The organism is Salmonella sp. GDC200615 (genome assembly GCF_050574145.1).
GTDB lineage: Bacteria > Pseudomonadota > Gammaproteobacteria > Enterobacterales > Enterobacteriaceae > Salmonella > Salmonella enterica.
Map to the genome: position 1 here is coordinate 804093 of NZ_CP192247.1, position 57054 is coordinate 861146.

Annotated in this window: 54 protein-coding genes, 3 tRNA genes and 1 pseudogene (2 of these 58 running past the window's edge); 34 read left to right on the forward strand and 24 right to left on the reverse strand. The window is 53.2% G+C overall.

Annotation, left to right across the window (positions count from 1 at the left end):
- A pseudogene (locus ACQ29O_RS03820) lies at window positions 1-1727 on the reverse strand (3'-5' exonuclease) (it extends 114 nt beyond the left edge of the window).
- 402 nt (window positions 1728-2129) lie between these two features.
- Between ACQ29O_RS03820 and ACQ29O_RS03825 the strand changes: the two are divergent.
- Together ACQ29O_RS03825 and ACQ29O_RS03830 are read left to right on the forward strand one after the other, a co-directional pair.
- Window positions 2130-2417, forward strand: a complete 288-nt coding sequence (locus tag ACQ29O_RS03825) for a BrnT family toxin (protein WP_001131963.1) — start codon at window positions 2130-2132, stop codon at window positions 2415-2417.
- Window positions 2404-2706 carry a BrnA antitoxin family protein gene (locus ACQ29O_RS03830; protein ID WP_000063142.1) on the forward strand — a complete coding sequence of 101 codons (303 nt, stop codon included), beginning with the start codon at window positions 2404-2406 and terminating at the stop codon, window positions 2704-2706. The genes ACQ29O_RS03825 and ACQ29O_RS03830 overlap by 14 nt, the downstream gene beginning before the upstream one ends.
- A gap of 74 nt (window positions 2707-2780) precedes the next feature.
- Here the strand turns inward: ACQ29O_RS03830 and yjiA are convergent, their stop codons facing one another.
- From yjiA to btsT, 3 genes are all read right to left on the reverse strand, one after another.
- A complete protein-coding gene (gene yjiA, locus ACQ29O_RS03835) occupies window positions 2781-3737 on the reverse strand; it encodes a GTPase (protein WP_000187842.1) in 957 nt (318 codons plus the stop codon).
- Between the two features lie 10 nt (window positions 3738-3747).
- Entirely contained in the window at window positions 3748-3951 is a 204-nt protein-coding gene (locus ACQ29O_RS03840) for a YbdD/YjiX family protein (RefSeq protein WP_000460616.1), read from the reverse strand.
- 94 nt (window positions 3952-4045) lie between these two features.
- Complete coding sequence (gene btsT / locus ACQ29O_RS03845) at window positions 4046-6196, reverse strand: pyruvate/proton symporter BtsT (RefSeq protein ID WP_020937323.1); 2151 nt, start codon at window positions 6194-6196, stop codon at window positions 4046-4048.
- A gap of 366 nt (window positions 6197-6562) precedes the next feature.
- Between btsT and tsr the strand changes: the two genes are divergently transcribed.
- The 8 genes from tsr to ACQ29O_RS03885 all read left to right on the forward strand — a co-directional run bounded on the left by tsr (window position 6563) and on the right by ACQ29O_RS03885 (window position 16042).
- A complete protein-coding gene (gene tsr / locus ACQ29O_RS03850) occupies window positions 6563-8224 on the forward strand; it encodes a methyl-accepting chemotaxis protein (RefSeq protein ID WP_000919525.1) in 1662 nt (553 codons plus the stop codon).
- Window positions 8225-8546: 322 nt separating this feature from the next.
- Window positions 8547-11312, forward strand: a complete 2766-nt coding sequence (locus ACQ29O_RS03855; RefSeq protein ID WP_001224198.1) for a sigma 54-interacting transcriptional regulator — start codon at window positions 8547-8549, stop codon at window positions 11310-11312.
- 101 nt (window positions 11313-11413) lie between these two features.
- Window positions 11414-11836 (forward strand): PTS sugar transporter subunit IIA, encoded by a 423-nt coding sequence (locus ACQ29O_RS03860; protein ID WP_253336210.1) that lies wholly within the window; start codon window positions 11414-11416, stop codon window positions 11834-11836.
- Between the two features lie 14 nt (window positions 11837-11850).
- Window positions 11851-12312, forward strand: coding sequence for a PTS sugar transporter subunit IIB (locus tag ACQ29O_RS03865; RefSeq protein WP_000634729.1), 462 nt, complete (start codon window positions 11851-11853; stop codon window positions 12310-12312).
- A gap of 25 nt (window positions 12313-12337) precedes the next feature.
- Window positions 12338-13117 carry a PTS mannose/fructose/sorbose/N-acetylgalactosamine transporter subunit IIC gene (locus ACQ29O_RS03870; RefSeq protein WP_000228864.1) on the forward strand — a complete coding sequence of 260 codons (780 nt, stop codon included), beginning with the start codon at window positions 12338-12340 and terminating at the stop codon, window positions 13115-13117.
- Window positions 13095-13943, forward strand: coding sequence for a PTS system mannose/fructose/sorbose family transporter subunit IID (locus ACQ29O_RS03875; protein WP_000178066.1), 849 nt, complete (start codon window positions 13095-13097; stop codon window positions 13941-13943). Before ACQ29O_RS03870 ends, ACQ29O_RS03875 begins: the two co-directional genes overlap by 23 nt.
- Window positions 13944-13955: 12 nt before the next feature.
- Window positions 13956-15014 carry an SIS domain-containing protein gene (locus ACQ29O_RS03880; protein ID WP_020937324.1) on the forward strand — a complete coding sequence of 353 codons (1059 nt, stop codon included), beginning with the start codon at window positions 13956-13958 and terminating at the stop codon, window positions 15012-15014.
- 17 nt (window positions 15015-15031) lie between these two features.
- Entirely contained in the window at window positions 15032-16042 is a 1011-nt protein-coding gene (locus ACQ29O_RS03885) for an SIS domain-containing protein (protein WP_000900307.1), read from the forward strand.
- 133 nt (window positions 16043-16175) lie between these two features.
- Here the strand turns inward: ACQ29O_RS03885 and opgB are convergent, their stop codons facing one another.
- The 6 genes from opgB to ACQ29O_RS03915 form a co-directional block, all read right to left on the reverse strand.
- A complete protein-coding gene (opgB, locus tag ACQ29O_RS03890; RefSeq protein WP_001292722.1) occupies window positions 16176-18467 on the reverse strand; it encodes a phosphatidylglycerol--membrane-oligosaccharide glycerophosphotransferase in 2292 nt (763 codons plus the stop codon).
- A 282-nt stretch (window positions 18468-18749) separates the two neighbouring features.
- On the reverse strand, window positions 18750-19211 hold the full coding sequence (locus ACQ29O_RS03895; RefSeq protein ID WP_001090314.1) for a DUF2501 domain-containing protein: 462 nt from the start codon (window positions 19209-19211) through the stop codon (window positions 18750-18752).
- 57 nt (window positions 19212-19268) lie between these two features.
- The gene (gene dnaC / locus ACQ29O_RS03900; protein ID WP_000799921.1) at window positions 19269-20006 is read right to left on the reverse strand and encodes a DNA replication protein DnaC; all 738 of its coding nucleotides are present in this window, start codon (window positions 20004-20006) and stop codon (window positions 19269-19271) included.
- A gap of 2 nt (window positions 20007-20008) precedes the next feature.
- Window positions 20009-20548 carry a primosomal protein DnaT gene (gene dnaT / locus ACQ29O_RS03905; protein WP_000098573.1) on the reverse strand — a complete coding sequence of 180 codons (540 nt, stop codon included), beginning with the start codon at window positions 20546-20548 and terminating at the stop codon, window positions 20009-20011.
- A 92-nt stretch (window positions 20549-20640) separates the two neighbouring features.
- On the reverse strand, window positions 20641-21114 hold the full coding sequence (locus tag ACQ29O_RS03910) for a threonine/serine exporter (RefSeq protein ID WP_000511329.1): 474 nt from the start codon (window positions 21112-21114) through the stop codon (window positions 20641-20643).
- Window positions 21105-21881, reverse strand: a complete 777-nt coding sequence (locus tag ACQ29O_RS03915) for a threonine/serine ThrE exporter family protein (RefSeq protein WP_001674846.1) — start codon at window positions 21879-21881, stop codon at window positions 21105-21107. The genes ACQ29O_RS03910 and ACQ29O_RS03915 overlap by 10 nt, the downstream gene beginning before the upstream one ends.
- Before the next feature lie 712 nt (window positions 21882-22593).
- Between ACQ29O_RS03915 and ACQ29O_RS03920 the strand changes: the two genes are divergently transcribed.
- Entirely contained in the window at window positions 22594-23319 is a 726-nt protein-coding gene (locus ACQ29O_RS03920; protein WP_000936669.1) for a response regulator transcription factor, read from the forward strand.
- Complete coding sequence (gene bglJ / locus ACQ29O_RS03925) at window positions 23280-23954, forward strand: DNA-binding transcriptional activator BglJ (protein ID WP_000431553.1); 675 nt, start codon at window positions 23280-23282, stop codon at window positions 23952-23954. The genes ACQ29O_RS03920 and bglJ overlap by 40 nt, the downstream gene beginning before the upstream one ends.
- Window positions 23955-24004: 50 nt before the next feature.
- Here the strand turns inward: bglJ and ACQ29O_RS03930 are convergent, their stop codons facing one another.
- The 3 genes from ACQ29O_RS03930 to ACQ29O_RS03940 all read right to left on the reverse strand — a co-directional run bounded on the left by ACQ29O_RS03930 (window position 24005) and on the right by ACQ29O_RS03940 (window position 26595).
- The gene (locus tag ACQ29O_RS03930) at window positions 24005-24463 is read right to left on the reverse strand and encodes a YbaK/EbsC family protein (protein ID WP_000058276.1); all 459 of its coding nucleotides are present in this window, start codon (window positions 24461-24463) and stop codon (window positions 24005-24007) included.
- 158 nt (window positions 24464-24621) lie between these two features.
- A complete protein-coding gene (fhuF, locus tag ACQ29O_RS03935; protein ID WP_000331543.1) occupies window positions 24622-25410 on the reverse strand; it encodes a siderophore-iron reductase FhuF in 789 nt (262 codons plus the stop codon).
- A gap of 120 nt (window positions 25411-25530) precedes the next feature.
- Window positions 25531-26595, reverse strand: a complete 1065-nt coding sequence (locus ACQ29O_RS03940) for a GGDEF domain-containing protein (RefSeq protein ID WP_000211207.1) — start codon at window positions 26593-26595, stop codon at window positions 25531-25533.
- 250 nt (window positions 26596-26845) lie between these two features.
- Here ACQ29O_RS03940 and ACQ29O_RS03945 point away from each other — a divergent pair, with 250 nt between their 5' ends.
- Window positions 26846-27082 carry a DUF1435 domain-containing protein gene (locus ACQ29O_RS03945; protein ID WP_000941876.1) on the forward strand — a complete coding sequence of 79 codons (237 nt, stop codon included), beginning with the start codon at window positions 26846-26848 and terminating at the stop codon, window positions 27080-27082.
- Between the two features lie 31 nt (window positions 27083-27113).
- Here ACQ29O_RS03945 and ACQ29O_RS03950 read toward each other — a convergent pair.
- From ACQ29O_RS03950 to rsmC, 4 genes are all read right to left on the reverse strand, one after another.
- Window positions 27114-27198 (reverse strand) — tRNA-Leu (locus ACQ29O_RS03950).
- A gap of 31 nt (window positions 27199-27229) precedes the next feature.
- Window positions 27230-27316, reverse strand: a tRNA-Leu gene (locus ACQ29O_RS03955).
- Between the two features lie 27 nt (window positions 27317-27343).
- Window positions 27344-27430, reverse strand: a tRNA-Leu gene (locus tag ACQ29O_RS03960).
- A 190-nt stretch (window positions 27431-27620) separates the two neighbouring features.
- Window positions 27621-28649, reverse strand: a complete 1029-nt coding sequence (gene rsmC, locus ACQ29O_RS03965) for a 16S rRNA (guanine(1207)-N(2))-methyltransferase RsmC (RefSeq protein WP_001272275.1) — start codon at window positions 28647-28649, stop codon at window positions 27621-27623.
- Window positions 28650-28751: 102 nt separating this feature from the next.
- On the opposite strand from rsmC, the gene ACQ29O_RS03970 reads away from it, so the two are divergent.
- The 8 genes from ACQ29O_RS03970 (at window position 28752) to ACQ29O_RS04005 (ending at window position 35236) form a co-directional block, all read left to right on the forward strand.
- Entirely contained in the window at window positions 28752-29189 is a 438-nt protein-coding gene (locus ACQ29O_RS03970) for a DNA polymerase III subunit psi (protein ID WP_000203996.1), read from the forward strand.
- Window positions 29134-29580 carry a ribosomal protein S18-alanine N-acetyltransferase gene (gene rimI, locus ACQ29O_RS03975; protein WP_001092431.1) on the forward strand — a complete coding sequence of 149 codons (447 nt, stop codon included), beginning with the start codon at window positions 29134-29136 and terminating at the stop codon, window positions 29578-29580. Before ACQ29O_RS03970 ends, rimI begins: the two co-directional genes overlap by 56 nt.
- 21 nt (window positions 29581-29601) lie before the next feature.
- Window positions 29602-30279, forward strand: a complete 678-nt coding sequence (gene yjjG / locus ACQ29O_RS03980) for a pyrimidine 5'-nucleotidase (protein ID WP_000870721.1) — start codon at window positions 29602-29604, stop codon at window positions 30277-30279.
- A gap of 91 nt (window positions 30280-30370) precedes the next feature.
- On the forward strand, window positions 30371-31960 hold the full coding sequence (gene prfC / locus ACQ29O_RS03985) for a peptide chain release factor 3 (protein WP_000175964.1): 1590 nt from the start codon (window positions 30371-30373) through the stop codon (window positions 31958-31960).
- A 401-nt stretch (window positions 31961-32361) separates the two neighbouring features.
- Entirely contained in the window at window positions 32362-32979 is a 618-nt protein-coding gene (gene osmY, locus ACQ29O_RS03990) for a molecular chaperone OsmY (protein WP_000178963.1), read from the forward strand.
- A gap of 128 nt (window positions 32980-33107) precedes the next feature.
- The gene (locus ACQ29O_RS03995) at window positions 33108-33269 is read left to right on the forward strand and encodes a DUF1328 domain-containing protein (RefSeq protein WP_000490276.1); all 162 of its coding nucleotides are present in this window, start codon (window positions 33108-33110) and stop codon (window positions 33267-33269) included.
- Window positions 33270-33392: 123 nt separating this feature from the next.
- A complete protein-coding gene (locus ACQ29O_RS04000; protein ID WP_000531538.1) occupies window positions 33393-34466 on the forward strand; it encodes a patatin-like phospholipase family protein in 1074 nt (357 codons plus the stop codon).
- Window positions 34463-35236, forward strand: a complete 774-nt coding sequence (locus ACQ29O_RS04005; protein ID WP_020937325.1) for a metal-dependent hydrolase — start codon at window positions 34463-34465, stop codon at window positions 35234-35236. Before ACQ29O_RS04000 ends, ACQ29O_RS04005 begins: the two co-directional genes overlap by 4 nt.
- Before the next feature lie 32 nt (window positions 35237-35268).
- On the opposite strand, the gene ACQ29O_RS04010 is transcribed toward ACQ29O_RS04005, so the two are convergent.
- Together ACQ29O_RS04010 and ACQ29O_RS04015 are read right to left on the reverse strand one after the other, a co-directional pair.
- Window positions 35269-36132 carry a YjjW family glycine radical enzyme activase gene (locus ACQ29O_RS04010; RefSeq protein WP_001064953.1) on the reverse strand — a complete coding sequence of 288 codons (864 nt, stop codon included), beginning with the start codon at window positions 36130-36132 and terminating at the stop codon, window positions 35269-35271.
- On the reverse strand, window positions 36104-37654 hold the full coding sequence (locus ACQ29O_RS04015; RefSeq protein WP_020937326.1) for a YjjI family glycine radical enzyme: 1551 nt from the start codon (window positions 37652-37654) through the stop codon (window positions 36104-36106). The genes ACQ29O_RS04010 and ACQ29O_RS04015 overlap by 29 nt, the downstream gene beginning before the upstream one ends.
- 259 nt (window positions 37655-37913) lie before the next feature.
- Here ACQ29O_RS04015 and deoC point away from each other — a divergent pair, with 259 nt between their 5' ends.
- The 5 genes from deoC (at window position 37914) to yjjJ (ending at window position 43850) form a co-directional block, all read left to right on the forward strand.
- Window positions 37914-38693, forward strand: coding sequence for a deoxyribose-phosphate aldolase (deoC, locus tag ACQ29O_RS04020; RefSeq protein ID WP_001519713.1), 780 nt, complete (start codon window positions 37914-37916; stop codon window positions 38691-38693).
- A 123-nt stretch (window positions 38694-38816) separates the two neighbouring features.
- The gene (gene deoA, locus ACQ29O_RS04025; protein WP_000477838.1) at window positions 38817-40139 is read left to right on the forward strand and encodes a thymidine phosphorylase; all 1323 of its coding nucleotides are present in this window, start codon (window positions 38817-38819) and stop codon (window positions 40137-40139) included.
- Between the two features lie 51 nt (window positions 40140-40190).
- On the forward strand, window positions 40191-41414 hold the full coding sequence (gene deoB, locus ACQ29O_RS04030; protein ID WP_000816454.1) for a phosphopentomutase: 1224 nt from the start codon (window positions 40191-40193) through the stop codon (window positions 41412-41414).
- A 209-nt stretch (window positions 41415-41623) separates the two neighbouring features.
- A complete protein-coding gene (deoD, locus tag ACQ29O_RS04035; protein ID WP_000224871.1) occupies window positions 41624-42343 on the forward strand; it encodes a purine-nucleoside phosphorylase in 720 nt (239 codons plus the stop codon).
- A 178-nt stretch (window positions 42344-42521) separates the two neighbouring features.
- On the forward strand, window positions 42522-43850 hold the full coding sequence (gene yjjJ, locus ACQ29O_RS04040) for a type II toxin-antitoxin system HipA family toxin YjjJ (RefSeq protein ID WP_001747246.1): 1329 nt from the start codon (window positions 42522-42524) through the stop codon (window positions 43848-43850).
- A gap of 4 nt (window positions 43851-43854) precedes the next feature.
- Here the strand turns inward: yjjJ and lplA are convergent, their stop codons facing one another.
- Both lplA and ACQ29O_RS04050 read right to left on the reverse strand, forming a co-directional pair.
- Window positions 43855-44871 (reverse strand): lipoate--protein ligase LplA, encoded by a 1017-nt coding sequence (lplA, locus tag ACQ29O_RS04045; RefSeq protein WP_000209762.1) that lies wholly within the window; start codon window positions 44869-44871, stop codon window positions 43855-43857.
- A gap of 33 nt (window positions 44872-44904) precedes the next feature.
- The gene (locus tag ACQ29O_RS04050; protein ID WP_000090067.1) at window positions 44905-45549 is read right to left on the reverse strand and encodes a YtjB family periplasmic protein; all 645 of its coding nucleotides are present in this window, start codon (window positions 45547-45549) and stop codon (window positions 44905-44907) included.
- A 116-nt stretch (window positions 45550-45665) separates the two neighbouring features.
- Between ACQ29O_RS04050 and serB the strand changes: the two genes are divergently transcribed.
- From serB to nadR, 3 genes are all read left to right on the forward strand, one after another.
- Window positions 45666-46634 (forward strand): phosphoserine phosphatase, encoded by a 969-nt coding sequence (gene serB / locus ACQ29O_RS04055; RefSeq protein WP_001132983.1) that lies wholly within the window; start codon window positions 45666-45668, stop codon window positions 46632-46634.
- An 83-nt stretch (window positions 46635-46717) separates the two neighbouring features.
- Window positions 46718-48100, forward strand: coding sequence for a DNA repair protein RadA (radA, locus tag ACQ29O_RS04060; RefSeq protein ID WP_001029710.1), 1383 nt, complete (start codon window positions 46718-46720; stop codon window positions 48098-48100).
- Window positions 48101-48250: 150 nt separating this feature from the next.
- Window positions 48251-49483 (forward strand): multifunctional transcriptional regulator/nicotinamide-nucleotide adenylyltransferase/ribosylnicotinamide kinase NadR, encoded by a 1233-nt coding sequence (gene nadR / locus ACQ29O_RS04065; protein ID WP_001519486.1) that lies wholly within the window; start codon window positions 48251-48253, stop codon window positions 49481-49483.
- Window positions 49484-49600: 117 nt separating this feature from the next.
- Here nadR and ettA read toward each other — a convergent pair whose 3' ends face one another.
- Window positions 49601-51268, reverse strand: a complete 1668-nt coding sequence (gene ettA, locus ACQ29O_RS04070; protein ID WP_000046770.1) for an energy-dependent translational throttle protein EttA — start codon at window positions 51266-51268, stop codon at window positions 49601-49603.
- A gap of 175 nt (window positions 51269-51443) precedes the next feature.
- Between ettA and sltY the strand changes: the two genes are divergently transcribed.
- The gene (gene sltY / locus ACQ29O_RS04075; protein ID WP_227417812.1) at window positions 51444-53414 is read left to right on the forward strand and encodes a murein transglycosylase; all 1971 of its coding nucleotides are present in this window, start codon (window positions 51444-51446) and stop codon (window positions 53412-53414) included.
- Between the two features lie 57 nt (window positions 53415-53471).
- On the forward strand, window positions 53472-53798 hold the full coding sequence (trpR, locus tag ACQ29O_RS04080; RefSeq protein WP_000192003.1) for a trp operon repressor: 327 nt from the start codon (window positions 53472-53474) through the stop codon (window positions 53796-53798).
- Window positions 53799-53899: 101 nt separating this feature from the next.
- On the opposite strand, the gene yjjX is transcribed toward trpR, so the two are convergent.
- Window positions 53900-54415, reverse strand: a complete 516-nt coding sequence (gene yjjX / locus ACQ29O_RS04085; protein ID WP_000554317.1) for an inosine/xanthosine triphosphatase — start codon at window positions 54413-54415, stop codon at window positions 53900-53902.
- 105 nt (window positions 54416-54520) lie between these two features.
- Here yjjX and gpmB point away from each other — a divergent pair, with 105 nt between their 5' ends.
- A complete protein-coding gene (gene gpmB, locus ACQ29O_RS04090; RefSeq protein WP_049794091.1) occupies window positions 54521-55111 on the forward strand; it encodes a 2,3-diphosphoglycerate-dependent phosphoglycerate mutase GpmB in 591 nt (196 codons plus the stop codon).
- On the opposite strand, the gene robA is transcribed toward gpmB, so the two are convergent.
- Window positions 55108-55977, reverse strand: a complete 870-nt coding sequence (gene robA, locus ACQ29O_RS04095) for an MDR efflux pump AcrAB transcriptional activator RobA (protein WP_000371686.1) — start codon at window positions 55975-55977, stop codon at window positions 55108-55110. The genes gpmB and robA overlap by 4 nt on opposite strands.
- Window positions 55978-56188: 211 nt before the next feature.
- Between robA and creA the strand changes: the two genes are divergently transcribed.
- Window positions 56189-56662 carry a protein CreA gene (gene creA / locus ACQ29O_RS04100; protein WP_000875811.1) on the forward strand — a complete coding sequence of 158 codons (474 nt, stop codon included), beginning with the start codon at window positions 56189-56191 and terminating at the stop codon, window positions 56660-56662.
- A 12-nt stretch (window positions 56663-56674) separates the two neighbouring features.
- Window positions 56675-57054: the 5' portion of a two-component system response regulator CreB gene (gene creB, locus ACQ29O_RS04105; protein ID WP_001541504.1), read on the forward strand. It continues 310 nt past the right edge of the window; only the first 380 of its 690 coding nucleotides appear in the window; its start codon is at window positions 56675-56677; its stop codon lies off the right edge, out of view.

The following is a 57054-nucleotide window of genomic DNA, read 5'->3' on the forward strand; positions in this document are numbered from 1 at the left end:
GATATCATTGCTCAAGTCTTCTTCATTTTTGGATCTGGCTGCGTCCATGACAGCGACTGACTGAAATTCGAGTCCTTTACTGCTCGGCAGAGGCATAACACACAGCCGTTCTTGCTGTGGCGACCAGTTTTTTTATCGGCAGAGGTAATAATCATTTGATAAGGGATATTGCGAGCCGTCAGTTGTGGTCCCAGCACGTCTTTAATGCTATAGGTTGATGGGCACAATATGGCAATATCAAACCACGGAATGCCCCGCTGGTGCTGTTCGATAACCCAGTTAAGGATATGCGTTATTTCCTCATCCTGGTTATCAAAACAGGTCAACTCAGGATAAGAACCCGCAATTCCGCCTGAGTCGGGCTGCTGATATTTAAGAGCATCCTCAATGTGATTATTGAGATAGTTAAATGCAATGCTACTAGCGAAATGTAATATTTGCTGAGTATTACGGTAATTAATATTCAGGATTGTCGTTCGCCCCTGAGCTTTAATGCCGACGCTGGATAAGGTGAAGTCGAGCGCTTTCTTTTTCTGATAAATTGATTGTGCATCATCATAAAGGAAAAGCAGTGTATTATTTTTGGTGTCTGCCATTCGGGTAAGAATTCTTAGCCACTCAGGATTAAAATCGTGGCCTTCGTCGATCAGCACGGCGCTGTACTGCTCTGGCTGGATGATTCCATCCTCAAAGGCGATAGAAAGGGCATTTTCCATTAGCTCAACAAAGTTTTTGCTTTTTGGCGGTAGCCGTCCATAAGACTGTAATTGTTGATGACACCATAAATAAAAATGTGTGACCTCAACAGGAAGCCTGAGCGTATGTTTCTCAATAAGGGCTTTGAGTTTTCTGGCGAGCGTAATGTTGTAGCAAATGACCAAAACAGGTTTTTCGTTTTCAATATTATTTGCAAGTTCGAGGCAACGGTGAAGTAATATCAGTGTTTTACCAGATCCTGCAACGCCATGAATCACCCGATGTCCGGACCCCATGCTTCTTGCAAGTTGTTCCTGTTGCCGGTCCATAATGGATATAATACTTGGTGTGTGGAGTGTGAAATTCTTTACATCAGCTTGCTTAATGGGTTTATGGATTCGAATATCAGGATAAAGATGCCATCTTATACGATCCAGCTGCTGAGGTGTAGTCTGGTGAGCAAAGTTGTATTTGGCAAGTAATGCGAGCCTGGCAGCTACTTTTTCCTGAGACATAAATTCATTGAGTTCATCCTTACATATCACCTTATCGGTAGGGAGTATGTCTGCAAGTTCGGTAGGTGAAAAGGCTTTCTCAAGCTGAGAGCGAGAAATATTGGACAGATACACGCCGTATCCATACGGCATAACAAAACTGCCCTGATATTGGCCTTCTTGCTGGCGAAGTTGTGGATCTGTTTTGAGGCTATTAATGGTCTGGAAAGCATACTGACGAACTTGCTCAATAGGATTTTTTAAACTTTCTATACCATTTTTAGTTTCATACTGGACATATGTTTTATTAGCACCTTTGATTTTTGTAATAAACCAGTCCTTAACTTCAATGAATAATATACCTTTGTCGGGGGTCAGAATAACAAAGTCAGGATGACTATGTTGTTTGCCCATCGGCGTGTCGTACCAGCAGGTACAGCTATCGCTTAACCCTCTCTCCAGTAGCCTTGCCAGCCTTTTTTCGCCTGCTGTAATTTTCTCGCTACAGCTACTTACGGTGGGAATAATGATTGCCATATTACACCTATATATTCATGCGATTTATGCTATTCAAGCAAAATAACGCAAAATCAAATAAATTAAAAACTTCGTTTTATTTTGATAATTTTAACAAATATTACTGAAATCATAAAGAAGAAGAATATTTATGATAAATTAATCATTCCCTTTTCGGAGGGGGAATGGACGGAGGCGATAGACGCCTAATGCCATTCTGCACGAAGCGATGCTGCGAGAGCAAAATAAGAAATAGCCAGAAGATGCCGGATGCCGGATGCCGGCTGCGCCTTCTGCGGCCTACTCTTCTGGTCAATTTTCTTTTATCTCGAATACGCAAATTGTGAAGCTATTTCCAACAATCCAGGTATAATCGTAAGATAATTGTATATACATTTTTGTATATACAATTAGGGAAAACACATGCCGATGGAGTTTGAATGGGATGCGAACAAGGCTAAAAGCAACCTGAGGAAGCACGGTGTCCGCTTTGAGGATGCGGTACTGGTGTTTGACGATCCCCGACACCTGTCACGTCAGGAGCGTTATGAGAATGGAGAATATCGTTGGCAGACCCTCGGCCTTGTTCATGGCATTGTGGTCATTCTGGTTGCTCATAGCGTTCGGTTCGAAAGTGGTTTTGAAGTTATCCGTATCATCAGCGCTCGCAAGGCAGACAGAAAAGAGAGGAATCGTTATGAGCATGGTTAAACATAAACGCGGCAATGCATCCGCGCTGAGTGCTCAGCATGAGGCTGAACTGAAGGCGCTGGCGAAAAAATCAGATGATGAGATTGATTACAGCGACATTCCCGCTTCGGAGGATGGGCAGTGGTCTGAAGCAGTGCGTGGTAAGTTTTTTCGCCCGTTAAAAACTCAGGCCTCGGTGCGTATTGACGCCGATGTGATGGAGTGGCTGAAACGGCCAGGAAAAGGCTACCAGACGCGGCTCAATGCCATTCTGCGCGAGGCGATGCTGCGCGAGCAAAATAAGAAATAGCCCGAAGATGCCGGATGGCGGCTGCGCCTTATCCGGCCTACAAATTCCCGCCAGGCCAGATAAGCGCTTAATGGTTACTTCCTTAACCCCGCAAACGCCGCTCTGATCTCGTCTTCCGGCAACTGGATCCCGATAAATACCAGCGTGCTGTGCGGCGTTTCGTCGCCCCACGGTCTGTCCCAGTCGGCGCTGTAGAGGCGCTGCACGCCCTGGAACAGCAGGCGGTTGGGTTCGCCGTCGATCCACAGCATCCCTTTGTAACGCAGCAGTTTATCCGCTGATTCCAGCAGCAGGTTTTCCATCACCCGCGAAACCTCGCTGATATCCACCGGGTAATCCAGTTCCACCACAATTGACGACATATCGTTCTGTTTATCGGCAATAAAGTGGAAACGCGGTTGGCTTGCCAGCACGCTCTCTTCCAGCATAAAGCCGCTGGTATTAAACAACTGACTCAGGTCAATATCGCCGTGTACCACGGTGTAAACCGGGGCGCGGGCGTTGATACGCGCCAGCCGCTCGCGCAGTTTCTCGCTGTCGCCTGCCACGTCGGTTTTGGTCAGCAGGATACGGTCGGCGTAGCCTATCTGCGACTGGGCGATGGTGAACTGGTTCATCTGCTCGTTAGCGTGCACCGCGTCGACCAGCGCAATCACGCCGTCTAACAGGTAGCGTTCGCATAATACGTCATGGGAGAAAAAGGTCTGAATTATCGGGCCGGGGTCAGCCATGCCGGTGCATTCAATCACCAGGCGGTCGAAAGCAATATCGCCGCGGTCGCGGCTGTCGAGCAGGTCTAATAGCGCATCTTCCAGCTCGTTGGAGCGGGTACAACAGATGCAGCCGTTAGTCAGGGTTTTGATCTGTGTGGCGCGATCGCCAATCAGTTGATCGTCAACGGAGACTTCGCCAAATTCGTTTTCGATAACGGCGATTTTAAAACCATGTTGTTCGTTGAGGATATGGCGTAGTAGGGTGGTTTTGCCGGCACCAAGAAAACCGGTAAGTAGGGTAACTGCAATCGGGGTCATAGTCTCTCCATTAACAACAGCGCATACCGCCTTTGCCATCGCCGCCGTAACGTGCTTGCTGACGTTCGCGGAAGAACTCTTCATAGGTCATGTACGGCTTGTCGGGATGGTTGGTTTTCATGTGCTCGACATAGTTGTCGTAGTCCGGAATACCAATCAACATTTTTGCCGCCTGGCCGAGATATTTTTTTGCCTGACCTAAAGTATCAAACATTCTGCCGTCCTGTTAATGAATAAAGCCGGATGGCGGCTTGCGCCTTATCCGGCCTACACTAGCCGGGATCGCTGTGCGCTACCCGGCATCAGTTTTAGTGGTGTGAAGAGATCTTCACGCCGCCCTCCGGCACGGGCACATACGGGGTTTCTTTGTCGGTACGTTTATCGCTGTTGCGTACCTTCATCCAGGTGGTGAAACCGTAGAAGATAATACTGTACACCACCACCAGGAACAGAATACTCAAACCAGCGTTAGTGTAGTTGTTCACCACGATATGGTTCATATTGGCAATCTGCTGCGCGGTCAGGTTGGTGCCGTTGGCAATCTTCTCTTTATACAGGTTTGCCATGTAGAAGAAACCTTCCATCTGTGGGTTGGCGCTGAACAGTTTCAGGCCCAGTGCCCAGGTGGTGCAGATCAGCAGCCATACCGCCGGGATTACCGTCACCCAGATGTACTTGGTGCGCTGCATTTTGATCAGTACCACGGTGCTCAACACCAGCGCCACGGCGGCCAGCATCTGGTTAGAGATACCGAACAGCGGCCACAGGCTCTTCACGCCGCCCAGCGGGTCGACCACGCCCTGATACAGCAGATAGCCCCACAAACCGACGCAGCCTGCGGTACCGATGATACCCGCGACCAGAGAATCGGTTTTTTTCAGGAACGGGACGAAGTTACCCAGTAAATCTTGCAACATAAAGCGGCCGGAACGGGTACCCGCACCCAGTGCGGTCAGGATAAACAGCGCTTCGAACAGAATACCGAAGTGATACCAGAAGCCCATATCCGCCATCGGCAGGACTTTGTGGAACACATGCGCGATACCTACTGCCAGCGTTGGCGCGCCGCCTGCGCGGTTCAATACTGACGGTTCACCGATATCTTTCGCAGTTTGCAGGATTTGTTCCGGGGAAATCACAAAGCCCCAGGAGCTGACGGTCGCCGCTGCATGTGCGGTAACGTCTTTCAACTGCGCCATAATCAGCGGCGCGTTCTCGCCGCCCATCTCGTGCAGGTTTGGCATGGTAATGCCCAGACCTGCCGGCGGGGTGTTCATCGCGAAGTAGAGACCCGGTTCAATGATCGAGGCCGCCACCAGCGCCATCACTGCAACAAAGGACTCCATCAGCATCGCGCCGTAGCCGATAAAACGCGCATCGGTCTCACAGGCCAGCAGTTTCGGTGTGGTGCCGGAAGAGATGAGCGCGTGGAAGCCAGAGACGGCGCCACAGGCGATGGTGATGAACAGGAACGGGAACAGAGCGCCTTTCCACAGCGGGCCGGTACCGTCGACATACTGCGTCAACGCCGGCATTTTCAGTTCTGGGTTGAGGATCACAATCCCCAGCGCCAGACCGACGATCACGCCGATTTTCAGGAAGGTAGCGAGATAGTCGCGCGGGGCGAGGATCAGCCATACCGGCAGCAGCGCGGAAACAAAGGCGTAGCCGATCAGCGCGAAGGTAATGGTGGTGTCTTTAAAGGTCAGCGCCGGGCCCCAGTAAGGGTCGTGGGCAATCACGCCGCCGAAGTAAATAGACGCCACCAGCAGCACGATACCAATAACGGAGACTTCGCCTACGCGTCCCGGACGCAGGAAGCGCATGTAGATGCCCATAAACAGCGCAATCGGCACCGTGGAGCAGACGGTGAAGACGCCCCACGGGCTTTCGGCCAGCGCTTTAACCACGATTAATGCCAGCACCGCGAGGATGATGATCATGATTAAGAAGCAGCCGAACAGCGCGATGGTGCCTGGAACGGTACCCATCTCTTCTTTGATCATCTCGCCAAGAGAGGCGCCGTTACGGCGGGAAGAGATGAACAGCACCATAAAGTCCTGCACTGCGCCCGCGAGCACCACGCCCGCCAGTAACCACAGTGTCCCCGGCAGATAGCCCATCTGCGCGGCCAATACCGGCCCGACCAGCGGACCTGCGCCAGCGATGGCGGCGAAGTGGTGACCAAACAGCACGTAGCGGTTAGTCGGCACGTAGTTCAGGCCGTCGTTATTGATAACCGCCGGCGTCGCGCGCGTCGGGTCGAGTTTCATGACCTTCTGGGCGATGTACAGGCTGTAGTAGCGGTAAGCCACCAGATAGACGGAAACGGAAGCGACCACGATCCACAGGGCGCTCACGTGTTCACCCCGACGTAGGGCAACGACCGAGAGGCAGAAAGCACCGATGATTCCGAGAATCACCCAGGGTATGTGCTTGAATATCTTTTTCGTATCCATAGTAAAACCTGGTTGTAAGTTTAATTATCAGCCGAAGCTGGGTGGACATTGAGTTCGTGTTTGAGGAGGTAGATTGACTGCTATGCTGAGAGGATCTTGCCAGATCATCGCGCGCGTAAAGTTAGGTAAATCAGTGAGTGGTTGTATGGCGGTTTAAGCGGTCGGACGTACCGGTAAGCGGTTTCGCGGAGGAGGGCGTGGGCTATTTTATGTGATTGAGATCACGATATAAAATGGGACGATCCTTGTTGCGCGGGGCGTCATAACGACTTCACTGAGCTAATCGTGATATTAATGGCGCGCATCCCATAAAGTTTTCCCTTTCCAGGCCGAAAATTCTGTATCTGTCTAGCGGAAAGAGAAAACATGTTAAAGCGAATTAAAATTGTTACCAGCTTACTGCTGGTATTGGCGCTATTTGGCCTTTTACAACTGACATCCGGCGGGCTGCTCTTCAACTCGCTGAAGAATGACAAAGAAAACTTCACCGTATTGCAAACCATTCGTCAGCAGCAGTCTGCCCTGAATGCAACCTGGGTGGAGCTGTTGCAAACGCGTAATACCCTGAATCGCGCGGGTATCCGCTGGATGATGGACCAGAGCAATATTGGCAGCGGCGCAACTGTCGCTGAACTGATGCAGGGGGCGACCAATACGCTGAAGCTGACCGAAAAAAACTGGGCGCAGTATGAGGCGTTACCGCGCGACCCACGTCAGAGTGAAGCGGCTTTCCTTGAGATCAAACGAACCTATGATATCTACCACGGCGCGTTGGCGGAGCTTATTCAGCTTCTTGGCGCGGGTAAGATTAACGAGTTTTTTGATCAACCGACTCAAAGCTATCAGGACGCTTTTGAGAAGCAGTACATGGCCTATATGCAGCAAAACGATCGTCTGTACGATATTGCTGTTGAGGATAACAACAGTTCCTACAACCAGGCGATGTGGGTACTGGTCAGTGTGCTGATTGCCGTTCTGGTGGTCATTATCGCCGTCTGGTTCGGCATCAAACTGTCGCTTATCGCCCCGATGAATCGTCTGATTGAAAGCATTCGTCATATCGCCAGCGGCGATCTGGTGAAGCGTATCGACGTGGAAGGCTCCAACGAAATGGGGCAGTTGGCTGAAAACCTGCGTCATATGCAAAGTGAACTGATGCGTACCGTTGGCGATGTACGTAACGGCGCGAATGCGATCTATAGCGGCGCCAGCGAGATTGCGATGGGCAACAACGATCTCTCTTCCCGTACTGAGCAGCAGGCAGCGTCTCTGGAAGAGACCGCCGCCAGTATGGAACAACTGACCGCCACCGTGAAACAGAACGCCGAAAACGCCCGTCAGGCCAGTCACCTGGCATTGAGCGCCTCTGAAACAGCGCAAAAAGGCGGCAAAGTGGTGGATAACGTCGTACAAACAATGCGCGATATCGCCTCCAGTTCGCAGAAAATCGCCGATATTATCAGCGTAATCGACGGTATTGCTTTCCAGACCAATATCCTGGCGCTGAATGCGGCGGTAGAAGCGGCGCGCGCAGGCGAGCAGGGACGCGGGTTCGCGGTGGTGGCCGGTGAAGTCCGTAATCTGGCCCAGCGGAGCGCGCAGGCAGCGCGGGAGATCAAGAGTCTGATTGAGGATTCCGTGAGCCGTGTTGATGTAGGTTCGACGCTGGTCGAAAGCGCCGGTGAAACCATGGATGAGATCGTCAATGCAGTGACCCGCGTGACCGATATCATGGGCGAGATTGCCTCGGCGTCTGACGAGCAAAGCCGTGGTATCGACCAGGTGGGCCTGGCGGTAGCGGAGATGGATCGCGTAACGCAGCAGAACGCCTCGCTGGTGGAAGAGTCCGCCGCCGCGGCTGCGGCGCTGGAAGAGCAAGCCAGCCGTCTGACCCAGGCCGTCGCGGTGTTCCGTATTCAACAGCAACAGCAGCGTGCGCGTGATGTGGCTGCGGTAAAAACCCCGGCAGCCGTGTCGTCACCAAAGGCCGCTGTGGCCGACGGCAGCGATAATTGGGAAACGTTTTAAGGGCGTATGGTGAACAGTCGGCCTACAGACGACCGTAGGCCGGATGAGATGTTCACACTTTTGCCTGATGGCGTAGCGCTTACCAGGCCTGGCAGTCCGCGCAGGCCGATTTTAAACCAGCATCAGGCGCATGGTGCAGCGTGATTCATACGCCAGGCCGTGCGCCGCTTCCTTCTCTCTTTTCTGATATCGCGCGCTAATCCAACGTTGAGTGAAGGTGTGCGGTGATCCACAAAAAATGAATAAAGCGAGAGAACGCACGGCAGGAGAGCCTTGTTTCGCGGCATCATAATTGCTGATGTGGTAATCGTGAGAGGATACGATGCGCAAAGATGCCCTGCTTGCTTTCCTGATGAACCAAACGGATTTTTTTGATCCGGAAAATGTCAGTGAGGTGTTTACCGCGCGCTATCTGGCGCAGCGTTTTAATATGCAGCGTAATACCGCCAGCCATTATCTGAACCAACTGGTGGCGCAGGGCGTGCTCTGCAAAATCAATACCCGTCCCGTCTATTTCCTGCATAAGCAGGCATTTAGCCAACAGTTTTTTACCCTTTCGCGTAATGAATACGCCAGCGTCGCGGAGCTGTTAGCGCACGGGGAACAGGAGTGCGCGCCGGACGATCACTTTTCTCTGTTGATTGGTCATGACGAAAGCCTGAAGCGGCCGATTGAGCAACTGAAAACCGCGCTGTTTTATCCCGACGGCGGACTGCCGCTACTGATGACCGGCGAAAGCGGCACCGGGAAAAGTTATCTGGCGCAGCTCATGCACGAATATGCCATCGCCCAGGCGCTTCTGTCGCCGGATGCGCCATTTATCAGTTTTAATTGCGCCCAGTATGCGAGCAATCCCGAACTGCTGGCTGCGAATCTTTTTGGCTATGTGAAGGGCGCGTTTACCGGCGCGCAGAGCGACAGACCGGGCGCGTTCGAGGCGGCTGACGGCGGCATGTTATTTCTGGATGAAGTCCACCGGCTGAGCGCCGAAGGGCAGGAGAAGCTCTTTACCTGGCTCGATCGTGGTGAAATTTATCGGGTAGGCGACACCGCGCAGGGGCATCCGGTTTCGGTACGTCTGGTATTTGCGACGACCGAAGAGATACACAGTACCTTTCTGACGACATTTTTGCGACGCATCCCGATTCAGGTCAACCTGCCGGATCTCCAGCACCGTAGCCGCCAGGAAAAAGAGGCGCTGATCTTACTGTTTTTCTGGACGGAGGCGAAAAAACTTTCGGCCACGCTTATCCTCAAACCGCGTTTGTTGCAGATCCTCAATCAATATGTTTATCGCGGCAACGTCGGCGAGCTGAAAAATGTGGTGAAGTATGCGGTGGCGACGGCATGGGCGAAAAAGCCTGGGCAGGAAACCGTTACCGTGTCGCTGCACGATCTGCCGGATGCCATGCTGTCGGCATTGCCGTCACTGAATGAACCGCTGGCGGACGACACGCCGGTGAGCATCTCGCCCGACACGAACCTTACCTGGCTGCTGCGCGCCCGCGACGAGATGCAGGGCATGATCCATGATACGCAGTGTCATGTGCTGGCGCTGTACGAGCTGGTACGTAGCGGGAAAGAGGGGTGGGAGACGGTACAAAAAAGAATGGGCGATGAAATTGAGACCCTCTTCGATCGCCTGATTTTTACCGGCGACGATAATGTGCACTCACAGCGGTTGCTGTTAATTACAAGCCAGGTGCGGGAAGAGTTTTATCGTCTGGAGAAGCTCTTCAATATGCAGCTTAACGGCAACTGTATTTACGCGCTTAGCCACTATTTAATCCATCGTACCGCACTGGCGCCTTCTCGTCTCAACAGCGAGCAGATCCGCCAACTGGACGCCTTCCTCGCCCAGAAATATCCGCTACTGTACAGCTTCTGTTTACAAATTCTGGAGACGCTGGGCCAGAAGCTGGATCTGGAGCCGAGACGCATTGATATGCTGCTGCTGGCGCTTTGGCTGCATAAACAGGGGGCTAACAACCAAAAACAGGTGACGCATGCGGTGATTCTGGCGCACGGCTATGCCACCGCCAGCAGTATCGCCAACGTCGCCAACCGGCTACTGAAAAATACGATTTTTGAATCGTTCGATATGCCGCTGGACGTCACGCCAGAGGCGATAGCGCAGCAGGTGATGCGCTATCTGGAAGAGCATCCGCTCGCCTCCGGCCTGATGATTCTGGTGGATATGGGATCGCTCAAGGCCATTCATCGCCATTTTGATCGCGCGCTTTCCACGCCGGTGACGATTATCAACAACGTCTCGACCAGCATGGCCCTGTATGTAGGGGAGCGTATTTTACAGGGGCATTTTATTGAAGAGATCGCCCGCGATATCGCCCGGGATGTGCCGGTCGAGTATCAGCTCTACTGGCCGAAAAGCAACAAACCGCGCGCCATACTGACCACCTGCGCGACCGGTATCGGTGTGGCGACGAATCTTTGCGCATTGCTGAGCGCCAGTATTCCACAGGCGCTGGAGATTGACGTCGTCGCCTGCGATTATGCGATGCTGGCGAACAATAAAACCCAGGAGCCGGTATTTATGCGCTACGACGTACTGGCGATAGTTGGCACGCTGGACCCGCACATCGCCAGCGTGCCGTGGATTTCGCTCGACTCGCTGATCTCCGGCGAGGGGAGCCACTACCTGATGCGGCTGTTTGGTTCGCTAACCACTCCGGAGCAGGTGGCGGAGATCAACAACCTGCTGCTGAAAAATTTCTCGCTCCGACGAGTGATCGAATCCGTCACCATCCTCGACACCAGCAAAGTCATCAACCACGTTGAGCAGTTTCTGCTGCGCTATGAGCATCTGGCGGGCGTTACCGTCTCGAATGAAAGAAAGGTGGCGCTCTATGTGCATATTAGTTGCCTGATTGAGCGTCTGATCCGCCATGCGGGCATTACTGCCTGGAGTGGGCAACAGTGTCCGGAACAGGAACTGAATCGGCTACGGGAAGCGTTTAGTGTCATTGAGAGTAACTACAGTGTCAAAATCCCCACCGCCGAGCTTGGCTATATTCATAATATCCTGACCTTCGAAACAGAACTTATCGAGCAAGATCAACAGTTTTAACTATTTCCCTCTGTTAACCCGCATCTTTTTTCGGCGCGCCACTTTTTCTGGCACGCCGCTTGCTCTCTTTTATCACAGTGGAATGTGTTTTAGAGGTCAGGATGAAGAGACATTATATTTTCGCCAGCCACGGCACGCTGGCCAGCGGAGTTTTAAACTCCGTGGAGCTGATTTTAGGCAAACGGTCAAATGTCTGGACGCTGTGCGCTTACGTTGAAGAGAGCGTGGATTTAAGCCCGCAGGTAGATACGCTAATTGCCCGGATCCCGCCGGAAGATGAAATTATTGCGCTGACCGATATTTTTGCCGGCAGCGTGAATAACGAATTTGTCCGTTATTTATCACGGGAAAATTTTCATCTGCTGGCAGGGATTAACCTGCCGCTGGTTATCGATCTCTTTATGTCGGAAAACGATGGCAATACCACGCATACCATAATGACGGCGTTAGCGGATTCAAAAGAAAATATTCAGTACTGCAATCAAACTATCACCAGCGCCATGCAAAGCGATAAAGATTTTTAAGGGGAGGAAGCGTCATGATTGTTTTTTTACGGGTGGATCATCGTTTATTACATGGACAGGTCGCCTTTTCCTGGACGCAGTACGTTGGCGCAGACTGTATTTTAATTGCCAACGACAGCGTACCTAATGATGACCTGCGTAAAACCACCATTAAGATGGCGAAGCCGCCCGCGGTGAAGTTGGTTATTAAAAATATTGCCGATTCAATTGAAGCGATAAAAAGCGGCGTTACCGATAAATATAAACTTTTTATTGTTGTTGAGTCCGTGGCGGATGCGTACCGGCTGGCGCGCGAATTACCCGACATTAAAAGTATTAATTTAGGCGGCACGAAGGTACGTGAAGGGAGCCAGAATATTGCTAAAGCCATCAATCTGTTAGCGGATGAAATGACTCAACTTCGGGAGCTGGCGGCTGGCGGAGTAGAGATAGAAATTCGGCTGGTGCCTAACGATCGTAAACAACTTTTTGCCTGAGCGGATACCCTCCTGAGGACATATTATGGTAGAGGCGCTTTTACTTGGACTGGTGGCGTTTATCGCCCAGTCTGAATATGCATTAGGGACGTCGCTGATTTCCAGACCTATCGTGACCGGACTTTTAACCGGACTGGTGCTGGGCGACATGGAAACCGGAATTGTGATGGGCGCGACGCTGGAGTTGGCGTTTATCGGTTCCTTTTCGGTGGGCGCGTCGCTGCCCCCGGATGTGGTCACTGGCGGTATTTTAGGTGTGGCCTTTGCGATTAATTCCGGCGCTGGGGCGGAAACCGCGCTGTTATTAGGTTTGCCTATCGCGACACTGGCGTTAATTGTGAAAAATATCTATAACGGAATGTTTATTCCGTTGCTCTGTCATAAAGCCGATGCTTACGCTGAGGTGGGGGATACCCGGGGCATTGAGCGTATGCATTTAATCTCCGGCATTGGGCTGTCGCTGATGCTGGGGATTATCGTCACGGTCTCTTATTTAGCGGGCGTGAATATGGTTAAAGGTTTTCTGGATGCCATTCCAGAATTTATTAAACATGGATTAAGCGTTGCCACCGGTATTATTCCCGCGCTGGGTTTTGCCATGCTGGCGCGCTTATTAATTAATAAAAAGGTCGCCCCCTATTTTTTCCTCGGTTTTGTTTTAATGGCGTATTTAAAAATTCCGGTGACGGGTATTGCGATTCTCGGCGCGATCGTCGCCGTCGTGATGGTCAATATACCGAAATTTGCGGCCTCGCAACCGGCACCTGCGCAAGGAGCGTCTCATGACGATGAAGATGATTTCTGATAAAGACCGCCAGCAGGCGGAAACCACTGGTCTGGTCACCGCGCGTGATTTACGCCGCGTCTTCTGGCGGTCATTCCAGATGGAGTTTTCCTGGAACTATGAACGACAAATGAACCTGGCGTTCGTCTATACGCTCATTCCGGTATTAAAGAAACTGTATAGCCGAAAAGAAGATCTTGCCGAAGCGCTAAAACGCCATCTGGCTTTCTTTAATACCACGCCGCACATTGTGACGTTGATCCTCGGTATTACCGTGGCGATGGAGGAGAAAAATAGCCAGCAGAAAGAGATGGACGCCAGTTCTATCGATAACGTCAAAGCGTCGTTAATGGGGCCGCTGGCGGGTATTGGCGACTCTTTTTTCTGGGGAACATTGCGTCTTATCGCCACTGGCATCGGTACCAGTCTGGCGCTGAAAGGCAATATTCTGGGGCCGATTTTATTTCTGCTGGTGTTTAACGTACCGCATATTCTGGCCCGCTGGTTCTTTACCCGCTGGGGCTATGTGCTGGGAACCGGCGTACTGCAACGCATTCAGCAAAGCGGAATGATGGAAAGCCTAACCTATGGCGCCTCGATTATCGGTCTGATGGTGGTTGGCGCGATGACAGCCTCCATGATTGATATCACCACTCCCATTACGTTTGGTACGGGAGAGGCGAAAACCCATGTTCAGGACATTATTAACGACATCATGCCTTGTCTGCTGCCGTTAATTAGCTTCGCCATTGTGTACTGGCTTTTAGGGAAAAAAGTGAAACCGTTAACCATCATTGGCGGTATTGCGCTGGTGGGAATTTTCGGTTCCTGGATAGGGTTATTTTAAGAGGGATACACAATGTCACCAACCATGCTGACCTATATTAACGAAGAGTCTGACGTCCTGGCGAATATTATTCTCTGCCATCGCCAGTCGCTGGAAGAAGTATCGCGGTTCGCCAGCCAAAAAACGTTACGACGAATACTGATATTAGCCACCGGATCGTCATTGAATGCCGCCTTTTGCGCCCGTTATTTCTTTGAGCGCTGCGGTATCTCTATCGATATTAAAGAGCCGTACACCTTTAGCCAGTATGAGAATAGCGATCCGCAAGCCGATATGGTTATTGCTATTTCCCAGAGCGGGAAAAGCGCTTCTACCCTGGAGGCGATGCGTAAAGTTCAGGCGCAGGGACGTCCGGTATTCGCTCTGACCGCCGATCCGCAAAGCCCTCTTGGCAAGGCCAGTGATTATCCACTGGATATTCTGACCGGGATTGAGTCCGTCGGCTTTGTTACCCGTGGATTTAGCGCGACGGTACTGAATCTGTTGCTTATCGCGTTGTTAGTTGCCCGTCAGCAGCAGCTGACGGAATCGCAGGTCGAGGAGTATGTGGCGCAGCTTCAACGCATCGCGGCAACCCTGCCGTTGGTTATCGTGCGTACGGAAGCGTTTATTCACCAGCACCAGGCCGTTTTACGAAACGGGACGCGTTTTGTGGCGACAGGCTACGGCGCGCTGGTTGGGGTGGCAAAAGAGTTGGAAACTAAATTTACCGAGACGGTGCGTGTTCCCTCAAGCGGGTTTGAGCTGGAAGCCTATATGCACGGCCCGTATCTGGAAGCCAATGCGGAACACGTGATGTTCTTCTTTGAGGACCGGCCCGACGCGCGCTCCAGGGCGCTACGGGAGTATATGACGCCTGCGGTCGCCAAAACCTTTACTCTCACGCTGGCGAAGGCGGCGCAGGATGACCAGACGCTTGCGCTGGATGTAGCGGTTGATCACCATTTCTCGCCATTACTGTTGATTGTGCCGGTACAACTCATGGCGTTTCATATCGCCTCACTGAAAGGCATCGACCTTTCGGTACGCATTTTTGACGATTTCGATCGCGTTTTAAAAAGTAAAATCTGAACAATCAGGAGAAAAATATGTTGGGTTTTAATCAGGACGAGTACCTGACGAGTGCTCGTGAGATCATCGCTGCGCGCCAGAAGGCAGAACAGGTTGCTGACGAGATTTATCAGGCCGGGTTCAGTTCTTTATTTTTCGCCTCTGTTGGCGGTTCACTGGCGCCAATGATGGCAATTAATGAATTTGCCAAAGAATTAACAACGTTGCCGGTTTATGTTGAGCAGGCGGCAGAATTAATTCATAAAGGAAATAAGCGGCTGAATAAAGACTCTGTGGTTATTACGCTGTCTAAATCCGGCGATACCAAAGAATCGGTGGCGATCGCCGAGTGGTGTAAAGCACAGGGAATACGCGTAGTCGCTATTACCAAAAATGCGGACTCTCCGCTGGCGCAGGCGGCGACATGGCATATTCCGATGCGTCACAAAAATGGCGTGGAATATGAATATATGTTGCTGTACTGGCTGTTTTTCCGCGTGCTGTCGCGCAATAACGAATTCGCCAGTTACGATCGCTTCGCCAGCCAACTGGAAATTCTGCCGGCGAATCTGCTGAAAGCGAAACAAAAATTTGATCCGCAGGCGGACGCTATCGCCAGCCGTTATCATAACAGCGATTATATGATGTGGGTCGGCGGCGCGGAGATGTGGGGCGAGGTCTATCTGTTCTCCATGTGTATCTTGGAAGAGATGCAGTGGAAGCGCACGCGCCCCGTCAGCTCTGCGGAATTTTTCCACGGCGCTCTGGAGCTGCTGGAAAAAGATGTTCCGCTCATTCTGGTGAAAGGGGAAGGGAAATGCCGCGCGCTGGATGAACGCGTTGAGCGTTTTGCCAGTAAAATTACCGATAACCTGGTGGTGATTGATCCGAAAGCGTATGCGCTGGACGGCATTGATGATGAGTTCCGCTGGATCATGGCGCCCTGCGTCGTCTCGACACTGCTGGTTGATCGGCTGGCGGCGCACTTCGAGAAATATACCGGCCACAGTCTGGATATTCGTCGCTACTACCGTCAGTTCGATTATTAACAGAAAGGGGCGTGTAGCATATACAGTGCCTGATGGCGCTTCGCTTATCAGGCCTGTGCGCCAGTTTATTGATAAAGATGATGTGTAGGCCGGGTAAGGCGCAGCCGCCACCCGGCATATATGACATTCTCTTTTAACTTTCAACATTCACCACTTTGATCTCCACCATGCCAATCCCCAATTTGCGCGGCGAATGGCCCAAAATATTACCTTCGTTGGTGGAGACGGGAGCGGGCGGCGCAATGACTAAGGTATTCGCGTCCGTCGGGTTGTTGAAATGCAGCGTGATAGTGGACACATCGTGACCCAGCACCAGCGTCTGTTCTTCGTTGCCTACGCGTACCGGAATCGGCCGATTCGCGTTGTCGCCGAAGGCTTTGGCGGTGATCACCAGATCAAACTTTTTCGGCAGCGGCGCTTTATATTCGATTTTAACCTCATCGCCCAACTGCGCATTTGACCAGCGCCCCCAAGACTCCGGCCGGGAAATGCCGCTAAACTGTTTCACCTCTTCCGGCGCGCCCGCGACGTTAAAGATAAAACTGTCGGCTTTGTAGCGAATGTCGTTATCAACAATCTTCAGTGTATCGACATTGCCCTGGTAACGCGTCACGTCGATGACCGTCTCTTTAAACGCCGTCTTGCCTTTCCACTGCGCTTTATCGACATGCTGTACGGTTTGCTGCCCGCCAAGCTGCCCCTGCGAGACGCACCAGTCGGTAGAGAGCGCCAGCGCCGGCGCCCATAGCTGCGCCATTTTGTAGCAGCGATCGATCCAAACGAAATTATCGCGCGGGGCGAAGTCGGCCAACTGGAACCGTAGCGGAGCGGAGTATTCACTTTCCGGTAACGGCTCGACGCGCTTATCCGATACGCGCAGTAGTAACGGCAGGCGGAAGTGGCTCCCGGAAAACGCGATCATGTTTTTGTCCCGATCGACGGTAAAATCTTTTATCTCTTTCGGGAAATTCCACAGGCGAATGATATCCGGCTTCATCGCCAGCACTTTCTCTTTTACATTCAGGAACACTTCCGACAGCGACTGCCCGGAAAGGCTGCTACGTCCCAGACCGATAAAATTATCGCCGCCGAGAATATCCAGCACCGTTGCGCCGTTGTCCATCGTGTTGCGTTTGACCGCCAGCGTCTCCTGCTGTGGTTTATCGCCGCGCAGAATGAAAAACAGATTGTTGCGATCTTGCTTATTCAGGTATTTCCAGGCCGTATTATTCATCGCCAGATGGTCGGAAGAGACGACGATAACGGTATCTTTAAACCACGGTGACGCTTTGATTTTGTTGATAAACTCGGCGATGTTTTCCTGGCTGCAACTTACGGCGCTAAAGGACTGGTTGGGCTTACCGTCGTAATCGTAGCGTTTGCGGTTGCAGGTCCGCGAGATAAAACCGTCCGGGTGATGGGTATCTACGGTCAGAGTAAACAGCGAAAAGCGCTGGCCTGAGCGGGAAAGCGCTTCAAATTTCTTCCATGCCTCATCAAGCACCGTATCGTCGTAGAAGCCCCAGTCGTTACGATAAGACGGGTCCGCCACCACCGTTTTTAGCTCTTCAGCGCCGTACAGATGATCAAATCCGTGTGATTTCAGGAACACGTCTTTCCCGGCAAAACGCAGGTTAGCGCCCTGCACGAAATAGTTCTGGTAGCCGGAGTTTTTCAGAATATCGCCGAGGCAGATATTCTGCGGGAAGAAGCTGGAAACCGACGCGGACGCATTGCCCTCAAACGGTGCAAACAGCGGAATACCACACTGGGAAGCCACCATCCCGGCGATGGTGTAATCCGTTCCCGGCAGTTGCATGGTATGGCTGAAATCCAGCCCCTCATTTTTCAGCGCGCCCAACTCTGGCGTGAGATTGGGGAACGCGTCATTATCAAAATAGGTCCGTTCCAGGCTCTCGCCGTAGATATAGACCAGATTGAGCTTCGGATTAGGAATGGTTTTTGCTGGTTCTTTATAATAAACGGCAAAATCCGGATCGCCATCGCGCATTTGTGATTTTACCAGTTCGGTAATCTGGCGAAACGCCGGGCTGGCGTCGACCGAACCTAACGCCAGCAGTAACGCCAGCAGGCTGTAACCGACATGATGAGGATGGTGACGGCGGCGGCGTAGTACCCATCCCAGCGCGCCGAATACCGCCACTAACGCCAGGGCAATGCCGATTCCCGGCAGAATATATTTGCCGACTCCCGCTCCCGTCAGACTATTCGTGAGCGTATAAAGCACTGCGTCGTTGATCCCGTCGCCGGTAAAATAGTCGCTGGCATACAGGGTAATATTCAGAATGACAAAAAGTCCCAGCACCGTGAGAGTGGCGGCAAACCACCAGGTGTTACGGCCCGCCTTCCAGGCATATATCAGCACAGAGGCGAGAAACAGAGCGACAGAGAGCAACTCGGACAACTGACGATCCTCAATAAACCAGGCTTATCGCTGGCAGGAAAAAATTTCTAACAATGTAATAGCGATGTCACATTGCTGCAATTCTAATAACTTTACACGGCGCTGTTATTTAGAATGAGTTTAGAAAGTTGGTTTTTTGATCGGCATCACTTCCTGCCATAGCGGTTAATAACAGGAAAAGACGAAGAGAAAAATCGGGTTAATGCCGTGTTGGCGGGTAAAGGGCCAAAACACGGCTTTTATCAGGGCGTCCCGGCGTGGCGCACGGTCAGAAAAACGCAGTCAGGAGAGGAAATTCAGCCCTTGCTGCAATACCAGATCGCAAGCTTTGGTTTTCACCTTTTCCGCCAGCGGCGTACTGCCGATATTATTGAGGTTCAACTGCTGGCCGTCCTTCGTCTTGAGCAACCCTTGCAGGCCGTTCAGGTAGTTAGTGTCCTGCTCCTGCTGTGTGGTATCCAACCCCAACTTGTTCAGAATCTGATTTTTAACGTTTTCCACGTTGGTAGCGGACGCCAGTTTCTGTTTGGCGCAGTACTGCAAAATACCGGCGGCATTATTCATATTATCGGCGCTGAGCGACTGGGCACCTCTGCTGAGCAGACCGGTTAGCGCAGAAAGCGACATCCCGCCCTGCTGTGCGTTCGCGCCCTGAGCGCTTAGCTGACTGGCGGCAATACCGCTGGTGGAAATCAGTACGCTGGCGATCGCCGCGCAGCACAGAACATGTTTCGCTGTATTCATGGTAATCACCTGTGTTATGCCAGCCAGGCGTCGTATCGCCCTGGAGCACGTTGCAATTTAATACTCTTTACCCGTCACCCGGCTGCGGTAACTGTCCCAGGTAAAATTAACCCATAAACTGTTGCCGAGACGCATACGGTCCATGACGCGTTCGCCAAGCATTTTCGTCATCTCTTCCATATTGCTGTTCGTCAACATGCCGGTGGGACGTTTTGACGAGGAACGACGATCGACAATTTGATTGATGATCACTTTTTCATAGCGGGATTCGGTCTGCACGCCGATCTCGTCGATCACCAGCAGATCAACGTTACTCAGATCGTTAAGCAACTGCTCTTCGCTGGTTTCCCGATTGCTGAACGTGTCTTTCATCGCTGACATAATATCCGCTACGGTGATAATCAGTACCGACTTTCCGCGCAGCAGCAGCTCGTTACAAATAGCCGCGGCGAGATGGTTTTTACCGGTTCCAGGCTTGCCGGAAAAGACAAAGCTGGCGATATTGCCGTCAAACTCATCAACGTACTGTCGGGCTTTGCTTAACGCGTTCATTTGTCCGTCGCACTCAACCCGATAGTTATCAAACGAGCAGTTCTGATGCAGCGGTCGAATGCCGGAACGGTTAAAGGTGCGCTGCATTTTCATCGCCCGATTTTCCCGCGCCAGCGCCGCCGCCCCGATCTCGCCTTGCTCTTTCTGCCACGCCAGCAGTTCTTCGCCCGTTTTAAACGCCGGTGTAATATGCGCAGGCATCATTTTTTGTAGACGCTGCATCAGGTCGCCAACATTTTTCATCGTTACCCCCTAAAACCTGGTGGAATATGATTGTCAGGTTCGCTGACGCTATTGATGTCGCGCTGCGGCATTCCGCCATTGCTGGAACGGCTGATTTGCACGCTGCGCGCCAGCTTTTGCTGCCACTGGATATGGTGAAAAACCTTACCTTCCGCCTGCCAGTAGGCGATAAACGCCGCCAGCTCTTCTGCGGTGACCGGCTCCCGAAGCGCCACGCCCCAAAGGGCAGCCTGACGCTGAAAATCCGCATCCGGTTGCCAGGCGGGATACATGGCGAATTTTCCGCAGGGAATCGCAACGGGGGCGGCTTCGGGTTCTTCGTAAAATTGTGCGTCTAACGCCACATCGCTTCCCGGACGTGATAACTTTTCTTCAAGCGCCAGCAGTTCAGCCATGCGTGCAGGCGTCACGGCATAAAAGGCAGGCGCATTATTAGCGAATACCGCCACTGCGCCGCCCGTTGACTTCGCCAGCACAGCATGATGATCGTGTAAAAGGGCGTCAATACCGATGACGTCCGACGTTAAAATTCTGGAAGACATAATGTTTCTCAATATGGAACAACAACCGAGAAGGACGACTGTTTTTATAGTACCACACAGACCTGTAAGAACAGCAGGAGGCGTTCTACCATTCACACGCGGGGGCGTTTGCGGTACAGCCATAATCCCGGTACAGAGAGGCCAATTGAGAGCGCGCCAACAATGGAAGAGGCTTTCAGAAAATTGGTCAGCAGCGTAATCATCATCGGTTCGCTATAGCCCAGATGGCTAATTTTTACTGCGGAAATCATCGCGGTATAGGCGGAAATCCCCGGAAACATCGGGATCACGGCCGCGACGGTAAACACTTTAGGGTGAGCGAGATACCAGCGTGACCACTGAATACCAATACTGCCGACCAGCAGCGAAGCCATAAACGTCGACCATTCGATATTAAAGCCAGCGCTCATCATTAGCATACGCGAGCCATGACCCAGCGCCCCCAGTAGCGCGCACCACGGAAGCGCCCGGTGGGGAACATTAAAGACCATCGCAAACCCGACGGCGGGGATCGCAGACAAGATCATGTCCTGCATTAGCGCCAGTAAAAAGTCGATTATACCCATCCTCGTAGCCCCCATACTGTCATTGACATCACTACGCCCACACAGGTGGCTAGTGTCAACAGGCTGGCGATAGCCCAGCGCGCCAGCCCGGTATTAATATGTCCTTTAAACATATCTGCGACGGAATTAATCAGCGGAAAGCCCGGCACCAGTAGCAGTACGCTTGCCGCCATGGCGATAGTGGGCGTCTGGCTAAAGGCGGGAAGAGTGAGCATCAGCCCGGAAATCGTGGTAGCGACAAAGGCGGTAATGCAAAAATTGATCTGCGGATGTAAATGCCGCTGCGCCAGCATCTGACGGATATACATGGCTATCATACTGGCGAAAAAGGTGATAACCGCGCCATCCCAGCCGCCATTATTCAGCTTACAAAAGCAGGAGCAGGAAAGACCGACCATAAACGCCACCAGCCAGCGCGGATAACGCAGCGGGCGGAGCTGGCTAAAGCGTTTTTCCACGCCTTTGTAATCCAGCAGACGATGTTCCGCGAGGATAACGATATGCTGAACCTCCGTGACGACGTGCATATTAATGCCGCGATCCTGGTTTTTACGTGTCGATGTCAGACATTGTCCGTCTTTAATGGTCGTCAGGACAATGGCGTTAGAGGAGATCGCGCTTTCGACGCTATCCATACCGAGCGCCAAACCGAGGCGGGTGGAAAGCTCATCAACCAGTGCGCTTTCCGCCCCGTGCTGCAATAAAAACAGCCCGCATTGAATACATAACCGTGTTACTGCTCGTTGAATTGATTGCTCTTCTTGCATGACTCGTCCTGTCCAAAAAGACATTCTATGCGCCGCCACTATGACAGAGGCTTCCTTTTTAACACGAAGCGCAGGCATGATGGCGTTGGTTAAGATCAATTTCTTGTTGATAAAAACGTCAGCCGCCAGACGCAACGCATAAGCTTCTTGAGACGTGCGCTTCGTCACAGGCAGGATATCCTTATGGGCGACGGTTCTCGTATGTCCGTTTCCAGAATAGAGGCATTATGCCAGCCTGGCCGCTCATTTTTGAATCAATGATGTGGTGAATTTTATCAACGATATGCATTAATGGTTTAACCACAATGGCGTGAGCAGCGGGCGTAAAATTAGGCATGACTTAGTGTAATTCGCAGATATTACATGGGTTTTATGGATTGTAGACAGTATTGTTGGGCTTTTGTTTTAGGACTTAGCAATATGAATAAAGAGCGAACTCATATTTTAAATTTATTAATATGATGAGTTTTCGTTAGAATTACTAATGTGCAAATTTAGTTAATTTAATTGTCTTGCTTCTGGTTTTATGAGTAACTATGCGATAGTGATTTCATGTTTTTGTGCTATGTGGATTGTAGCGCAATCAATGTTAGATATTTAAAAATAAAACAAGGATAATTAATCCACTCGGTCTATATTTCTTTGCGCTCATTGTTAATAGTGTTTTTATTAATGGGGCAATGAAAGGGGGCGGCGTGGGTGCGGAGGAATTATGCTGCCAGGATGCTGCAAAAATGGACTTATTATCAGTAAAACCCCTCTTATACAGGAAGGCCTTAAAGGGGTTATAACAGGTAATTTCCCCGATTATAAACTGGCGTATTGCCGTACGATAGAAGAGCTAACGCTGCTACAGCTACGCCGAAGTAATTTAGTTATTGCTGATTTAGCAGTTAACAATGCCTCTCCCCGCGCTATCTGCGAATATTTTTATAGCTTACTCTCGCAATATCGCGACATACATTGGGTATTTCTGGTTCCTAAATCCTGCTATCCACATGCAGTTGATCTCCTGATGGGCCCCGTCAGCACCTTGCTTTCAGACGAAGAGCCAATCGAGAATCTTATTAGCGTTATCCATGCGGGAAACGCTCGCTCAGAAAGAATAAGCAAAACATTATTATCGCCTCAGGTACCGTCTGAAATTCAGCAGTCCCACGACAGGCCGATTGTCCTTACGCTGTCTGAACGAAAAGTATTACGCCTTTTAGGAAAAGGGTGGGGCATTAACCAAATTGCGGCGTTACTTAAAAAAAGTAATAAAACAATTAGCGCCCAAAAAAATAGCGCCATGCGACGCTTATCAATACACAGTAATGCAGAGATGTATGCATGGATAAACAGTTCTCAGGGAGCCAGAGAATTGAACCTACCTTCGGTATATGGAGAAACCATGGAATGGAAAACAGAATCAGCAAGAGAAATGTTGCGCTCGTAGAAAAATGCGTGATGAGCACCATTGGTATTAAAGGGCTATTTGATGCAATGCCGGATTGCCGACATACGCTTCATATTTTTTCAAAACCATCCACGTTTTATAAGGCTGCGCTAAAGACGCCGTTTTCTGCCGTTATTTTTTCTCTTTCTGCGTTAAGAACTGAACGCCGGACAGGATTATCCAGTCTGACGGAACTGGCGATAAATTATCCCCATATGCGGCGTCTGGTGATTGCCGATGATGATGCTGAAGCCCGCTTAATCAGCGCGCTATCCCCGCTGCCGCTGGATGGGGTCATCAGCAAAGCGTCGCCGTTGGATGTTTTACAGGATGCCTTATTTACATCGCTTAATAGCGCCCGGCGGACAACGGAGCGTACAGACAATCTTTGGGAACTTCACCAGAATTGTATGCTTAGTCCAACCGAGCGGGAGATTCTGCGTTTCATGTCGAACGGCTACTCAATGCCGCAAATTGCCGTCCAGTTAGAACGTAACATTAAGACTATCCGGGCGCATAAGTTTAATGTGATGTCCAAGCTGGGCGTGAGTTCTGATGCCGGGTTACTCGATGCGGCGGATATTCTGTTATATCTGCGCGCCGGAGATGCTACCGCGCTCCAGCATCGGGTATAGCCCGCGCCGGATGCGCCGTGCTTGTTCGGGGAATCCGGGGGCCAGGCACGTTATTGGCACACGTCTACCCAGGTTGCCGATGTCAGTTCAGCCATTCTTTCCGGCGTGATGCGTACCGCGCTGTGCGTGGCGCCTGCGGCAGGCAATACTTCGTTATACCCCTTCAGAGAGATGTCGCAATAAACGGGCAGCGGGTGCTCCAGCCCGAAAGGACATACGCCGCCGACAGGATGTCCGGTTGCATTGACCACTTCATCGCTGCTCAACATACGGGCTTTTGCGCCGAAAGTGGTTTTAAGCTTCTTATTATCCAGGCGGGCATCGCCTTTCGCGACCACCAGGATAATGGTGTCTTTTACTTTAAGCGAGAGCGTTTTAGCTATCTGCCCTGGCTCTACGTTGTGCGCTTTGGCTGCCAGCTCGACAGTCGCTGTACTTTGATTTAATTCGATAATTTCAATATCGGGAGCATGATCGGCCAGAAATTGCCGTACAGATTGCAGACTCATTCTTCTCTCCTGAGACCTTACTACCTTACTAATAGCCACGGTAGACCCAAAAATGGCAAAACGTAATTTGGCATACGGAGAGCGCCGCTGTAAATATAATAATGTGACAGGCCAGCAGCAGTAAGCCGTGACGATAACTGAAGGCAACGTAACGCGGTTTACTTTAGCGTGCAGTCGCCGCACTGTTGTACGTCAGGTAAGCGGTAACGTTGGCAGCAGGTTCTGCGTACCAGAAGACCGTCGCGCATTACGACGGTCCGCCACAGCGGGTTATCCTGACCGTCGGATAGCTGCTTTTCAAAAAAACAGCGCTGGCGTAGCGTTGCCAGCAGGGCTTCGCCAAGCAGCGGTTTCATCTCAGTCAGATACCAGTTGATTAAATAACCGGTATTGCTCCAGATAAGTTTCGCGTTGATGTAGCCAGTCGCCTCCAGCGCCTGAATGACCGGCTGTAGTGCGGAGACTATTAGCGTTTCCATTCGTTCTTCCGGGGAACGCTCCGTTGCCAGGTTATCCTGATGCACATCAAGCCAGAAACACGCGGCGCGCCCGGTTTCATGAAATTCAACGTGAATATGTTCTGCCGAGACATTGATAGCGCGCGCTTGCGTCAGTAATGCCAGCATCAGCGGCGGCGCCATCAGCCCGATATACCATTGCGCCCACAGGGAGAGTAACGGCTTATTTTCACGTGGCAGGCCTGGCGTGTGTCGATAGATGTGATCGGAATAGGCGGCCAGCAATGAACGAAACGTCGCGGGGCGCGTCCACTGGGCAAGAGTCATCGCCGTTGGCGGCGGCGTTTCATCCAGCCGGATGAAGTCCAACAGGTGCTTACGGGTAGAGGCGATCGTCTCGCGTACTGCGTCCGCCAGCGAGGCGTCTTCCGGCTGGGGAGCAGCTCGCCAGATAATATCGTCAGCAATAGGTGCGGAACGGTAGGCCATAGCGCAGTTTAATGATGTTAATCTAAATGATAATGATTGCTAATCCTATCGATAGCAATAAACGATGGCAAGCGGTTTATGGTTAACGCTGTTGGCGTAGCACGATTACGTCAGCAGGATTCATAGGGCGCGCATGTCGTCGCTGACCAGAATGTGGTTACGTCCAAGATGCTTGGCTTCGTAGAGCGCTTTATCCGCTTTTTCGATAGCGTCTCCGATATTGCGATCCGTCAGGGGCGCAATGCCGATACTGACAGTGACATTGGTGGCGACGCTTTCGTTAAACATATGCGGGATTTTAAGATCGTATACTTCCTGTCGGATACGTTCTGCGGTAGCGCGGGCTTGCTGTGGTTCGGCGGTGGTCAGCAACACCAGAAATTCTTCCCCGCCAAAACGGCAGACGACATCGCGCGATCGCACGGCGTCCCGAATTGCCGCTGAGACGCGGATTAACGCCTGATCGCCCATCATATGACCGTAGTGATCGTTATACGCTTTGAAATGATCGATATCCAATAGCAGGACGTAGTGTTCATGGCTGCCCGGCGCCTGTAACGTATCCAGCCGATTTTGCAGGCCACGGCGGTTATATAAGCCGGTTAATGGATCAAGCATGCTCAGGCCATTGAGGGTTTCCCGCTCGGCCAGCAGCTTAAACATGAGCTGTTGGGCAAAGTTATCGTAGCGTTTCTGGATAACATGTTGAATAGCGATTCCCACCATTGGCAGGGCCAGCAAATAGAGAATTCGCAAACCTTGTTCATTACCGTTCAGCCACAGGCAGACCGCGACTGGCGGTAGCGAATAGAGCGTAAACGCGACGATATTCGCGGCAAAGGCTATCGAGCCGATAAACAGAACGCTAAGCAGGGAAATCAGTAAAAAAGAGAAATCATAATGGCCTAACGCCGGATACTTTAGCGCAATATGCGCCGCCCATATTCCCCCAAAGAGTAGGGAGATAAAGGGGAGATTAATTCTTTTTTGTCCATATTTCCCATGCCATATCAACAGTAATACGCTCAGGACCACTATCCCGATCATTGGCGTGCAAAATACATTGATCTGATAAAGGGGGAAAACGAGAGTAAATAGCGCCGACACGGCGTTGAGAAACAAGAAAAGACGTAAAGAAAACTGATACTTCTTAATACGAAGCGACCGCCAGGATGGTGTTGTCATGGGTAATTGTCGTTATTTATCGGTGATATACACGGAATCGGGCGCCAACATGAAAATAACGTATGAGAAAAGGTCGCCTAAAGCGAGGTGTTGTTGTTTTTACGTTAACAGTCGGACAATTTATCACCTTACTGAATACGTGTCATCAACCGTTAAGTAAAACTCATCTCTTTAGCTTTCACTCTGGCTGACAAATGAGAAAATATATCATATGATATTGGTTATCATTATTAATTCCAGAGGTGAAACCATGTTGCAGCGGACGTTAGGCAGCGGATGGGGCGTATTATTGCCTGGAGTGATTATCGTTGGACTGGCGTTTATCGGCCTGTCAGCTGATGCGCTGAAGCTGTTGATTGTATCAGGATTGCTACTGTCTGCGCTGATGTTGTATCACAAACAATTACGGCATTTTGTACTGCTGCCATCGTGTATAGCGCTTATTGGCGGCATGATGTTGGCAATGATGAACTGGAATCAGGGATGAAAATGAAGAGACAAAGGAAGGATAAGATAATTGGTGCGAGGGGGGGACTTGAACCCCACGTCCGTAAGGACACTAACACCTGAAGCTAGCGCGTCTACCAATTCCGCCACCTTCGCACAGTTATCTTACTTTTTGATATCGCCTCGTTGGTGCGAGGGGGGGGACTTGAACCCCCACGTCCGTAAGAACACTAACACCTGAAGCTAGCGCGTCTACCAATTCCGCCACCTTCGCCCAGTGCGAGCAATATCAACGTGGTTTTGGTGCGAGGGGGGGGACTTGAACCCCCACGTCCGTAAGGACACTAACACCTGAAGCTAGCGCGTCTACCAATTCCGCCACCTTCGCATACCATCGATTCTTGAAAAGAATCACTACCACGGAGGCGCATTCTAGTGGTTTTCAGCTATTCGTCAATAGTTAATTGCATGGGATAGATTGATTGCTGCAAAAATGGGCGCGAGACGTAGGTTGGATAAGACGCTTTGCGTCGCCATCCGGCACATGCAACCAGATGGCGCTGCGCTTATCAGGCCAACTATTTCTTCGCCTGACGGGTCATCACGGTACGATAAACCTTAAAGCGCCCGGTTTGCGCGATGACTTCATGGAAGCCAAAAGTCTCATCCAGAATCTTAGGATAGGGCAGAAAGGCGTTCGCCACGATGCGTAACTCCCCGCCGCTGTTCAGATGGCGCACTGCGCCGCGAATGAGCGTTTGCGCCGCATCGAGGCTGGTTTGCATTCCGTCGTGGAACGGCGGGTTGGAGATGATCATGTCAAAACGTCCTTTGACTTCCGAAAAGACGTTGCTGGCGAATACCTCGCCTTCAAGACCATTAGCGGCAAGCGTGGCGCGGCTGGCTTCCACCGCCGGAGCGCTGACGTCACACAGCGTCAGGCGCACTTTCGGCGAATGGCTGGCCAGCGCGGCGGAAAGCACGCCAGCGCCGCAGCCGACATCCAGCACTTTACCTTTGGTGTGCGGCGTCAGCGTAGACAGCAGCAGTTGGCTACCAACATCCAGTCCGTCGCGGCTGAATACGCCCGGCAACGTTTTGATGGCCAGCCCGTCGATGTTGTACTCGGCCCACCAGGATTCAAGACTAAACTGCGGCTGCTTTTCCAGACGGCCATGGTAAAGGCCGCAACGTCGCGCGCTATCTACTTTGTTCAGCGGCGCATAGTCCGCCAGCATCGGTTCGGCGCTACGCACGCCGCTGCGGTTTTCTCCCACGACGAAAACATCGACGCCCGACGGCATCAGCGACAAAATATTCATCAACTGGAACTGCGCTTCGGGTTTATTTTTCGGCCAGTAGTAGATCAGCGTATCGCAGTCGGCGACATCGCTGGCTTGCGCGACCAGGCTAAAACGGACGTTATCGCCCATCTGGCGGCTTAATACCTGCCAGTGGTGAAACTGTTGCGTATGCGCGCGGCTGGCGGCGCATTCAAAGCGCGCGGGCAGGTCATCCTGCAAATCTCCGGCAAAAAGAATACGGCTTTGTTCGAAATCATCACTGTGGCGCAGCAAGACTTCACTTGCCGGGGTAAAAGCAGACATGGAATGCTCCTTAATTCAGACTGGCGGCGATTATAGTAGTTTGATGGCGGAGATTCGACAGATTTGCTATATTTGCGCCCCTGATTACAGGAGCGTTTCGCTATGACATCCCGACGAGACTGGCAGTTACAGCAACTGGGTATTACGCAGTGGGCGCTGCGACGTCCTGGCGCGCTACAGGGCGAGATTGCGATTTCCCTTCCCGCGCACGTTCGTCTGATCGTGGTTGCAGAGGAATTACCCGCGCTGAACGAGCCGCTAATGCGCGATATTTTACGCGCGTTGACCGTGAGTCCCGATCAGGTTTTACCCCTGGCGCCTGAGCGCGTCGCCATGCTGCCGCAGGGCAGCCGTTGTAATAGCTGGCGGTTAGGAACTGACGCGCCGCTCCAACTCGAAGGCGCTCAGGTCACGACGCCGGCGTTTAATGAACTCCGGGCAAACCCGGCGGCACGCGCCGCACTATGGCAACAAATCTGCGAACATGAACACGATTTCTATCCTCAGCACGACCGATCTCCCCGCAGCCTGGCAGATTGAGCAACGCGCTCATGCGTTTCCGTGGAGCGAAAAAACGTTTTTCGGCAACCTGGGTGAACGGTATCTCAACCTTAAGCTGACCGCTGATGACAGAATGGCCGCGTTTGCCATTACACAGGTGGTGCTGGACGAAGCGACGCTGTTCAATATTGCCGTCGATCCGGATTTTCAGCGTCGGGGGCTGGGGCGTATGCTGCTTGAGCATCTGATTGATGAACTGGAAAAACGTGGGGTTGTAACGCTATGGCTGGAGGTACGCGCCTCTAACGCTGCCGCCATCGCGCTGTATGAAAGTCTGGGGTTTAACGAGGCGACGATTCGCCGCAATTACTATCCCACGGCACAAGGGCATGAGGACGCCATCATCATGGCGTTACCGATAAGCATGTAATAAAAGAGGCAAGGTGTAATGATGAAGTGGGACTGGATTTTCTTTGATGCCGATGAAACGCTGTTTACGTTTGATTCTTTCACCGGCTTACAGCGGATGTTCCTTGACTATAGCGTCACCTTTACCGCTGAGGATTTCCAGGATTACCAGGCCGTGAATAAGCCGCTATGGGTAGATTATCAGAACGGCGCGATTACCTCATTACAATTGCAGCAAGCGCGTTTTCAAAGTTGGGCTGAACGGCTAAACGTTGCGCCGGGGCTGCTGAATGACGCTTTTATTAGTGCGATGGCGGAGATCTGTTCTCCTTTGCCGGGCGCCGTTTCGCTACTTAATGCGATTCGCGGGCAGGCTAAAATCGGTATTATTACTAACGGTTTTACCGCGCTACAACAAACTCGTCTGGAGCGCACCGGGCTGCGCGAGTATTTCGATCTGCTGGTGATTTCCGAGCAGGTTGGCGTCGCGAAGCCCGATCCGAAAATCTTTAACTACGCCCTGGAGCAGGCGGGGAATCCTGACCGCTCGCGCGTATTAATGGTTGGCGATACCGCGGAATCCGATATTCTTGGCGGCATTAACGCCGGGCTGTCGACCTGCTGGCTTAACGCGCATCATCGCGAGCAGCCCGCGGGTATTCATCCAACCTGGACTGTGGCGTCATTAAGCGAACTGGAGCAGCTCCTGTGTAAACACTGATTGCCTCCCCCAGGTTGATGGGTAAAATAGCCGCATTTTTCGTATTCAACATGCGTGGTCAAACGCCGCGCTTACTCAAGAAGATTTGACTATGACGTTGTCTCCTTATTTGCAAGAGGTGGCCAAACGCCGCACTTTTGCCATTATTTCTCACCCGGACGCCGGTAAAACCACCATTACCGAAAAAGTGTTGCTGTTCGGACAGGCGATTCAGACCGCCGGTACGGTAAAAGGCCGTGGCTCCAGCCAACATGCAAAATCTGACTGGATGGAGATGGAAAAACAGCGTGGTATCTCCATCACCACCTCGGTGATGCAGTTCCCATATCACGACTGTCTGGTGAACCTGCTGGACACCCCGGGGCACGAAGACTTCTCCGAAGATACCTACCGTACCCTGACGGCGGTGGACTGCTGTCTGATGGTGATCGACGCCGCAAAAGGCGTTGAAGACAGGACTCGTAAGCTGATGGAAGTTACCCGTCTGCGCGATACGCCGATCCTGACCTTTATGAACAAACTCGACCGTGACATCCGCGACCCGATGGAGCTGCTGGATGAAGTGGAAAATGAGCTGAAAATCGGCTGCGCGCCGATCACCTGGCCGATTGGCTGCGGCAAGCTGTTTAAGGGCGTTTATCACCTTTATAAAGATGAAACTTATCTGTATCAGACCGGTAAGGGCCACACCATTCAGGAAGTGCGCATCGTTAAAGGGCTGAATAACCCGGATCTGGACGCCGCCGTCGGTGAAGACCTGGCGCAACAGCTGCGCGACGAGCTGGAACTGGTGCAGGGCGCGTCTAACGAGTTTGATGAAGAGCTGTTCCTGGCAGGGGAAATTACCCCGGTATTTTTCGGTACCGCGCTGGGTAACTTTGGCGTTGACCATATGCTGGATGGTTTAGTGGCGTGGGCGCCCGCGCCGATGCCGCGTCAAACCGATACCCGCACAGTGGAAGCCTCGGAAGAGAAATTCACCGGTTTTGTCTTTAAAATTCAGGCCAATATGGACCCGAAACACCGCGACCGCGTGGCGTTTATGCGCGTGGTTTCCGGTAAGTATGAGAAGGGCATGAAGTTACGCCAGGTCCGTATCGGCAAAGATGTGGTGATTTCCGACGCGTTAACATTTATGGCGGGCGATCGTTCGCACGTTGAAGAAGCGTACCCGGGCGATATTTTGGGTCTGCATAACCACGGCACCATTCAGATCGGCGATACCTTCACCCAGGGCGAGATGATGAAGTTTACCGGTATCCCGAACTTTGCGCCGGAACTGTTCCGTCGTATTCGCCTGAAAGATCCGCTCAAGCAGAAGCAGCTACTGAAAGGGCTGGTGCAGCTTTCTGAAGAGGGGGCGGTTCAGGTATTCCGTCCCATCTCCAACAACGATCTGATTGTCGGCGCCGTGGGCGTTTTGCAGTTTGACGTTGTTGTCGCGCGCCTGAAAAGCGAATACAACGTTGAGGCGATTTATGAATCCGTCAACGTGGCGACGGCGCGCTGGGTGGAAAGCGCCGATGCGAAGAAATTCGAAGAGTTTAAGCGTAAGAATGAAACGCAGCTGGCGCTGGATGGCGGCGACAACCTCACCTATATCGCCCCCACGATGGTTAACCTGAACCTGACCCAGGAACGTTACCCTGACGTTCAGTTCCGTAAAACGCGCGAACACTGATCCCTTTCCGGGCGCGGCATCCGCCGCGCCTTCGTACTTTCCCTGCCTTTTTAACCGCTTACGGAATGTTCTTAAATCCCGCGTTTTTTCTCCGATCTGCCTGTTTTTTATACGCACCGACAAGCGATTTTAAAATTGTGATCTATATTTAACAAAGTGATGACATAAATGTCGGCTTTAATGCCTGTTCAATGCGTGAATATGAGAGCTTAAAGCTGAGATTTGTTTCAGTCACGATATTAATAACTGAAACGGAAGGGTGGCAGGCGACGCGTCGTTACAAATTCACGAATGTGATGCCAGTCATTGACTTCAGAAACCGGTGAGTTTCACCGCATTCAGCAATGCAACCTCGTGTTGCCTGAGCTCAAATTACGAGCAAACTATACAGGACAAAATCGATGACTATGACAAGACTGAAGATTTCTAAAACTCTGCTGGCCGTAATGTTGACCTCTGCTGTTGCGACAGGTTCTGCCTTTGCAGAAAACGCAACAACGGACAAGGCGCAAAGCGGAACCGAAACCGCAGGGCAAAAAGTCGATAGCTCTATGAATAAAGTCGGTAACTTCATGGATGACAGCGCCATCACTGCGAAAGTAAAAGCTGCGCTGGTAGACCATGACAATATTAAAAGCACCGATATTTCTGTCGAAACCAATCAGAAAGTCGTCACCCTGAGCGGCTTTGTAGAAAGCCAGGCGCAGGCTGAAGCCGCCGTGAAAGTGGCGAAAGGCGTAGAAGGCGTGACCTCCGTTAGCGACAAACTTCACGTTCGCGACAATAAAGAAGGTTCCGTGAAAGGCTATGCCGGCGATACGGCCACGACCAGTGAAGTCAAAGCCAAGTTGCTGGCGGACGATCTTGTCCCTTCCCGTAAAGTGAAAGTAGAAACGACCGATGGCGTCGTACAGCTCTCCGGTACCGTTGAAACTCAGGAACAAAGCGACCGCGCTGAAAGCATCGCGAAAGCCGTTGATGGCGTAAAAAGTGTTAAAAACGATCTGAAAGTTCAGTAATTCGTCGTAATTCGTTCTCCCGACGTTTGTCGGGAGGCGTAATGTGCACCACACTAAAAATATCGCGAATGAGTAGCCTGAGCGCTCATATTTAGCGGTCGACATTAACTATGGTAAAGGAGAGGCTTATGTTTCGTTGGGGCATTATATTTCTGGTTATCGCGTTAATTGCCGCCGCATTGGGTTTTGGTGGACTGGCTGGTACGGCTGCCGGCGCGGCGAAAATCGTCTTCGTCGTCGGGATCGTGCTCTTCCTGGTCAGCCTGTTCATGGGCCGTAAACGACCCTAGCAGGCATCTGTAAAGATATATTGCTATCAAGCCAGTCCAGCGGACTGGCTTTTACGGTTTTAGCCGTTAACGTTTTGCGTTACCTTGTCAGCCTGGAAAAAAATGAAAAATAGGAAGGCAGAGGTGGGCCAGCGAATACCGGTTACGCTCGGCAATATTGCGCCGTTATCATTAACACCGTTCCGGCCAGGCCGTATGGCGCTGGTCTGTGAGGGCGGGGGGCAGCGGGGTATCTTTACCGCAGGCGTGCTGGATGAGTTTATGCGTGCGCAGTTTAATCCTTTCCATCTCTACTTCGGCACATCAGCCGGTGCGCAAAATCTCTCGGCGTATCTCTGCAACCAGCCCGGCTACGGGCGTAAAGTCATTATGCGCTATACCACCAGGCGCGAATTTTTTGATCCGCTGCGATTTGTACGCGGAGGAAACCTTATCGACCTCGACTGGCTGGTGGAATCCACCGCCGCCCGGATGCCGCTGCAAATGGATACCGCAGCGCGCCTGTTTGACAGCGGAAAATCCTTTTATATGTGCGCCTGCCGGGGGGATGATTACACGCCGGGCTATTTCTCGCCGACAAAACAAAACTGGCTTGATATCATTCGCGCCTCCAGCGCCATACCGGGTTTCTACCGTACCGGCGTTACGTTAGAGGGCATCAACTATCTGGACGGTGGCATTAGCGACGCCATTCCGGTTCAGGAGGCGGCAAAGCGGGGGGCGAAAACCATTGTGGTGATCCGCACCGTACCCTCGCAAATGTATTACACGCCGCAGTGGTTTAAGCGTATGGAGCGCTGGCTGGGAGAGAGCAGTCTACAGCCGTTGGTCAACCTGGTGCAGCATCATGAAACGTCCTACAGCGCGATCCAACAATTTATTGAAAAGCCGCCGGGTAAGCTGCGGATCATTGAAATTTATCCGCCGAAACCGCTGCACAGCATGGCGCTGGGCAGCCGTATCCCGGCGCTGCGTGAGGATTACAAAACCGGGCAATTATGCGGGCGTTATTTCCTTGCCACCGTTGGTAAATTGCTCGCCGCAACGCCGCCTCTCTTGCGCCATTCGTCGCGGATTGCCGTGCCGGAAACGGTGGTCGTGCCTCCGGCGCCGGTGGCCAATGATACGCATGTGGCGGAGGTCATTAGCGCGCCGCAGGCAAACGACACCACATTTACAGACGAGGATCTGGCGTGAGCTGGCGCTTTATCGATACGCATTGCCATTTTGATTTCCCGCCCTTTACGGGCGATGAGCGCGCCAGTATTCAGCGTGCCTGTGAGGCGGGCGTTGAAAAAATCATCGTGCCGGCGACCGAGGCGGCTCACTTTCCCCGCGTGCTGGCGCTGGCGGCGCGTTTCCCGTCGCTTTATGCTGCGCTGGGATTACACCCCATTGTGATTGAGCGTCATGCCGATGACGATCCTGATAAGCTGCAACAAGCGCTGGCGCAACAACAGAACGTCGTGGCGGTAGGCGAGATCGGGCTCGATCTTTATCGCGACGATCCGCAGTTTGCCAGGCAAGAGCGATTTTTAGACGCGCAACTGCAACTGGCAAAACGCTACGATCTGCCGGTGATCCTGCACTCGCGGCGCACGAATGACAAACTGGCGATGCACTTAAAGCGCCAGGATCTGCCGCGAACCGGTGTGGTGCATGGTTTTGCCGGCAGTCTGCAGCAGGCCGAACGCTTTGTGCGACTGGGCTATAAAATCGGCGTCGGCGGCGCCATCACCTACCCGCGCGCCAGTAAAACCCGTGATGTTATGGCGCGGTTGCCGCTGGACGCGCTGTTGCTGGAGACCGATGCGCCGGATATGCCGCTAAAGGGGTTTCAGGGGCAGCCGAACCGCCCGGAGCAGGCGGCGCGCGTATTTGATGCGCTCTGCGAATTACGTCCGGAGCCCGCAGAGGTGATAGCCGATACGCTGTATCGCAATACCATTACCTTGTTTCGGCTCTGATGGCATCGCAGCCGCCGTCCGGCAGGCGACGCTTACAAATATAGCGCCGGCAAAATCAGCTTCGCCACCCCACGCGCGCGCAATCCGTCAGCCAGCCGTTCCACCTCTTGCGGCGTCGCGCCTGGCCAGGCCTTCGCTTCGCCATAGACGCCATGCGCATGAAAGGCATTCAAACGCACCGGAACCTCGCCCAGCGAAGTAATAAACGCCGCCAGTGAATCAATATGCGCCGCATAGTCCACCTGATTCGGGATAACCAGCAACCGCAGCTCTGCCAGTTTTCCCCGCGCAGCAAGAAAGCGGATACTGTGCTTAATATGCGTGTTATCACGTCCGGTCAGACGGTGATGACACTCGCTCTTCCAGGCTTTCAGATCGAGCATTACGCCGTCGCAAACCGGCAGTAGTTTTTGCCAGCCGGTCTCGCTTAACTGACCATTACTGTCCACCAGACAGGTCAGCCGTTGTAACTGCGGATCGGCTTTGATCGCCGTAAATAGCGCCACAATAAACGGTAATTGCGTGGTCGCCTCTCCGCCGCTGACGGTAATACCTTCAATAAACAGCGATGCTTTACGAATATGACGCAGCACATCATCAACGCTCATGGTCTGCGCCATTGGCGTTGCCTGCTGTGGGCACATTTTCAGGCAGGTATCGCACTGCTCGCAGACGTCCGACCGCCATACCACTTTCCCGCCATCAACGCTGAGGGCGTGATGCGGACACTGCGATACGCATTTCCCGCAGTCGTTACAGCGTCCCATCGTCCACGGGTTATGGCAATTCTTGCAGCGCAAATTGCAGCCCTGTAAGAATAATGCCAGGCGGCTGCCTGGCCCATCGACGCAGGAAAACGCAATGATCTTACTGACTAAAGCGCATCTGTTGTTCATGGCTGACTACGCGTGGCTGTCGTTCCAGGATGCGGGTATTACGTGCGGCTTCTTCTCCCAGCCAGGTGGTATTCGTGCGCGAGCCTTCGGCGCGAAATTTCGCCAGATCCGACAGGCGCACCATATAACCGGTGACGCGCACCAGATCGTTGCCGCTGACATTGGCAGTAAATTCCCGCATCCCGGCTTTGAACGCGCCAAGACAAAGCTGAACCAGCGCCTGCGGATTACGCTTGATGGTTTCGTCCAGCGTCAGAATGTCGCTGATCCCGGCATGGTAAAAGGCATGGTGCGGCGCGACGGTTTGCAAATGGGTGATAGGGTCCGGTTCATCGCCATACGGCAGACGCGCGCCCGGCGTAGTGCCGATATCGGAACTGATGCCAGACTGGGCATGGAGCAGCGCCCGTTGCTTCCAGCCATACTTCACTGGCGTATTTTCGACGAAATCCGCCAGTTGGGCGCTGATACGGTAGCCCAGCTCGTTCGCCGTTTCATTCTTGCCGTAACGGGCGTTCAGGCCCGCGTTTTCGCACAGCAGATTCACGGCTTCCGCCAGCCCGTACATACCGAACATCGGCGCAAAACGTTCGGGATCGATCAAACCTTCCTGTACAAGAAAGCTATTCTCAAAGAAATGTGACTTTTCATAGAGGAATTCACATCGTGAATTAATGATGGCGATCTGCTGTCGGCAGTAGTGCGGTAGCGTGCGTGAAAAGAAGTCATCGACAGACGTACTGCGTTCTGCCACGGCTTTCAGTTTGAGACGTACCAGCGTACTGCCGCCGCCGCCAAGCGGTAGCGAGTTATAACAACTGACGATGCCATAATGCCCTTTTGTGAAAATTTTATCATTTACAGGGCCGTTGGAAATGTGTGGCTTACTGCATTCGCAAATGTTTTTGGCGACCTCCAGCAGCAGATCGTCCGGCGTAATTTCCGCATCGTAGATAAACGTCAGGTTAGGCGTCACCTGCTTTAGCTCGGCATCAGCGCGCAAAATCGCTCGTGTGACAGGCGTATCGGCAGGGCCAATATTGGCATGCATAAAGGCGTCTGGCAGCGTTCTGTCGAGATAACGCCAGAAACGTTTTATTCGAATATCGATCGCATCTTGTGTTAGAATTCTAACATATGGTTGCAGCAACGCATCAAGCTGGCCGAGATAAACCGGCATGGACGTCACGGAAGGAACGTGATGATACAGAATGGTGAGTAGGGATAACGCATCATCCAGATCTTTCGCGCCTTCCAGTTCCAGCCACTGTGAACCGTTAGCCAGAAATCGGGCGTAATAGGGCAACACGTAGCGCGGTTTGAAGGGGGCGTGCCCCTCAAACATATCGCAAATGACACCTTCATCCAGCGCCTGGCGGGCATCTTCCGGCAGGGGGGGATAAGGCAGGGCGTTTTCAGCTTCCAGCGCCAGAAAATGGCGTTTTTGTTCAGGCGTGAGCACCGGGCTGGTCACAATTTGCTGGCAACGCTGCTGGAGCGCAGTTTCGCATGAGGCAGGCATCTTCGTTTCCTCTTTATGCCGGGACGATGCGCTATTGTAGAAAATGGCGGCAAACCGACTTTGATCCTGATGCGCTTATCGCTCGAAGAACAGACGGTGACGGCGGGATAATTTGATTCAGATCTCATTACAGTAATGCAAATTTGTACGTAGTTTTCATTAACTGTGATGTATATCGAAGTGTAAACGCGAGTGAATGTTAGAATATTAACAGACTCGCAAGGTGAAATTTTATACGGCAATGCCGTTGGAGAATGTCATGACTGATTTAAAAGCAAGCAGCCTGCGTGCGCTCAAACTGATGGATCTGACCACTCTGAACGATGACGACACCAATGAAAAAGTGATCGCGTTGTGTCATCAGGCAAAAACTCCGGTCGGGAATACGGCGGCGATTTGTATTTACCCGCGTTTTATCCCGATTGCGCGTAAAACTCTGAAAGAACAAGGTACGCCGGACATCCGCATTGCAACGGTGACTAACTTCCCGCATGGCAATGATGACATCGATATTGCGCTGGCGGAAACCCGTGCGGCGATCGCCTACGGCGCTGACGAAGTGGACGTGGTATTCCCGTACCGCGCGTTGATCGCCGGTAACGAGCAGGTGGGTTTTGACCTGGTAAAAGCCTGTAAAGACGCTTGTGCCGCAGCGAACGTATTGCTGAAAGTGATCATCGAAACTGGCGAGCTGAAAGAAGAGGCGCTGATTCGTAAAGCCTCTGAAATCTCCATTAAAGCCGGTGCGGATTTCATCAAAACCTCTACCGGTAAAGTGCCGGTAAACGCTACGCCGGAAAGCGCGCGCATCATGATGGAAGTGATCCGCGACATGGGCGTTTCCAAAACCGTTGGCTTCAAACCGGCGGGCGGCGTACGTACGGCGGAAGACGCGCAGAAATTCCTCGCGATTGCAGACGAACTGTTTGGCGCTGACTGGGCAGATTCTCGTCACTACCGCTTTGGCGCATCCAGCCTGCTGGCAAGCCTGCTGAAAGCGCTGGGTCACGGCGACGGTAAGAGCGCCAGCAGCTACTAAGCTCTGATTTGCCGGATGGCGCTGCGCTTATCCGGCCTACAAATCCAGGCCTGTAGGCCGGATAAGGCGTTAGCCGCCATCCGGCGATGTAAGCCTTCTACTCTTTTCCCTCAGGAGGGTACCGTGTTTCTCGCACAAGAAATTATTCGTAAAAAGCGTGATGGTCATGCGTTGAGTGACGAAGAAATTCGTTTCTTTATTAATGGTATTCGTGACAATACTATCTCTGAAGGGCAGATTGCCGCCCTGGCGATGACCATCTTCTTCCACGATATGACCATGCCGGAGCGTGTTTCGCTGACCATGGCGATGCGGGATTCCGGTACTGTCCTTGACTGGAAAAGCCTGAATCTCAATGGCCCGATTGTCGATAAGCATTCGACCGGCGGCGTAGGGGACGTGACGTCTCTGATGTTGGGGCCAATGGTAGCGGCCTGCGGCGGTTATGTGCCGATGATCTCCGGTCGCGGTCTCGGACATACCGGCGGTACGCTCGACAAACTGGAAGCGATCCCGGGCTTCGACATCTTCCCGGACGACAACCGTTTCCGCGAAATTATTCAAGACGTGGGTGTGGCGATTATTGGGCAAACCAGCTCGCTTGCACCGGCGGACAAACGTTTTTACGCCACCCGCGATATTACCGCGACGGTGGACTCTATTCCGCTGATCACTGGTTCCATCCTCGCCAAGAAACTGGCCGAAGGGCTGGATGCGCTGGTAATGGACGTCAAAGTCGGCAGTGGCGCGTTTATGCCAACCTATGAACTTTCTGAAGCCCTTGCTGAAGCGATTGTTGGCGTGGCAAACGGCGCGGGAGTTCGCACTACGGCTTTGTTAACCGATATGAACCAGGTGCTGGCTTCGAGCGCCGGTAACGCGGTGGAAGTGCGTGAAGCCGTGCAGTTCCTGACCGGAGAATACCGCAATCCGCGCTTGTTTGACGTTACCATGGCGCTATGCGTGGAGATGCTGATCTCCGGCCAGCTGGCGAAAGACGACGCCGAAGCGCGTGCGAAATTACAGGCGGTGCTGGATAACGGTAAAGCGGCAGAAGTCTTTGGTCGTATGGTGGCCGCGCAGAAAGGGCCAAGCGATTTCGTTGAGAACTACGATAAATACTTGCCGACCGCCATGTTGAGCAAAGCGGTATATGCTGATACCGAAGGGTTTATCAGCGCAATGGATACGCGTGCGCTGGGGATGGCGGTCGTCTCGATGGGCGGCGGCCGTCGTCAGGCGTCAGATACCATTGATTACAGCGTTGGCTTTACCGACATGGCCCGTCTGGGCGACAGCATCGACGGGCAGCGCCCGCTGGCGGTGATTCATGCCAAAGACGAAGCCAGTTGGCAGGAAGCGGCGAAGGCCGTCAAAGCGGCAATTATCCTTGACGATAAAGCGCCAGCAAGCACACCTTCGGTCTATCGTCGAATTACTGAATAGTTGTATACTGATCTGATCAATTATTTTTGAAGCACTAAGTACGGAGAAGATATGAAACGTGCATTTATTATGGTGCTGGACTCATTCGGCATCGGCGCTACTGAAGACGCGGATCGTTTTGGCGACGTAGGTTCCGACACTCTGGGCCACATCGCAGAAGCTTGCGCCAAAGGCGAAGCTGACAATGGCCGTAAAGGCCCGTTGAATCTGCCTAACCTGACTCGTCTGGGGCTGGTGAAAGCGCATGAAGGCTCTACCGGTAAAATTGCCGCCGGCATGGACGGCAACGCGGACGTTATTGGCGCATACGCATGGGCGCACGAACTGTCCTCCGGCAAAGATACGCCGTCAGGCCACTGGGAAATCGCCGGTGTGCCGGTACTGTTCGACTGGGGCTATTTCAGCGACCACGAAAACAGCTTCCCGCAGGAACTGCTGGATAAGCTGGTGAAACGCGCCAACCTGCCGGGCTATCTCGGTAACTGCCACTCTTCCGGCACCGTTATTCTGGACCAGCTCGGCGAAGAGCACATGAAAACCGGCAAGCCGATTTTCTACACCTCCGCTGACTCCGTGTTCCAGATTGCCTGCCACGAAGAGACCTTTGGCCTGGATAAACTCTACGAGCTGTGCGAAATCGCCCGTGAAGAGCTGACCGAAGGCGGCTATAACATTGGCCGCGTGATCGCGCGTCCGTTTATCGGCGACAAGGCCGGTAACTTCCAGCGTACCGGTAACCGTCACGACCTGGCCGTTGAACCGCCAGCGCCGACCGTGCTGCAGAAACTGGTCGATGAAAAACAGGGCCACGTGGTGTCCGTCGGTAAGATTGCCGACATCTACGCCAACTGCGGCATCACTAAGAAAGTGAAAGCGACCGGTCTGGACGCGCTGTTCGACGCGACCCTCAAAGAGATGAAAGAAGCGGGCGATAAAACCATCGTTTTCACTAACTTCGTTGACTTCGACTCTTCCTGGGGCCACCGTCGCGACATCGCGGGCTACGCCGCAGGTCTGGAGCTGTTTGACCGCCGTCTGCCGGAGCTGATGGAGCTGGTGGGTGAAGATGACATTCTGATCCTGACCGCTGACCACGGCTGTGACCCGAGCTGGACCGGTACTGACCATACCCGTGAGCACATTCCGGTGCTGATCTACGGTCCGAAAGTCAAACCGGGCTCTTTAGGTCACCGTGAAACCTTCGCGGATATCGGCCAGACGCTGGCGACCTACTTTGGCACATCGCCGATGGACTACGGTAAAAACATGCTGTGATACCTGTTGTCTTTCGCGCTGTAGATGCGTTGACTTCATTCGCTCACCCCGGTCACATAGTTAATCTATGCTCCCGGGGATTCACGAATTCGTCGCCTTCCTGCAACGCGAAATCCTTAGGGTATTTCACTGTTTTGACACACGTTTTGTAGGCCTGATAAGGCGTAGCCGCCATCAGGCAATAACAACAAATTTAAAGGGAACTGAAGATGGCAACTCCACATATTAATGCAGAAATGGGTGATTTCGCTGACGTCGTATTGATGCCGGGCGACCCGCTGCGTGCGAAGCACATTGCTGAGACTTCCCTCGAAGATGTTCGCGAAGTGAACAACGTTCGCGGCATGTTAGGTTTCACCGGGACTTACAAAGGACGTAAGATCTCCGTGATGGGCCACGGTATGGGTATCCCGTCCTGCTCCATCTACACCAAAGAGCTGATCACCGATTTCGGCGTGAAGAAAATCATTCGCGTCGGCTCCTGCGGCGCTGTGCGCATGGACGTCAAACTGCGCGACGTGGTGATCGGTATGGGTGCCTGCACCGACTCCAAAGTGAACCGTATCCGCTTTAAAGATCATGACTTTGCGGCTATCGCTGACTTCGACATGGTACGTAACGCAGTTGATGCGGCAAAAGCGCTGGGCGTTGACGCGCGCGTAGGCAACCTGTTCTCCGCTGACCTGTTCTACTCTCCGGACGGCGAAATGTTCGACGTGATGGAAAAATACGGCGTACTGGGCGTAGAGATGGAAGCGGCGGGTATCTACGGCGTTGCGGCTGAATTTGGCGCGAAAGCGCTGACTATCTGCACCGTGTCCGACCATATCCGTACCCACGAGCAGACCACTGCCGCTGAGCGACAGACGACCTTCAACGACATGATCAAAATCGCGCTGGAATCTGTGCTGCTGGGCGACCAGGAGTAAGCAGCAAATCGACCCGGACGAGGTGCGTCAAGGCCTGGTCCGGGTAATGCCAGCGTTATATCCACTCTCTTCTGATAATCTATTCATCTTTCCTCTCGCTCTCTCTTTGTTTGTATTGACAATCAAAGGGCTGTGTCCTTAAATCCATTCAAGTATCTATTCATTAATCTATTCATCTATGAGCGCATTAACCGATTTGCTCTTACAGGGGCCGAGTTCCGCCGCTGAATTAAGATCATCGCTGGCCGTTAGTCAGGCGACGTTCTCTCGTCTGGTTTCCGCGCATCAGGACGTCATCCAGTTTGGTAAAGCTCGTGCTACGCGCTACGCGCTTGTTCGGCCTGTTCGCGGCGTCGCGGCCTTTCCCCTCTGGCAGGTCAATGCACAAGGACAGGCCGCTAAGTTTGGCGTTCTTTATCCGTGTTGGCTTCAGGGGAGTTGCCTGGTTGCGCTTGATACAGGTGAATGGCAATGGTTTGACAGCCTGCCATGGTATCTGACCGATCTTAGGCCACAAGGATTCCTTGGGCGAGCCTGGGGAAGGACCGTGGCTGGGTATGCGCATCTGCCTGATGACATCCGGTTGTGGCAAGAGGATGAAGTCCTGTATGCGCTGCGGGCGTATCAGGGTGAAAATGCGGGCGGCTGGATCGTGGGTGAGGAGAATTACCAGCGTTGGGTGACCGCGCCGGATGCGACGGCGATTACGCAGTCCGAAAAACTCAATCGCTATCAGCAATTGGCGGAAGACGCGCTCGCAGGTGAGGTCATCGGCTCTTCAGCTGGTGGTGAGCAGCCTAAATTTGCCTGTTTTGCAGAAACAAGATGGGGCAATCAGAACGTACTGGTGAAATTCAGCGCGCGTGCAAGGAACACCGTTTCTGAACGCTGGAGCGACCTCTTGATTGCCGAGTCCATCGCATTAGCCGTGCTTTCTGCCGCCAGCATCAACGCCAGCTTAGCCACGGCTATTTGCAGCGAGGGAGGACAGGTCTTTCTGGAAAGCATTCGCTTCGACTGCACCGGGATACGTGGTCGTCGGCAAATTGTTTCCCTGGAGGCGTTGCAAGGCGAGTATGCATCTTCGCCAGGCATCTGGCCGGTGGTCACGCATCGGCTTGCCGGGCAGGGCATTATAGATGCTGTTGCCCATCAGCAAATTGAGAAAATTTGGGCGTTTGGTCGGCTTATCGCCAACAGCGATATGCATGCGGGTAACCTCTCGTTTTATTACTCCGATGCCCCGATGGCGCTCGCTCCTGTCTATGATATGTTGCCGATGGCTTACGCTCCGGCGGCATCGGGCATGTTGCGCTACGCGCCTGTCGACATTCGTGTGGAGGCCACAATCGATAAGAAAGCGTGGGAATTTGCCTTGCCGTTGGCCGAGCGCTTTTGGGTGCTGGTCGCTGATGATAAACGCATCAGCGCGGGCTTTCAGGAGATTGCCCGCGCGATGGTGGGAAAATTGAAGTTAGCCGCGCAGACCATCGGGCGGCTGGCGTAGACGCTTAGCGTAAAGCTTGAGCCATCCACGCAGCCAGTTCCCGCAGCTCACCTTTCTGAGCCGGGAATTCAGCAATTAAAGATTCGCAGGCCTGCTCCAACACATCCACTCGATACTGGCAGCCTTGTAAACGCTCGCCTAAGGCTTCCAGCGGTGCCGGGTTCAGGCTATCGGTAAACACCTGCGCACGGGTAATCACACCTTTCTCGACGTCAAAATGCAGCTCGACGCCGCCCCAGGTGAAACGTTCGTCCAGTAGATGGCTGAACGCCGGTGCCTGGCCGAAATTCCACTCCCAACTGCTCTGGCGCGCAAAGGTTTCGGCAAAATTCGGCAGATCCGGCGTTTTATCCGGTGAAATCACTTCCGCGTCGACGCGTTCGCCGTAATGGGCGAAAAAGGCTTCCGTCACCGCCTGGCAGACCTGTTCATGGGTGATACCCGGTAATAGCTCGGTAAGATTGGCCACGCGGGAGCGAACGGAGGTGATTCCTTTCGCCGCAAGCTTCTTTTTATCGGGATTCAGATAGTTTGCCAGACGGCTGAGGTCTGCATTCAGCAGCAGCGTACCGTGATGGAAGCCGCGATCTTTGGTTTCGCGATAGGCTGAACCGGAGACTTTGCGATCGCCGTCCGGCGTTTTTACGACCAGATCGTTGCGTCCCGAAGCATCGGCCATGACCCCCAGCGAATTCAGCGCCGCGAGCACAATATGGGTGGAGATGGTTTTATCGTATTCCGGTTTACCGGCCATAAAGGTAAAACAGGTATTACCGAGGTCATGGAATACCGCGCCGCCGCCGCTGCTACGGCGGGCCAGACGGACATTATCTTCTTCCATACGCCGCGTATTACACTCTTTCCACGGGTTTTGCGCGCGTCCAATGACCACCGTATCCGCGTTGCGCCACAGGAACAGCACGCGCTGGGTGGCGGGCATCTGGCGGAAAATGCACTCCTCGACCGCCAGGTTAAACCAGGGATCGTAAGAGTCAGAAATAAGCAGGCGTAATGTTGTCATAGTGGTTTTCCTTACCTTTATTAAGCCGTCATTTTACTCTTTTTCCTCACGCTCTTCCTCTTCCGGAACAGGCTTGCTGGCCGTTAGCAGGAAGGGCGACTGCTGCCAGCGGGTGCGTTTACCTTGTAGCAAGGTGCGCGTCAGCACCACGCCTATCGCCAGCGAGAGTAACAGCATCAGGCGTAGAATGTTGGTGGTGTTATCGACCTGCTTTGCTTCGGTGGCCAGCGTGTGGGTATCCAGCGTCAGACGCAGGTAGCCCAATGGGCCGTTTTTCCCCTGGATAGGCTCGACAATTTGTTGGTTAAAATAGCTGCCCGCTTTTTTACCATCCAGCGCCAGCCTGTCGCGCACGTTGACGCTTTCGCCAGCGCGAGTAATAAGATCGCCCTGTTCATCATAGACGCCGGCATCCAGAATACGGCTCTCTTGCGTGAGCTGACGCAGCACGGCGTTGATGCGATTTTCATCCGGTGTTTCGCTGCGCATCAGCGGGGCGATGTTGAGCGTCACCTGGCGCGCCAGCGTGCGGGCCAGCTCTTCCAACTGCGGATTGCGCTGTCGCTGGTGGTTTTGACTAAACCATGAAGCGCCCTGCATGAGCGCGACGAGCAGTGTGAGACAGAACAATACAATGACTGCACGATGCAGCCGAAATTTCAGTTTTGCGCGAGCCATATTCCACCTGCTGAAAATTTGAGGCTTAATGTTGCCAGAAGCGATGGTTACAAGGTAGCCTCATGCGTTATTTTCCGCGGGGCGGTTACCGGCCTGAACGATTTACAGGAGCTTTAATGCCTAACATTACCTGGTGCGATCTGCCTGAAGATGTCTCTTTATGGCCTGGTTTGCCTCTTTCTTTAAGCGGCGACGAGGTGATGCCTCTGGATTACCATGCAGGCCGCAGCGGTTGGCTGCTGTATGGGCGCGGGCTGGATAAGCAGCGTTTAACTCAATATCAGACCAAACTGGGCGCCGCAATGGTGATTGTCGCCGCCTGGTGCGTGGAGGATTATCAGGTCATTCGTCTGGCGGGGTCGCTGACGCCGCGTGCGACGCGGCTGGCGCATGAGGCGCAGCTGGATGTTGCGCCGCTGGGTAAAATTCCGCATCTGCGCACGCCGGGGCTGCTGGTCATGGATATGGATTCCACGGCGATCCAGATTGAGTGTATCGATGAAATCGCGAAGCTGGCCGGTACCGGTGAGAAGGTGGCTGAAGTGACGGAGCGCGCGATGCGCGGCGAGCTTGATTTTACCGCCAGCCTGCGCAGCCGCGTGGCGACGCTGAAAGGCGCGGATGCCGATATTTTGCGCCAGGTGCGCGGGAATCTGCCGCTAATGCCAGGATTAACGCAGTTGGTGCTAAAACTGGAAGCGCTCGGCTGGAAAATCGCTATCGCCTCCGGCGGCTTCACTTTCTTCGCCGACTATCTGCGTGACCAGCTACGCCTGACGGCGGCGGTCGCCAATGAGCTGGAGATCATGGACGGTAAATTTACCGGTCACGTTATCGGCGATATTGTGGATGCTGAGTATAAAGCCAATACCTTGCTTCGTCTGGCGCAAGAGCATGACATCCCGCTGGCGCAGACGGTGGCGATTGGCGACGGCGCTAACGATCTGCCAATGATCAAAGCGGCAGGGTTAGGTATTGCCTTCCATGCCAAGCCAAAAGTAAACGAAAAGACGGAGATTACGATCCGCCACGCTGACCTGATGGGCGTGTTTTGCATTCTCTCCGGCAGCATGAACCAGAAATGATTAACCTGCCCAATGGCAAGGCGACCGTAGGCCGGATAAGCGTCAGCGCCATCCGGCAACAGCGTTAACGAAAGAGGTAAAACGTGGCAAAAGCTCCCAAACGCGCCTTTGTTTGTAATGAATGCGGGGCCGATTACCCGCGCTGGCAGGGGCAATGCAGCGCCTGCCATGCCTGGAACACCATTACCGAGGTGCGCCTTGCCGCGTCGCCGACGGTGGCGCGTAACGAACGTCTGAGCGGATACGCCGGCAGTGCGGGCGTATCAAAAGTGCAGAAACTGTCTGACATCAGTCTTGAGGAACTGCCGCGCTTTTCTACCGGTTTTAAAGAGTTTGACCGCGTGCTGGGCGGCGGGGTGGTACCCGGCAGCGCCATTTTGATTGGCGGTAACCCCGGCGCGGGCAAATCAACGTTGCTGCTGCAAACGCTGTGCAAGCTCGCCGAGCAGATGAAAACACTGTACGTCACCGGCGAAGAGTCGCTACAGCAGGTGGCGATGCGCGCGCACCGTCTCGGCCTGCCGACCGCTAATCTGAATATGCTCTCCGAAACCAGCATCGAGCAGATCTGCCTGATAGCGGAAGAAGAACAGCCGAAACTGATGGTGATCGACTCCATACAGGTGATGCATATGGCGGACATCCAGTCGTCGCCAGGCAGCGTCGCCCAGGTCCGCGAAACGGCAGCCTACCTGACGCGCTTCGCCAAAACGCGCGGCGTGGCGATCGTGATGGTCGGCCACGTCACCAAAGACGGGTCGCTGGCCGGGCCGAAAGTGCTGGAACACTGTATCGATTGCTCAGTATTGCTCGACGGCGACGCCGATTCTCGTTTTCGCACGCTGCGCAGCCACAAAAACCGCTTTGGCGCAGTCAATGAGCTGGGCGTCTTCGCCATGACCGAACAGGGGTTGCGCGAAGTGAGCAATCCGTCCGCCATCTTTTTAAGCCGCGGCGATGAGGTCACTTCCGGCAGTTCAGTGATGGTCGTCTGGGAAGGCACGCGACCGTTGCTGGTGGAGATTCAGGCGCTGGTCGATCACTCGATGATGGCGAACCCCAGACGCGTGGCGGTCGGTCTGGAACAAAACCGTCTGGCTATCCTGCTGGCGGTGCTGCACCGACACGGCGGTCTACAAATGTCGGATCAGGACGTCTTCGTCAACGTGGTCGGCGGCGTGAAAGTCACCGAAACCAGCGCGGATCTGGCTTTACTGCTGGCGATGGTCTCCAGCCTGCGTGACAGGCCGTTGCCGCAGGATCTGGTGGTGTTTGGCGAAGTGGGGCTGGCAGGCGAGATTCGTCCGGTGCCGAGCGGGCAGGAGCGTATTTCCGAGGCGGCGAAACACGGTTTTCGTCGGGCGATTGTGCCTGCCGCCAACGTACCGAAAAAGCCGCCGGAAGGAATGCAGGTGTTCGGTGTTAAAAAGCTCGCAGATGCGTTAAGCGTGTTTGACGACTTATGATTCTCTGTATGTAGTGATGTTGTATAATTTGCCGGATGGCGACGCAATGCGTCTTATCCGGCCTACGGATTGATACGGATTGATGTTGTAGGCCTGATAAGCGAAGCGCCATCAGGCAGTGTTATGCGATTTTTCCAGCAGGAGGCTCTTGTGTCATCGTTCGACTATCTCAAAACCGCGATTAAGCAGCAAGGTTGCACTCTGCAACAGGTGGCTGACGCCAGCGGTATGACCAAGGGGTATCTGAGTCAGTTACTTAACGCCAAAATCAAAAGCCCCAGCGCGCAAAAACTGGAGGCGCTACACCGTTTTCTCGGGCTGGAGTTTCCCCGCCGACAGAAAAACATTGGCGTGGTGTTCGGTAAATTTTATCCATTGCATACCGGACACATCTACTTGATCCAGCGCGCCTGTAGTCAGGTGGATGAGTTGCATATCATTATGGGATATGACGATACGCGCGACCGCGGGCTGTTTGAGGATAGCGCCATGTCGCAGCAGCCCACCGTGTCGGATCGCCTGCGCTGGTTGCTGCAAACCTTCAAATACCAAAAAAATATTCGCATCCACGCCTTTAATGAAGAGGGGATGGAGCCTTATCCGCATGGCTGGGACGTCTGGAGCAACGGCATTAAAGCGTTTATGGCAGAGAAGGGAATACAGCCGAGCTGGATCTACACTTCCGAAGAGGCTGATGCGCCGCAGTATCTTGAGCATTTAGGGATTGAGACGGTGCTGGTCGATCCTGAACGCACGTTTATGAATATCAGCGGGGCGCAAATCCGCGAAAATCCGTTTCGTTACTGGGAATATATTCCTACAGAAGTGAAGCCGTTTTTCGTGCGTACCGTCGCGATTCTGGGCGGGGAATCAAGCGGCAAGTCTACGCTGGTCAATAAGCTCGCCAATATTTTTAATACCACCAGCGCCTGGGAATATGGCCGCGACTATGTTTTTTCGCATCTGGGCGGCGATGAGATGGCGTTACAGTATTCCGACTACGATAAAATTGCGCTGGGCCATGCGCAATATATTGATTTTGCAGTGAAATATGCGAATAAAGTGGCGTTTATCGATACCGATTTCGTCACCACCCAGGCATTTTGCAAAAAATACGAAGGGCGCGAGCATCCCTTTGTCCAGGCGCTGATCGACGAGTATCGCTTCGACCTGGTGATTTTGCTGGAGAATAATACGCCGTGGGTAGCTGACGGACTGCGAAGCCTGGGCAGTTCAGTGGATCGTAAAGCGTTCCAGAGCCTATTGGTCGAGATGCTGAAAGAGAACAACATTGAGTTCGTTCACGTTAAAGAGGCTGATTACGATGGCCGCTTTTTGCGCTGTGTGGAACTGGTGAAAGAGATGATGGGCGAGCAGGGATAAGAACCAATGCCTGATGCGACGCTTACCGCGTCTTATCAGGCCTACAGTTTCACAACGTATTGGAATCGCTGGTTTTGTAGGCCGGGTAAGCGCAAGCGCCACCCGGCATTCAGACGTTTATTTGGCAATACGCTTGTACTTGATACGCTTCGGCTCCAGCGCCTCGGCGCCCAGCGTGCGTTTCTTGTACTCTTCGTATTCGGTAAAGTTGCCTTCGAAGAATTCCACCTTACCTTCATCCTGATAATCCAGAATGTGGGTGGCGATACGGTCAAGGAACCAACGGTCGTGCGAGATAACCATCGCGCAGCCAGGGAACTCCAGCAGGGCGTTTTCCAGCGCGCGCAGGGTTTCGATATCCAGGTCGTTCGTCGGTTCGTCGAGCAGCAGGACGTTACCGCCCACCTGCAGCAGCTTCGCCAGATGCAAACGACCGCGCTCACCGCCGGACAGTTCGCCAACGCGTTTGCCCTGATCGACGCCTTTGAAGTTGAAGCGGCCTACATAGGCGCGGCTTGGCATTTCAGTGTTGCCGATCTTCATGATATCCAGCCCGCCGGACACTTCTTCCCAGACGGTTTTGCTGTTGTCCATCGCGTCGCGGAACTGATCGACCGAGGCCAGCTTGACGGTTTCACCCAGCGTAATGGTGCCGCTATCAGGCTGCTCCTGACCGGACATCATGCGGAACAGGGTCGATTTACCCGCGCCGTTTGGCCCGATGATCCCGACGATAGCGCCTTTCGGTACCGAGAAGCTCAGGTCATCGATCAGTACGCGGTCGCCGTAGGATTTACGCAGGTTGCTGACTTCAATGACTTTGTCGCCCAGACGCGGTCCTGGTGGAATAAACAGTTCGTTGGTTTCGTTACGTTTCTGATACTCAACGCTGTTCAGCTCTTCAAAGCGAGCCAGACGCGCCTTACCTTTTGACTGACGGCCTTTCGCGCCCTGACGCACCCACTCCAGCTCTTTCTCAATGGATTTACGGCGCGCCGCTTCGGCAGACGCTTCCTGCGCCAGACGCTGATCTTTCTGCTCCAGCCAGGAGGAGTAGTTGCCTTCCCACGGAATACCTTCGCCGCGGTCAAGTTCCAGAATCCAGCCGGCGACGTTATCGAGGAAGTAACGGTCGTGGGTAATCGCCACGACGGTACCTTCGAAGTCGTGCAGGAAACGTTCCAGCCACGCAACAGATTCGGCATCCAGGTGGTTGGTGGGTTCGTCGAGCAGCAGCATGTCCGGCTTTTCCAGCAACAGACGGCACAGCGCCACGCGACGGCGCTCGCCGCCGGACAGTTTTTCGACTTTGGCATCCCAGTCCGGCAGACGCAGAGCGTCAGCAGCGCGCTCAAGCTGCACGTTCAGATTATGACCGTCGTGCGCCTGGATAATCTCTTCAAGCCGGCCCTGCTCTGCGGCCAGCTTGTCGAAGTCGGCATCCGGATCGGCGTACAGCGCGTACACTTCATCCAGACGTTTGAGGGCGTTAACCACTTCCGAAACGGCCTCTTCAATCGACTCGCGTACCGTGTGTTCCGGGTTTAGCTGAGGTTCCTGCGGCAGGTAGCCAATCTTAATGCCGGGCTGCGGGCGCGCTTCGCCCTCGATATCTTTATCGAGACCCGCCATGATGCGCAGCAGGGTAGACTTACCGGCGCCGTTAAGGCCCAGCACGCCGATTTTGGCGCCAGGGAAGAAGCTCAGCGAGATGTTTTTCAGAATATGACGTTTCGGCGGAACCACTTTGCCGACACGATGCATGGTATAAACGAATTGAGCCACGTTGGACTTCGCCTCTATGTTTATCGTGATGGTGAATAGATGTCAAAGGCGAAGTGTAGCCTTTTTCCCTGCCTAAGCCCAGCCAGCAGATCGCACTCGCAATAAAAGTAAAAAAGTGTCCGTAACGTGGCGCAAATGGCTATGACTGGTTAGCATAAATTCATTACGCGGCATGATGCTGCATTGGATAACAATTGAGGAAGTGCTTGTGGATAGAGCCAAACCATTTGTCTGGCGTCTCGTCGCCGCCAGCGTATGCCTGCTGACCTTTTGTCACCTCGCGCGGGCCGACTCACTGGAAGAGCAGCGTAACCGCTATGCGCAGATTAAGCAGGCCTGGGACAACCGCCAGATGGATGTGGTAGAGCAGATGATGCCGGGTCTGAAAGATTATCCGCTCTACCCGTATCTGGAATACCGTAAGATCACCGACGATTTGATGAACCAACCGGCGATTGCCGTCACGCAGTTTGTGCGCGCCAATCCTACGCTTCCGCCTGCGCGTACGCTGCAATCACGCTTCGTCAATGAGCTGGCGCGTCGTGAAGACTGGCGCGGCTTGCTGGCGTTTAGCCCGGAGAAACCCGGCACCACGGAAGCGCAATGTAACTATTACTACGCGAAATGGAGTACCGGGAAAACGGAAGCGGCCTGGCAGGGCGCGAAAGACCTTTGGCTGACCGGCAAAAGTCAGCCGAATGCCTGCGATAAACTGTTCAGCGTCTGGCGGGCCTCCGGCAAGCAAGACCCGCTGGCGTACCTGGAACGTATTCGGTTGGCGATGAAAGCCGGAAATACGGGTCTGGTTACGGTGCTGGCCGGACAGATGCCGGCGGAATATCAAACGATCGCCTCAGCGATCATTACCCTCGCTAATGACCCTAATAACGTGTTGACCTTCGCACGCACCACCGGCGCCACCGATTTTACCCGCCAGATGGCGGAAGTCGCGTTTGCCAGCGTCGCCCGCCAGGACGCGGAAAATGCGCGTCTGATGATCCCCTCGCTGGTACAGGCGCAGAAACTTAATGAGGAACAAACGCAGGCGCTGCGCGATATCGTTGCCTGGCGACTGATGGGCAACGATGTGACCGATGCGCAAGCGAAATGGCGCGATGACGCGATTATGCGCTCGCAATCGACGTCGCTTATCGAGCGGCGCGTGCGTATGGCGCTGGGGATGGGCGATCGTCGCGGTCTCAATACCTGGCTTGCCCGACTGCCAATGGAGGCGAAAGAGAAAGACGAGTGGCGTTACTGGCAGGCGGATTTATTGCTGGAGCGCGGTCGTGACGCCGAAGCGAAAGAGATCCTTCATGCTTTAATGCAGAAGCGCGGTTTTTATCCGATGGTCGCGGCGCAGCGTTTAGGCGAAGAGTACACGCTTAAAATCGATAAAGCGCCCGCCAACGTAAACAGCGCGTTGACGCAGGGGCCGGAGATGGCGCGTGTACGGGAGCTGATGTACTGGAACCTGGATAACACGGCGCGCAGCGAATGGGCGAATCTGGTAAAAAGCCGTAGTAAATCTGAACAGGCGCAGCTGGCGCGCTATGCGTTTAACCAGCACTGGTGGGATCTGAGCGTACAGGCGACGATCGCCGGAAAACTGTGGGATCATCTGGAGGAGCGTTTCCCGCTGGCGTATAACGATCTTTTTACCCGCTATACCCGCGGAAAAGATATCTCACAAAGCTATGCCATGGCGATTGCCCGCCAGGAGAGCGCCTGGAACCCGAAAGTAAAATCGCCGGTAGGGGCCAGCGGCTTAATGCAGATTATGCCGGGAACGGCCACCCATACGGTGAAAATGTTTTCGATTCCGGACTACCGCGGCCCCGGCCAACTGCTGGAGCCGGAGACCAACATCAACATTGGCACCAGCTATTTGCAGTATGTCTATCAGCAGTTTGGTAATAACCGTATTTTCGCCTCGGCGGCGTATAACGCCGGGCCGGGGCGCGTGCGCACCTGGCTTGGCAATAGCGCCGGGCGTATCGATGCCGTAGCGTTTGTCGAAAGCATTCCCTTTTCGGAAACGCGCGGCTACGTGAAAAACGTTCTGGCCTATGACGCTTACTATCGCCACTTTATGGGGCAGAAAGAGGCCTTAATGAGCGACTCTGAGTGGCAGCGACGGTATTAATGCAGACGGGTTATGTTATCATTTGTACTCGTGTAACAGTACAAACGGCGGTATAACATGACCCAGCATTCCCCTTATTCATCGGCTATCGCCGAACAACGTAATCAGGAGTGGCTTCGTTTTGTGGAGTTACTCCGTCAGGCATATGCAGAGGATCTGCATCTGCCTTTATTACAACTGATGCTTACGCCGGACGAGCGTGAAGCGCTGGGAACGCGCGTGCGCATTATTGAGGAGTTGTTGCGTGGCGAAATGAGCCAGCGCGAGTTGAAAACCGAGCTGGGGGCGGGCATCGCCACCATCACGCGCGGGTCAAACAGCCTGAAATCCGCGCCGGTTGAACTGCGTCATTGGCTTGAGAACGTACTGCTGAAAAACGCCTGATTTGCTCGTAGGCCGGATAAGGCGAAGCGGCCATCCGGCAACATCGCCGCGAAATGCCAGATGGCGCTGTGCTTATCAGGCTTACAATATAGCGCAAATAATTATCGATACACCGCGTTATGAAACGGGCTGAGCGCCAGGATCACCGCCTGGTAGTAAACGCTGGAGCGCGTTAATTTTCCGGCGGTAAATACGCCAATGGCGCCCTCTTTGCGACCAATCTCGTCAATACCGGTATAGTGGGACATCACCGGGCCAAGCGCTTCTCCCTGGCGGACTCTGTCGAGAATGACGGCGGGCAGCGGCAGCGTGGCCGATCGCGCTTCACCGCGCTGAACGCCGTTATCAATCACCACCCAACTGAAGGTGGCGTCATCGTCAATTCCAGCTTCAATGGCTACCCAGAAATCAGCTTGTGGATGCAGGCGTCGCGCATTATCCACGCGATTTCGTGCGCCAGCACGCGTTTCCTCGCTTCCGAAGGGCTGCTCCGATACGCCGCTCTCGACGGCGACGGGCGTAATATGGCACGATCCTTCGCCGAAAATCTCTTCAAATGCCTGTAGAATTGCCTGAATTTTGGCAGGATTGGTGGTCGCAGAGATAACCTGGTGCATAATTAAGCTCAGTTTTAAAAATTTATCGCAGTATAACGGAAAAAAAACATGTTACAGGTATACCTTGTTCGCCACGGTGAAACGCAGTGGAACGCCGAGTGACGTATTCAGGGCCAATCGGACAGTCCCCTGACAGCAAAAGGCGAGCAGCAGGCCATGCAGGTAGGAGAACGCGCCCGCAGCCTCGGCATCACCCATATCATCAGCAGCGATTTAGGCCGCACAAAACGCACGGCGGAGATTATCGCCCAGGCGTGCGGGTGTGATATTACCTTTGACTCCCGCCTGCGCGAGCTGGATATGGGCGTGCTGGAAAAGCGCCAGATCGATTCGCTGACGGAAGAAGAAGAGGGCTGGCGTCGTCAGTTAGTCAACGGCACGCAGGATGGCCGCATTCCCGGTGGGGAATCGATGCAGGAGTTGAGCGATCGCGTTCATGCCGCGCTGGCGTCCTGTCTGGAGCTACCGCAGGGCAGCCGACCTTTATTGGTCAGTCACGGTATCGCGTTGGGCTGTCTGGTCAGTACTATACTGGGACTACCCGCCTGGGCGGAACGCCGGTTACGTTTGCGCAACTGCTCTATTTCCCGCATCGATTACCAGGAAAGCCAGTGGCTGGCGTCTGGGTGGGTGGTAGAAACCGCAGGGGACGTTTCGCATCTGGACGCCCCTGCATTGGATGAGCTACAGCGTTAACGACGAATCGGGATCAGAAATTCGCAGCGCAGGTTGATAGGGCGATCGCCGGTTTTGGTATCTTCTGACGGATAGTATCGCTCTATATCCTGCCCTTTACGACGGGTCAGATTCAGCATTGGCATACAGGTGCCGTAAACGGTCAGGATAAAATCCTGCACGCCGGTTCCTAACCCTTCATAGGTGAACATGACGTATTCACCGCCCTGCAACAGCACAGGATGCGCCGACTGAACATAGCCATCGGCCTGCTCTTGCGGCAGTGCGGTGGTATAGAATACTTCCTGCTCATCGTCTTTCTCCATGCTGGGGCGCGTTTCATTAAGCCCATAAAGCACTGGCGGAATAGTTGGCGAATGACCGAGGAAATCATGCCAGAATTGCACGCGCATTTCGTGGCGGAGGTCGGAAATCTGTTCCAGCGAGCAGGAATAGCTCTGCGTGACGCCAAGGAGCGGCGTATCTTCCAGCGTAACGAACTGATGTTCCGGCACGGTAAACTCGCCCAGCCGTAATGGCGGGCGAATGCCAAAGGCGCTCCATTCCGAGGAGCGACGATACAGCGCTGGCGTCTGGGAAAACTGTTTCTTAAAGGCGCGCGTAAAGGTTTGCTGAGAATCGAAGCGGTACTGAAGAGCAATATCCAGAATTGGACGCGCGGTCAAACGCAGCGCCACTGCTGATTTCGATAAACGACGGGCGCGGATGTAAGCGCCAATGGCGTGGCCCGTCACGTCCTTAAACATTCTCTGCAGGTGCCACTTGGAATAGCCTGCTTTTGCCGCCACATTGTCAAGTGACAGCGGCTGATCCAGATGACCTTCCAGCCAGATTAACAGGTCGCGAATTATGCCAGCCTGATCCATAAAATATCCCCATCCTTTCAACAACGAGCACCCGATATCAGGTAAGAGGATAATAGCATTTTTTGTTCTTTTAGCATTCAGTGTTTTTTTTGAGCTTAAATGCTTTTTTTAGGCAACGTGACAGGTAATTATTCTAATCCTGTGATCTATAACCATTTTATTTTAGAATGTCTAATAATTACGCAACGTAACTTTTATGAATGGTAACAATATGAAATACAAGAGCTTAGTACTTTTCTCAATTTTGTTGCTGCTGGGGCAGAGCGCCCGCGCGGAACAAATTGGTTCAGTCGATACGGTATTTAAAATGTTCGGTCCTGACCATAAAATCGTGGTGGAAGCTTTTGACGATCCTGATGTCAAAAACGTGACGTGCTATGTTAGCCGGGCGAAAACGGGCGGCATAAAAGGCGGATTGGGGCTGGCGGAAGATACGTCTGACGCCGCCATCTCTTGTCAGCAGGTCGGGCCTATTGAACTGAGCGACAAAATTAAGAACGGCAAGGCGCAGGGAGAAGTGGTGTTCAAAAAACGCACCTCATTGATATTTAAGTCATTGCAGGTCGTGCGTTTCTATGATGAGAAACGCAACACGCTGGCGTATCTGGCCTACTCCGACAAAGTAGTCGACGGGTCGCCGAAGAACGCCATCAGCGCGGTGCCGGTCATGCCGTGGCGACAATAATAGGGAAAGAGTATGCAGCAACCGCAGGTCTGGTTAGTCGAGGATGAACAGGGAATCGCCGATACGCTCATCTACACCCTGCAACTGGAAGGGTTTACCGTTGAGCTATTCGCTCGCGGGCTGCCTGCGCTGGAAAAAGCGCGTCAGCAACGGCCGGATGCGGTGATTCTCGATGTGGGACTACCGGATATCAGCGGCTTTGAGCTGTGTCGGCAGTTGCTGGAACGCCATCCTGCGCTGCCGATTCTTTTCCTGACTGCCCGTAGCGATGAAGTGGATCGATTGCTTGGTCTGGAGATCGGCGCAGATGATTATGTCGCCAAGCCATTCTCGCCGCGCGAAGTGAGTGCCCGCGTGCGCACGCTGCTGCGCCGGGTGAAAAAGTTTGCTGC

Excerpts from the sequence above, each read along its gene's own strand:
- deoB (WP_000816454.1), top strand. The coding sequence starts at position 40,191 with ATGAAACGTGCATTTATTATGGTGCTGGACTCATTCGGCATCGGCGCT.
- tsr (WP_000919525.1), top strand. The coding sequence starts at position 6,563 with ATGTTAAAGCGAATTAAAATTGTTACCAGCTTACTGCTGGTATTGGCG.
- ACQ29O_RS03855 (WP_001224198.1), top strand. The coding sequence starts at position 8,547 with ATGCGCAAAGATGCCCTGCTTGCTTTCCTGATGAACCAAACGGATTTT.
- creA (WP_000875811.1), top strand. The coding sequence starts at position 56,189 with ATGAAATACAAGAGCTTAGTACTTTTCTCAATTTTGTTGCTGCTGGGG.
- ACQ29O_RS03915 (WP_001674846.1), bottom strand. The coding sequence starts at position 21,881 with ATGCAAGAAGAGCAATCAATTCAACGAGCAGTAACACGGTTATGTATT.
- ACQ29O_RS03995 (WP_000490276.1), top strand. The coding sequence starts at position 33,108 with ATGTTTCGTTGGGGCATTATATTTCTGGTTATCGCGTTAATTGCCGCC.
- ACQ29O_RS04050 (WP_000090067.1), bottom strand. The coding sequence starts at position 45,549 with ATGGCTCGCGCAAAACTGAAATTTCGGCTGCATCGTGCAGTCATTGTA.
- ACQ29O_RS03885 (WP_000900307.1), top strand. The coding sequence starts at position 15,032 with ATGTTGGGTTTTAATCAGGACGAGTACCTGACGAGTGCTCGTGAGATC.
- ACQ29O_RS03930 (WP_000058276.1), bottom strand. The coding sequence starts at position 24,463 with ATGAGTCTGCAATCTGTACGGCAATTTCTGGCCGATCATGCTCCCGAT.
- ACQ29O_RS03875 (WP_000178066.1), top strand. The coding sequence starts at position 13,095 with ATGACGATGAAGATGATTTCTGATAAAGACCGCCAGCAGGCGGAAACC.
- ACQ29O_RS03945 (WP_000941876.1), top strand. The coding sequence starts at position 26,846 with ATGTTGCAGCGGACGTTAGGCAGCGGATGGGGCGTATTATTGCCTGGA.
- yjjX (WP_000554317.1), bottom strand. The coding sequence starts at position 54,415 with ATGCACCAGGTTATCTCTGCGACCACCAATCCTGCCAAAATTCAGGCA.
- prfC (WP_000175964.1), top strand. The coding sequence starts at position 30,371 with ATGACGTTGTCTCCTTATTTGCAAGAGGTGGCCAAACGCCGCACTTTT.
- yjiA (WP_000187842.1), bottom strand. The coding sequence starts at position 3,737 with ATGACCCCGATTGCAGTTACCCTACTTACCGGTTTTCTTGGTGCCGGC.
- ACQ29O_RS03920 (WP_000936669.1), top strand. The coding sequence starts at position 22,594 with ATGCTGCCAGGATGCTGCAAAAATGGACTTATTATCAGTAAAACCCCT.
- btsT (WP_020937323.1), bottom strand. The coding sequence starts at position 6,196 with ATGGATACGAAAAAGATATTCAAGCACATACCCTGGGTGATTCTCGGA.
- ACQ29O_RS03870 (WP_000228864.1), top strand. The coding sequence starts at position 12,338 with ATGGTAGAGGCGCTTTTACTTGGACTGGTGGCGTTTATCGCCCAGTCT.
- ACQ29O_RS03880 (WP_020937324.1), top strand. The coding sequence starts at position 13,956 with ATGTCACCAACCATGCTGACCTATATTAACGAAGAGTCTGACGTCCTG.
- ACQ29O_RS04010 (WP_001064953.1), bottom strand. The coding sequence starts at position 36,132 with ATGAACAACAGATGCGCTTTAGTCAGTAAGATCATTGCGTTTTCCTGC.
- yjjJ (WP_001747246.1), top strand. The coding sequence starts at position 42,522 with ATGAGCGCATTAACCGATTTGCTCTTACAGGGGCCGAGTTCCGCCGCT.
- deoC (WP_001519713.1), top strand. The coding sequence starts at position 37,914 with ATGACTGATTTAAAAGCAAGCAGCCTGCGTGCGCTCAAACTGATGGAT.
- dnaT (WP_000098573.1), bottom strand. The coding sequence starts at position 20,548 with ATGTCTTCCAGAATTTTAACGTCGGACGTCATCGGTATTGACGCCCTT.
- ACQ29O_RS03830 (WP_000063142.1), top strand. The coding sequence starts at position 2,404 with ATGAGCATGGTTAAACATAAACGCGGCAATGCATCCGCGCTGAGTGCT.
- ACQ29O_RS03825 (WP_001131963.1), top strand. The coding sequence starts at position 2,130 with ATGCCGATGGAGTTTGAATGGGATGCGAACAAGGCTAAAAGCAACCTG.
- ACQ29O_RS03860 (WP_253336210.1), top strand. The coding sequence starts at position 11,414 with ATGAAGAGACATTATATTTTCGCCAGCCACGGCACGCTGGCCAGCGGA.
- trpR (WP_000192003.1), top strand. The coding sequence starts at position 53,472 with ATGACCCAGCATTCCCCTTATTCATCGGCTATCGCCGAACAACGTAAT.
- ACQ29O_RS03910 (WP_000511329.1), bottom strand. The coding sequence starts at position 21,114 with ATGGGTATAATCGACTTTTTACTGGCGCTAATGCAGGACATGATCTTG.
- sltY (WP_227417812.1), top strand. The coding sequence starts at position 51,444 with ATGCTGCATTGGATAACAATTGAGGAAGTGCTTGTGGATAGAGCCAAA.
- ACQ29O_RS03940 (WP_000211207.1), bottom strand. The coding sequence starts at position 26,595 with ATGACAACACCATCCTGGCGGTCGCTTCGTATTAAGAAGTATCAGTTT.
- serB (WP_001132983.1), top strand. The coding sequence starts at position 45,666 with ATGCCTAACATTACCTGGTGCGATCTGCCTGAAGATGTCTCTTTATGG.
- ACQ29O_RS03970 (WP_000203996.1), top strand. The coding sequence starts at position 28,752 with ATGACATCCCGACGAGACTGGCAGTTACAGCAACTGGGTATTACGCAG.
- robA (WP_000371686.1), bottom strand. The coding sequence starts at position 55,977 with ATGGATCAGGCTGGCATAATTCGCGACCTGTTAATCTGGCTGGAAGGT.
- ACQ29O_RS03895 (WP_001090314.1), bottom strand. The coding sequence starts at position 19,211 with ATGAATACAGCGAAACATGTTCTGTGCTGCGCGGCGATCGCCAGCGTA.
- bglJ (WP_000431553.1), top strand. The coding sequence starts at position 23,280 with ATGGAAAACAGAATCAGCAAGAGAAATGTTGCGCTCGTAGAAAAATGC.
- fhuF (WP_000331543.1), bottom strand. The coding sequence starts at position 25,410 with ATGGCCTACCGTTCCGCACCTATTGCTGACGATATTATCTGGCGAGCT.
- deoD (WP_000224871.1), top strand. The coding sequence starts at position 41,624 with ATGGCAACTCCACATATTAATGCAGAAATGGGTGATTTCGCTGACGTC.
- lplA (WP_000209762.1), bottom strand. The coding sequence starts at position 44,871 with ATGACAACATTACGCCTGCTTATTTCTGACTCTTACGATCCCTGGTTT.
- ACQ29O_RS04015 (WP_020937326.1), bottom strand. The coding sequence starts at position 37,654 with ATGCCTGCCTCATGCGAAACTGCGCTCCAGCAGCGTTGCCAGCAAATT.
- ACQ29O_RS03865 (WP_000634729.1), top strand. The coding sequence starts at position 11,851 with ATGATTGTTTTTTTACGGGTGGATCATCGTTTATTACATGGACAGGTC.
- osmY (WP_000178963.1), top strand. The coding sequence starts at position 32,362 with ATGACTATGACAAGACTGAAGATTTCTAAAACTCTGCTGGCCGTAATG.
- yjjG (WP_000870721.1), top strand. The coding sequence starts at position 29,602 with ATGAAGTGGGACTGGATTTTCTTTGATGCCGATGAAACGCTGTTTACG.
- rimI (WP_001092431.1), top strand. The coding sequence starts at position 29,134 with ATGAACACGATTTCTATCCTCAGCACGACCGATCTCCCCGCAGCCTGG.
- ACQ29O_RS03840 (WP_000460616.1), bottom strand. The coding sequence starts at position 3,951 with ATGTTTGATACTTTAGGTCAGGCAAAAAAATATCTCGGCCAGGCGGCA.
- dnaC (WP_000799921.1), bottom strand. The coding sequence starts at position 20,006 with ATGAAAAATGTTGGCGACCTGATGCAGCGTCTACAAAAAATGATGCCT.
- rsmC (WP_001272275.1), bottom strand. The coding sequence starts at position 28,649 with ATGTCTGCTTTTACCCCGGCAAGTGAAGTCTTGCTGCGCCACAGTGAT.